Origin of the sequence: Bariatricus sp. HCP28S3_F11 (assembly GCF_052065395.1) — a bacterium.
Taxonomy (GTDB): Bacteria; Bacillota; Clostridia; order Lachnospirales; family Lachnospiraceae; genus Allocoprococcus.
In genome coordinates this window covers 1-57,671 of record NZ_JBQHUC010000010.1, presented here as the reverse complement: position 1 = coordinate 57,671, position 57,671 = coordinate 1, and the positions used below count along the sequence as shown (strand labels likewise).

Sequence of the window (57,671 nt, the reverse complement as noted above, 5' to 3'; positions counted from 1 at the left end):
GCTAGTGGTAAGCGAGGAGGCAGAGTATGAAAGTTTTGTTAACTGCTATAAATGCAAAATATATACATTCTAATCTTGCTGTTTATAGTCTGAAAGCGTATGCCGAGGAGAAGATGCAAGGTACGGAGAAAGAGAATGATGTCAGGATAGAAATTGCGGAATATACGATCAACCAGCAGACGGATGAGATATTAATGGATATTTATAAAAGAAAGCCGGATATGCTATGCTTGTCATGTTATATTTGGAATTTGATCTATGTTGAAGAGATTGTGCGCGAAATACGCAAAATTTTGCCGGATGTGATCCTGTGGCTGGGGGGCCCGGAGGTATCTTATGATGCGGCAGATGTGTTGAGACGGCTCCCGGAAGTGGATGGTGTGATGATGGGGGAAGGCGAGAAGACTTTTGCAGAGCTTCTGATGCATTATAATAAAAGCAGTCGGAATCAGACAAAAGAACTGGCCGAGATTCCGGGAATCACTTATCGGCGGTTCTCAGATGTAATTCAGACGGAAGAGATAGGCGAAAATGAATGGCGGCCGGTAATGAATCTGAGTGATGTTCCGTTTGTATATCATAATATGAAAGATTTTGAAAACAAGATCATATACTACGAATCCAGCAGGGGATGTCCGTTTTCATGCAGTTACTGTCTGTCATCGGTGGATAAGTGCCTGAGATTTCGCAATTTAGAACTGGTAAAAAAGGAGCTGCAATTTTTGATTGATCATAAAGTGCCGCAAGTGAAATTTGTTGACAGGACATTCAATTGTAGTCATAACCATGCGATGACGATCTGGAGCTATATCATGGATCATGATAATGGCATTACGAATTTTCATTTTGAAGTTTCTGCGGATCTTCTGAATGAAGAGGAACTGGAACTGATGAGCCGGATGCGCCCGGGACTGATTCAGCTGGAAATTGGGGTACAGTCTACAAATCATGAGACGATCCGTGAAATACACCGTACAATGTGTTTTGGAGAAGTGGCGCGGATCGTGAAGAGAATTCATTCATTTGGAAATATTCACCAGCACCTGGATCTGATTGCCGGGCTTCCGTTTGAAGACTATGAAAGTTTTGAAAGATCGTTTAATGATGTTTATGCTCTGCAGCCGGAGCAGCTTCAGCTGGGATTTTTAAAAGTGCTGAAAGGATCCTATATGGAAGAACATAAAGAAGAATATGAACTGGCTGCGAAAAGTCTTCCGCCTTATGAAGTGCTGTACACAAAGTGGCTGCCCTATGATGATATACTACGACTTAAAGGAATTGAAGAGATGGTTGAAATGTATTATAACAGCAGACAGTTTTGCCATAGTTTACCGTATATCATCCGTTTATATGAAAGCCCATTTGCTTTTTTTGAGGATCTGAGCCGCTTTTATGAAGAAAGAGGAATGAATCTTGTGAGCCATTCCAGAGTAACTCGTTATGAGATACTTCTGGATTTTACAGAAGAACGGGATCCCGAACATACGGAGGAATATCGACAGTTGATGACGTTGGATTACTTCCTTCGGGAAAATGCGAAAAACCGGCCGGAATTTGCAGGAGAAGAACGAATTTCAAAAGAAGAGGAAAAGGAATTCTATGATCAGGAAGCAAAGAAACACCGGTATCTGGCTGGATATGAGGATTACGACAGAAGGCAACTGCGAAAAATGACACATCTCGAAGCGTTTTCCTTTGATGTGCTTGGAAATATGAGTTCCAGACGGGTGATTCTGTTGTTTGACTATCAGAACAGGAGTCCGCTGAATCATGAGGCAGCGATTCATACGATCTGTGAAGAGGTCTATGAAAAAAGCGAGGCTTGTGTATTGCAAAAATGAGGCAAAGAGTATAAAATGTAAAGAAATATGCATGTAGAGGTGAAAACAATGTTCAATCGTAAAAAGACACAGAGAGCAGCAGCAGTGATCATCCTCGTAGTCATTGCGGCGATGGTGGTTACGATGGTACTGCCGTATTTGATTTAGGAGCGGTAAAACAAGAAGTGCAGCAAAGAGGGGAAACTGGCAATGCCGAAGCGTAAAAGAAAACCGCATTTGAGCAAAAAAGCGAGAAGAAGGAAAAGACAGAGAATCGCCTATCTAAGCGGTTTGTTTTTGCTGTGTATTTTGCTGGTTTGCGGTATCTCTTATGGTTTGCTTTATCGTTATGTGAATAAAACAGAGGAAGATAAAATCAGTAATCATATCTATATAGGGAAAGTAGAACTGTCTGGTATGACAAAAGAGCAGGCAAAAGATGCTGTAGAGAAAAAGATGGCGGAATACAGACAGCTCAAAGTAACTCTCAAAGTTGGAGAACAGACCGCTAAGACAACACTTGGTGATCTGGGAATTGAAATGAAAGATGTGGATAAGCTGATAGAAGAGGCAGTCTCTTATGGGAAAGAGGGATCAGTCTGGAAGCGTTTCCGGCAGATCCGGAAGCTGGGAAAAAATGAACTGGTGCTTGACGACACGTATCAGCTGGATGGAGAGAGTGCAAAATCAGTTTTAACTGAAAAGGCGCTTCCTATGGAGACGCGTGCTGTGGATGCTACGATTACTCATAAAGGTTCCGGATTTGAGATTACGGATGAGGCGGCGGGAAATAAGATTAAAATCGAAGAATCTCTGGCGAATCTTGAAAAATATTTAAATGAAAAATGGAAATATAAAGAAATTACGCTGGAACTGGTTCAGGAATCGGAAGCACCTTCGGTGACAAGAGCAGATCTGGAATCAATCCGGGATGAACTGGGGTCTTATTCCACACAAGCCGGATACGGTGACCGGGTGAAAAATATCCGAAGAGCAGCAGAGCTTCTCAATGGAACACTTTTGATGCCGGGCGAAGAACTCTCGGTAGAACAGACCTTGGCACCGTATACAGAAGAGAATGGATATGTGGCCGGCAGCGCTTATGAGAACGGGCAGGTCGTTCAAAATATCGGAGGAGGTCTCTGTCAGGTATCTACGACGCTGTATAACGCGGTTCTTTATTCGGAACTGGAAGTTACTGAGCGATGTGCACATTCTATGATCGTCAATTATGTGGAGCCATCGAGGGATGCGGCAATTGCAGAAGGTGTGAAAGATTTTAAATTTAAAAATAATTATGATACACCGATCCTGATTGAGGGATACGTTGACAGTAATAATAAGGTCTGGTTCTATATTTACGGAAAAGATACCAGGGCCGAAGGCCATTCAGTAGAATTTGAAAGTGAAACACTCGAGCGCACAGAATATTCGAAGAAATATGTAGAAGATCCGGATAGTGCGATCGGTTCGATGGAAGAAGAGGGAACAGCAATCAATGGACGTACGGCAAGGCTTTGGAAAGTTGTTTATGAGAATGGACAGGAGGTCAGTCGCGACGTTATTAATAACAGTACATATAAAGCTTCGGAAGTAACAGTGAAAGTCGGAACGGCTTCGGGAAGTGCAGAAGCATCCAAGCTGATAAGAACTGCAATTCAGAGTCAGAATGAAGATAAGATCCGGGAAGCTGTAAGTGAGGCAAGAACACTTCAGAGTGGTTCCGGGGAAGGAGAATAGCGGATGAAACCGGGAAAGATATCGCAGACCGTATACAGACGGTCCGTCTTGAAACAATTGAATACAGACGTACATGCGGCATTTTTTCCGCCGGCTAAGGAGGAGTGCTGTTATGGGATTAAGGCTGATCCGGGTGAGATGATTCTTTCATCTGGCGTTTCTCTCTATGGCAATGAAAAAGATTTGTGTGTGTTTGCCATAGCACAGGTATGTAATGCGCTTGCGACAAGAGGAGCATCACCGAAAGGAGTCAGCATTCAGATCATGTTGCCTGAATTTGCGTATGAATCCAGACTGAAAGCGATGATGCAGACATCTTCGGAAGCTGCAAAAGAATATGGCATAGAGATTCTTGCGGCAGACGTACAGAATATTCCTGGAATACAGACGACGATCGTGAACGTGACGGCAGTGGGAACGACAAAGAGAATACTGCAGAGCTGCAAGGCGCCTGCAGGGCAGGATATTGTGCAGATCAAGTGGATCGGTCTGGAGGGAACGTTAAGAATATTAAAGGCCAGACAGGAAAGTCTTGCTAAGCATTTTCCATCTGCGTTTTTGAAACAGACTGCGTCTTATGAAAAAGAGCTCATTTCGCTCAAAGAAATGAAAGCTGCTGATGCCATAGGCGTATCTGCCATGCATCAGATTGGAGACGGTGGAATCCTTGCGGCACTCTGGGAACTGGCAGAAGGAGCGGATATCGGTCTTTCTGTAGACATGAGGAGGATTCCCGTAAAACAGGAAACAATCGAAGTGTGTGAATATTTTCATCTCAATCCTTATCAGCTTACCAGTACGGGAAGTATCCTGGTAATTACGCCGAAAGGGGAAGAGTTGGCAGATACGCTTACAAGGGAAGGAATGGCGGCAGCCGTGATCGGACATACGACGGCGGGCCGTGAAAGAATCATCCTGAACCAGGGAGAAATACGGTATATTGATCGCCCTGCACCGGATGAATTGACGAAGATTTTAATTTAGACGGGATCGACATGACCCGTTATCGGATATTCTGGAGGATAGAATCATGGAAAATAAAGAAACAAGAAGAGCAATTCTGAATTATATTGAGCGTAATAGCAAAGCGAACCTTGGCGAACTTGCTATTATGCTGGGAACGGATGAAGTAACGGTAGCAAATGAGATTGCCGCTATGGAGAAGGAAAAGATCATTTGTGGATATCATACGATTATTGACTGGGATAAAGCAGGTTCAGATATGATTACGGCATTGATCGAAGTAAGAGTGACCCCGCAGAGAGATCAGGGCTTTGATAAAATTGCTGAGAGAATTTACAATTTTCCGGAAGTGACTGCTGTGTACCTGATTTCAGGCGGTTATGATCTGATGGTCATTCTGGAAGGATGGACATTGAAAGGGGTATCTCAGTTTGTGTCTGAGAAACTGGCGCCGATCGAATCAATTATTGGAACATCTACATATTTTATCTTGAAGAAATATAAAGACCATGGAACCATCATGGTACCGCAGAAGAAGGAAGAAAGGATGTTGGTGACACCGTAATGAGAAATCCATTATCACAGAAAGTAGTACAATTAGAACCATCAGGGATTCGTAAGTTTTTTGATATTGTAAATGAAATGAAGGATGCGATTTCACTGGGCGTTGGAGAACCGGATTTTGATACGCCATGGAGAATCCGTGAAGAAGGAATCTATTCGTTGGAAAGAGGACGTACATTTTATACATCGAATGCAGGGCTTAAGGAACTGAAGATCGAGATTGCAAATTATCTGAAAGACAGGGTAAATGTAGAATATGATCCTTATCACGAAGTCCTCGTGACTGTAGGAGGCAGTGAAGCGATTGATATGATGTTTCGTGCTATGCTGGATCCGGGAGATGAAGTGTTGATACCGCAGCCGAGTTATGTGTCCTATCTTCCGTGTGCATTTATGGCAGACGGAGTGCCGGTTGTAATTCCCCTGAAGAACGAGAATCAGTTTAAACTGACGGCAGAAGAACTGGAAGCGGCGATTACACCGAAGAGCAAGATTCTGGTCATGCCGTTCCCGAATAATCCCACGGGAGCAATTATGACTTCCGAGGATCTGAAGCCGATTATGGATGTGGTGATCAAGCATGATCTGTTTGTGCTCTCGGATGAAATCTACTCTGAATTAAGTTATATGGGAGATCATGTTTCCATTGCAAGTTTTCCGGGAATGAAAGAAAGAACGATTCTGGTTAACGGCTTTTCAAAGGGGTTTGCCATGACCGGATGGAGATTGGGGTATGCCTGCGGACCGGCAGAAATCATTGCACAAATGACAAAGATTCATCAGTATGCAATTATGTGCGCACCGACAAACAGTCAGTATGCAGCAGTGGAAGCGCTCAGAAACTGCCGCGGAGAAGTGGCTAAGATGCGCGAAGCTTATAATCAGAGAAGACGTTTTCTGGTTCATGAATTGAGAAGAATGGGATTGGAATGTTTTGAACCATACGGTGCTTTTTATATTTTCCCAAGTATCAAGGAATTTGGAATGACTTCGGAAGAATTCGCCACAAGATTCCTTGAAGAGGAGAAGGTGGCGGTCGTTCCGGGCAACGCTTTCGGAGCCAGCGGAGAAGGATTCGTGAGAATTTCTTATGCATATTCTCTGGAAGATCTGAAAGAAGCGCTTGGACGTCTGGAACGGTTTATTACAAGGCTGCGTACACAGAAAATAAAAGAAGTCTAACTTTTATGACAGAGGAGAACTGGGATGCTGAATATTGTATTGTTTGAACCGGAGATACCTGCGAATACAGGCAATATTGGCCGCACCTGTGTTGCGACGAACACCAGGCTGCATCTGATAGAACCACTTGGTTTTAGGCTGGATGAGAAAAGCCTGAAGCGTGCGGGAATGGATTACTGGAAGGATCTGGATGTTACCACATATATCGATTACCAGGATTTTATGGAGAGGAATCCGGGAGTGAAGATTTACATGGCGACCACGAAATCTCCGAATCTATATACGGACGTGCATTATGAGCCTGACTGCTACATTATGTTCGGAAAAGAAAGCGCCGGAATTCCTGAGGAGATTCTGATTCATCATAAAGAGGATTCGATACGGATCCCGATGGTAGGAGACATTCGTTCATTGAATCTGGGAAATTCTGTCGCGATTGTATTGTATGAGGCGTTGAGACAGAACGGATTTGCGGGGATGAATACAGAGGGACATCTTCACAGACTGGAATGGGATGTATAAGAAGAAAGGTTTTGCATCGTAAAATAACAGTCGGGGAACAGATAAGAACTTGTCTGTTCCCCGACTGTTTTAATGTGTTGAAAAATCTTATCCTTACTGCTCAGGATTACTTTTGCGAGTCGGAATGTAGAAATCAGGATGTTCACCCAGCCATGTGGTCTGAGGCATACAGGTCATGATCCACATATCTTCTTCGGAAATAGAAAAATCAAAGATATCCATATTACTTTTCATATGTGCTTCGGTAGAAGCTTTTGGAATCGGAATGATTCCTTTTTGAAGAAGAAAACGGAGGTTGATCTGAGGAATACTTTTTTGATATTTTTTAGCGAGCTTCGCAAGAAGTGCATTCCCGGCTAAAGCATTTTCGCGGCCTCGTCCGAGCGGGCTCCAAGCCATCGGACGGATATCGTGGGCGAGTAAGTAGCTGACGGCTGCTTCCTGAGAATACCCGGGATGAAGTTCCAACTGGTCGACCACCGGTTTTATTTTGCATCCGGAAAGTAGATTGTCCAGGTGATGCGGAAGGAAATTGCTGCACCCAAGACTCCTGATTTTACCCTCTGCATGCAGATCTTCCAGCGCCCGCCAGGTTTCCAGGTCCAATTCTTTCCAGTTTTCATTTTCGTCGCCGGTCTGGCGTGGCCAATGGATCAGGTAAAGATCCAGATAATCCATCTGAAGACGATCCAGCGTTGCTTCAAATGCCCTTTTGGCATTTTCATAGCCCATTTCATCGATCCATAATTTGCTTTCAATAAAAAATTCTTCACGTGGAATACCACTTTCTTTGATAGCCTGACCGAGCACTCTTTCTGTCTCATAGATGGAGGCCGTGTCAAAGAAACGGTATCCGGTTCGGATGGCAGTACGGATGATTTCCAGATTGTCTCCGTCTTTCTCATTGTAAGTTCCGAAGCCGAAGCAGGGGAGTGATGTACCGTTGTTTAACGTATAACAGTCATTAATTGAATTCATATGCAACCTCTTTTCAAAAAAATCTGATTTTATTTTAAATGTAAGACAGAAAAAATGCAAGTTTTATTATGTACGCAAAAAAGAACAATTATTTGCTATCTTTCTATGATTTTACCAAAATACATCCCTTGTTTCGGACAACATTTTTTAAAAAATGTATAAAAAAAATTAAGCTTTAGAATTAAATTGCTAGACATCGGACACGAAAACAGATATAATAGGATACAGAGAAATTTCAGAAAGTGGGGAATCGGTATGAATTATAAACAAAGTGTGTTCCGTACTTTAGCCTTAATTTCACAGGTGGGTATAAGTATACTGGTCCCTATTTTGTTGTGCACGTTTCTCGGAGCATGGCTGGAGGAGAGAATATCTTTTCCGGTTTTTATCCCATTAATTATTGTTGGTGTGCTGGCGGGGGGAAGAAATGCATATTATTTAGTCAGGCATGCAAATGAAGATCCGGAAGACAGAAAAGAGTAGGATTGGCAGGAAGAAGGGAACGGGTATGGAGAGATCAGATGAGAGAGTGTTGAAAGACATGATCATGACCATGGTCATATACGGAATTATAGTACAGATTATCTGTCTGTTTATACCGGGAGATCATCTGAGGATGGCGGCAGGGCTCTGGATCGGAGTCGCGACCGGAATCGGGATGGCAATCCATATGAAGCAGTCTTTGGATGAGGCATTGTATCTTGACGAGAAGGGCGCCTCAAAGTACATGCAGAAAGCGTATGCGAAAAGGTATATTGCAGTGATCATTCTGTTTATAGGAGTCACTTACTTTAACCTTGTTAATATATTAACGCTTATTGCAGGAGTAATGGGATTAAAAGTTGCAGCATATTCGCAGCCGATTATGCACAAACTTTTTCAAAAGCTTAAAAAATCTTAAGTAAAGGAGGTTAAAAATGTGGGGAATAGCTTAGGGATACTGGCGGCGAAAGAACCGGATTTCCAAATCCACGGTCTCGTCAAGTTCGAACTGTTTGGACAAGAGCTTTGGCTAACCACCACCCATGTCAGTATCTTGATCGTTATTGCGTTAATGCTGATATTTGCGCTGGTTGTCCGTTCTAAGCTAAGTAATGCGGAAGGCAAGCCGGGAGCGTTACAGAATGTTGCGGAGTTTATTGTTGAAATGCTCGACAATATGACATACGGCAGCATGGGCAAGGAACTGGGAACAAAGTACCGGAATTACATTGGAGTGCTGTTCCTGTTCCTGATCGTATCGAATATTTCCGGACTTTTAGGACTCAGGCCGCCAACGGCAGATTATGGCGTTACATTGCCGCTTGGTCTTATCAGTTTTACTTTGATTCAGTACAACAATATCAAGTACAACAAAGCCGGAGCATTTACGAGTTTGTTCCAACCGTTGCCACTCTTGTTCCCGATTAATCTGATCGGTGAGATCGCAGTGCCGATTTCGCTTTCACTGCGTTTGTTTGGTAACGTGCTTTCCGGAACGGTTATCATGGGACTCTTATATGGACTGTTATATAAGATTACATGGGGCTGGCCGGGAATTTTACACGTATACTTTGACCTGTTCTCAGGTTGTATTCAGGCATACGTGTTTGCAATGCTGACAATGGTATTTATTAAAGACAAGGTACCCGATTAGCAGATGCTGAAAAAAATTCAAATCCAGAAAGAGATTAAGACAAAAAGAAAACAGGAGGAAGATTATTATGAATATTTCTAATGAAGGTTTAATTTTAGCGTGTTCAGCAATTGGAGCAGGTCTTGCGATGATCGCAGGTATCGGACCTGGAGTTGGACAGGGTATCGCTGCCGGACATGGTGCAGCAGCAGTAGGACGTAATCCGGGAGCAAAATCTGACGTAACATCTACCATGCTTTTAGGACAGGCCGTAGCAGAGACAACCGGTCTTTATGGTCTGGTTATCGCATTGATTCTCTTATTCGCTAACCCACTGCTTGGAAAACTGTAAAAAGAGTGGTTATGCCTTGACAAAATAAGAGAAAGGAGGCCAGGCTTTGGAGCGTTTATTTAACTTGGATGCGCAGCTTCTTTTTGATGCAGCCGTAATGGCCTGCAGTATGTTTGTACTGTTCACATTGCTCTCTTATCTGTTATTCGATCCGGTTCGTAAGGTTCTGGAAGATCGTCGGAAGAGAGTTGCAGCGGAGCAGGAAACTGCAAAGAAAGAAAAAGAAGAAGCTATCGTATATAAAGAAGAATATGAGCAGAAATTAAAAGAAGTCGATAAAGAAGCTCAAGAAATCCTGAGTGAAGCCCGCAAGAAAGCGATGAAAAACGAAGCAAAGATCATCGCTGAGGCGAAGGAAGAGGCGGCTCGCATTATTGAACGCGCGAATGTTGAAATTGAACTGGAGAAGAAACGTGCTCTGGATGATATGAAGCAGGAGATGATCTCGATCGCGTCTATGATGGCTGGAAAGGTTGTTGCAGCTTCCATTGACACTAGTGTTCAGGATAGTCTGATTGACGAGACATTAAAAGAAATGGGTGAACAGACATGGCTAAGTTAGTATCAAAGGTTTACGGCGACGCCCTGTTTGAAGCTGCCCGTGAAGCCGGACGTATGGATGATATGTATGAGGAGGTTTTGGAACTTCAGAAGCTTCTTCAGGCAAACGAAGAACTCCAGAAGATGATGGAGAATCCGAAAGTCATACGTGAGGATAAGGAAAATGTCATTGAAACCGTCTTCCGCGGTCGGATTTCCGATGAGATCGTGGAATTGATGAAACTGATGATTGCCAAAGGGCGTTACAGTAATATTGAATCCGTGTTCGATTATTTTATCGGACTGGTAAAAGAAGAAAAGAAAATCGGAATTGCCTATGTGACAACAGCGGTAGAGCTGACAGATGGGCAGAAGGATGAGATAGTCAGACGGCTGCTTGAAACAACAAGATATGAATCATTTGAAATGAATTATGCGGTTGATGCATCATTGATCGGCGGAATGGTTATTCGTATCGGTGACCGTGTTGTGGATTCAAGTATCAAGACAAAGCTGTACGAGCTGTCAAAGAGCCTGAGAAAGATACAGGTTTGATTTATCCTTGAAAATTTAGAGAAAGAAGGTGGATTCGCTCCATGAACTTAAGACCAGAAGAGATTAGTTCTGTGATTAAAGAACAGATTCAGAGATACGCGTCTGAGCTTAATGTTTCTGACGTGGGAACCGTTATTCAGGTAGCGGATGGTATTGCGCGTGTCCACGGCCTTGAAAATGCGATGCAGGGAGAACTTCTGGAGTTCCCTTCTGAAGTATATGGTATGGTGCTGAACCTGGAGGAAGACAACGTTGGTGCCGTTCTTCTGGGAGATCACAAGAACATTAATGAAGGGGATACCGTTAAGACGACCGGACGAGTTGTTGAGGTTCCGGTAGGCGACTGCATGCTGGGTCGTGTAGTAAATGCACTTGGACAGCCAATTGATGGCAAAGGACCGATTCAGGCGGAGAATTACCGTCAGATCGAACGAGTAGCACCGGGTGTTATTACCCGTAAATCAGTAGATACCCCTCTGCAGACCGGTATCAAAGCGATCGACTCCATGATTCCGATCGGACGTGGACAGCGTGAGCTTATCATCGGTGACAGACAGACCGGTAAGACTGCCATTGCGATTGATACGATTATCAATCAGAAAGGGCAGGGAGTAAAATGTATCTATGTAGCAATCGGACAGAAGGCTTCTACCGTTGCTAACATTGTAAAGACACTGGAGAGCTATGGCGCTATGGATTACACCACCGTAGTAGCTGCGACAGCAAGTGAACTGGCACCTCTGCAGTACATTGCACCATATTCAGGATGTGCAATGGGTGAAGAATGGATGGAGAAGGGCGAAGACGTTCTGATCGTTTATGATGACTTGTCCAAACATGCAACTGCATACCGTACACTTTCCTTGCTGCTTCGTCGTCCGCCAGGACGTGAGGCTTATCCTGGAGACGTTTTCTATCTGCATTCAAGACTTCTGGAAAGAGCTGCGCGTCTTTCTGATGAACTTGGCGGAGGTTCTCTTACTGCACTTCCGATCATCGAGACTCAGGCAGGTGACGTATCAGCTTACATTCCGACCAACGTAATTTCAATTACAGATGGTCAGATCTATCTGGAAACAGAAGCTTTCAATGCCGGTTTCCGTCCGGCTATCAACGCGGGTCTTTCTGTATCACGAGTTGGTGGTTCCGCACAGATCAAGGCTATGAAGAAGATTGCAGGTACGATCCGTACAGACCTTGCTCAGTATCGTGAGCTGGCATCTTTCGCCCAGTTCGGTTCTGATCTTGACGCTGATACGGCAGAACGTCTTGCACAGGGCGAGCGTGTTCGTGAAATTCTGAAGCAGCCACAGTATCAGCCGATGCCGGTTGAATACCAGATTATTATCATTTACGCTGCTGTTAAGAAGCTGATTCTTGATATCCCGGTTGAGGATGTTCTTCGTTTTGAAAAGGGATTATTTGAATATATTGACACAAAATATCCGGAAATTCCAGAATCTATCAGAACAAAGAAAGTTATGACTGAGGAAGTAGAAGAGACACTGAAGAAGGCAATCAGCGAATTTAAAAAAGAATTCTAGGAAGAGGTGACAGATCATGGCATCTATGAGAGATATCAAGCGGCGTCGGACCAGTATCCAGAGTACGCAGCAGATTACAAAAGCCATGAAGCTTGTTTCTACCGCTAAATTACAGAAAGCAAGAAGCCGTGCCGAGGATTCGAAAGCATATTTTAATTGTATGTACCAGACAATGACCTCATTGCTTGCCAAAGCAGGCAATCTCGATCATCCGTATGTAAAATCAAATGGTTGCGAGAAAAAAGCGATCGTTGTAGTTACTTCTAACCGAGGTCTTGCCGGAGGGTACAATTCAAATATCGTAAGACTGATTACCGGCAGTGATTTTAAGAAAGAGGACGTTCGCATTTATGCGGTCGGAGGAAAGGGACTGGAACTGCTGAAGCACAGAGGGTACGAAGTGGTTGCCGATTATTCGGAGATCATTGAAGAACCGGTTTATGATGATGCGAAAGTAGTTGCAACCCGACTTCTTGACGATTTTGCCAAGGGCGAGATCGGAGAGATTTACCTTGCCTATACTTTCTTTAAAAATACGGTCAGCCATATACCGACTCTGATGAAAGTGCTTCCGGTTGAAGCACAGGAGGCAGAGGAAGGGGAAGAGGAAGCAAATGCAGTGGACAAGATTACTCCGATGAATTTCGAACCGGAGGAAGAGGAAGCTGTCCGGCTTCTTGTTCCAAAGTATATCAGCAGCATTCTGTATGGCGCTTTTATAGAAGCGGTTGCAAGTGAAAATGGTGCCCGTATGCAGGCAATGGATTCTGCTACAAGCAATGCAGAAGAAATGATTAATGATTTGGAATTGAAATATAACAGAGCACGTCAGGGTGCTATTACTCAGGAACTTACGGAGATTATTGCCGGTGCGGAAGCAATCGGTTAGTAATCAAGCAAGGGCCTTGTAAGTAAGGAGGAAAAAATGGCAGATAAGAATATAGGGAAGATCACCCAGGTTGTCGGTGCCGTACTTGACCTCAAGTTTTCAGAAGGAAAATTACCGGAAATCAACGAAGCGGTTGAAATTACGAGAAAAGACGGAAGAATCCTTGTGGTAGAAGTTGCACAGCATCTGGGTGACGACACAGTAAGATGTATTGCCATGGATTCAACGGACGGTCTGGTTCGCGGTATGGATGCCGTTGCAACCGGAGGACCGATTTCCGTACCAGTTGGCGAAGCAACACTTGGCCGTATCTTCAACGTACTTGGTAAGCCAATCGACGAAAAGCCTGCACCGGAAGATGTAGAGTATATGCCGATTCACAGAAAAGCTCCAAGTTTTGAAGAACAGGCAACAGAGACCGAGATGCTGGAGACCGGTATCAAAGTCGTTGACCTTCTTTGCCCATATCAGAAGGGTGGAAAGATCGGTCTGTTTGGAGGTGCCGGAGTAGGAAAAACGGTACTTATCCAGGAACTTATTACAAATATTGCAACAGAACATGGTGGCTATTCTGTATTTACAGGTGTAGGTGAACGTACCCGTGAGGGAAATGACTTATATGGTGAAATGACAGAATCCGGAGTTATTAAGAAAACGGCCATGGTATTCGGACAGATGAACGAACCGCCTGGAGCGCGTATGAGAGTAGGTCTTACCGGACTGACTCTTGCTGAATACTTCCGTGATAAAGGTGGAAAGGACGTACTTCTTTTCATCGACAATATTTTCCGTTTCACACAGGCAGGTTCTGAGGTATCTGCGTTGCTTGGACGTATGCCTTCAGCCGTAGGTTACCAGCCGACACTGCAGACAGAGATGGGGGCTCTTCAGGAGCGTATTACTTCAACAAAGAGTGGTTCTATCACATCCGTACAGGCTGTATATGTACCGGCCGATGACTTGACTGACCCGGCTCCGGCTACAACATTTGCCCATCTGGATGCGACGACCGTACTTTCACGTGCTATCGTAGAACTTGGTATTTATCCGGCTGTAGACCCGCTGGAGTCTACATCCCGTATTCTCGACCCGCATATTGTTGGCGAGGAACACTATAAAGTTGCCCGTGGTGTACAGGAGATTCTTCAGAAATACAAAGAACTGCAGGATATTATCGCAATTCTTGGTATGGATGAGCTTTCAGAAGAAGATAAGCTGGTTGTATCTCGTGCTCGTAAGATTCAGAGATTCCTGTCCCAGCCGTTCCATGTAGCTACGCAGTTCACCGGCCTGGAGGGACGTTATGTTCCGATCAGCGAGACGATTCAGGGCTTCAAGGAAATTCTGGAAGGAAAGCATGATGATATTCCGGAAGGATATTTCCTGAATGCAGGTAATATTGATGACGTGCTTGCCCGTGTGAAATAGGAGGGACGTCCTATGGCAGAAAAGTTTAAACTGAGTATCATTTCTCCGGACAGAGTGTTCACAGAAGGCGAAGCTGAATTCCTGGAATTCACAAGCACAGAAGGAGAGCTCGGTATCTATGCTCAGCATATACCGCTTACGACCATTCTGGAACCGTGTGTGATGAAAATTCACAATGAAGGGGAAGTGAAGAAAGCAGCAATTCTTGGAGGATTTGTAGAAATCCTGAAAGATAAGATTACCGTACTTGCTGAAGATGCCCAGTGGCCGGATGATATTGATGTAGCCCGTGCAAAAGCGGCAAAGAAACGCGCGGAAGATCGGCTTACTGCAAAACAGGAAGGAACAGATATGCTTCGTGCAGAAGCGGCACTGAAACGTGCAATTGCACGAATCAATACGGTGGATTAATAAGAATAAAAGGGAGCTTTTGGCTCCCTTTTGTTTTACGATTATTTAGCCTGATACGGAGGATCTGCAGGATAACCGCTCCCGATTTTTTGCATGGCACGTTGTACGGAATCTCTGGAATTTTTCCAGTCAGCATCTTGAAAACGATAATCAAATTTCTTTTGGAACCAGTCGATATCGTCCTGTATACGTTCCAGATTCTTTTCCATCTGAGGGAAGAGAATCGAACGCAGTTCTTCCTGCTTTTTATCATTTAAGTAAAGCGAGGAAGCGTCCAGCAGTTCCGCAAAATGTGTAAGACAAAACCCTTTGCTGCTCTTTACAAGCTCCATGAATTCAGGTTCCCCCTTTTTAAAAAGTTCAAAAAAAGTTGCCAGATAGCGGTCATGAGTCTGATGCATATAGTCACAGATATAACAAGAATGATTCTGCTTTTGGATCCATATGCTGACGTTATTGCTTCCGCTGACTGCGGAAGTGTTTTTGCGGAAACGATCAGCCAGATTTGGTTTGGCGGAAGAGGAATAGTTCTTCATTTCCTTTTTTAGTTCACCGGTGAGCTTTTTCAAATGAGTTTCCAGAATTAAAGCACTGCCAAGCCTGTTCCCATAAGAAAACATTTTTTGATAGTGTTCACGACAAAAACCGGCTTGATCGGTTGCAGCGCGAATATCATCGCGCATATAGGATGCGCCTGACCCAAGAACAAAATCGAGGGCATGTTGTTCGAGGTCTCTTTCAATGAAACAAAACGGGCATTCATCATTTGCACGAAATGCATCCATTAAGGGAATAGTGTATAATTGTTCTTTCATATGTAAATTCCTTTCAGTAAAATGAGATAAAGAGTTTATATAATATTTATTTTACTTTATTGGATATCGTTATACAATCATGTTATTATAAGATGATAAAAATAAATTGAAAAGTTAGATAGATGGAACGGAGGAATAGGATGAAATCGTTGGTTATTGCCGAGAAACCGTCTGTAGCCCGTGATATTGCACGGGTATTAAAGTGCAGTAAAAAGCTGAATGGAGCAATTGAAGGAAATAGGTATATTATAACCTGGGGGTTGGGACACCTGGTAACGCTGGCAGATCCGGAAGATTATAATGTGAAATATAAAGAATGGAAGATGGAACATCTTCCTATGATGCCCAATCCCTTTAAATTAGAAGTAATCGGACAGACCGGAAAACAATTTTCAGCAGTCAAGAACCAGATTCACCGAAAAGATGTAGAGGAAATTATTATCGCTACAGATGCAGGGAGAGAGGGAGAACTGGTGGCCCGTCTGATCCTTGAAAAAGCGGGGAGTAAGAAACCGATTAAACGTCTGTGGATATCCTCTGTTACAGACAAAGCGATTTCTGACGGATTTGCGCATCTGAAAAATGGGCATGACTATGATTCGCTGTATGATGCGGCAATGTGCCGGGCAGAAGCTGACTGGCTGGTCGGAATTAATGCTACGCGTGCGTTAACCTGTAAATATAATGCACAGCTTTCCTGTGGTCGTGTTCAGACACCGACACTGGCTATGATTGCAAAAAGAGAAGCACAGATTAAGGAATTTAAGCCGGTTCCATTCTATGGAATGACGGCAAAAACGGGCGGACTGACATTAACATGGCAGGATCAAAAATCAAAAAGTTACCGGTCATTTGATAAAGAGCGAATGGAGAAACTGGTGTCGCAGCTTAGAGGGGAAGAAGCTGTAGTGACTGCGATTAAAAAGACACCGAAGAAAACACCGGCTCCGCTATTGTATGACCTTACAGAGCTTCAGCGAGATGCAAATAAAAAATATGGTTTTTCTGCCAAGGAAACACTGAATATTATGCAGCGATTATACGAAAATCATAAGGTGCTTACTTATCCGAGAACAGATTCACGCTATCTGAGCAGCGATATTATACCGACTCTGAAAGACAGGCTGGCAGCATGTCAGACAGGCCCTTATCGGAAAATGGCTCTCATGGCATCCAAACAGACTCTGCCGGGAAAACCTGCGTTTGTAAATGACGCAAAGGTATCGGATCATCATGCCATTATTCCGACTGAGCAATCGGCACAGTTAAGTCATATGACAAATGAGGAATGGAAAATATATGATCTGGTAGTAAGAAGGTTTATGGCAGTGTTCTTTCCTCCGTTTCAATATGAACAGACTCAGGTAACTGTAGAAATTGCAGGAGAGCATTTTGTTGCGTCCGGCAAAATAATAAAGAGTCAAGGATGGAAGGAAGTGTATGGAGATCTTCAGACGACGGAGGACGAAACGGAAAATGAAGAGGATCGAAGCTTAAAAGATCAGACTTTGCCGGAGATAGAAGAAGGAGATCGTTTGCCGGAACTGTATATTTCTATGACAGAAGGAAAGACAAAGCCGCCGGCTCCATTCAACGAGGCAACTCTGCTTTCCGCTATGGAGAATCCGATCGCTTTTATGGAATCCCACGACAAGAAAATGGCGCAGACTCTGGGAGAGACAGGCGGACTCGGAACGGTTGCCACAAGAGCAGATATCATTGAAAAATTATTCGGAAGTTTTCTTCTGGAAAAACGAGGGAAAGATATTTATCTCACATCCAAGGCAAAACAGCTTTTGGAATTGGTTCCGGAAGAACTGAAAAAGCCGGAACTTACAGCTGATTGGGAAATGAAACTGTCACGTATTGCAAAAGGACAGATGAAGAAACAGACATTTATGAAAGAGATTGAAGGATATACGCAAGAAATTCTGGATGAGATCAAATGTGGTGAGGGAACTTTCCGTCATGATAACTTGACAAATACAAAATGCCCCAGATGCGGAAAACGTATGCTGGCAGTAAAAGGCAAAAACAGTGAGATGCTGGTTTGTCAGGACAGAGAATGCGGATATCGCGAGACGGTTGCAAAGACGACAAATGCTCGCTGTCCTGTATGTCATAAGAAAATGCAGCTCCGCGGAAAAGGTGAAAGTCAGATTTTTGTATGTGTTTGCGGGCACAAAGAAAAACTGACAGCATTCCAGGAAAGGCGTAAAAAAGAAGGCGCCGGTGTCAGCAAAAAAGATGTGCAGAAATATCTGAAAAAGCAGAAGGAAGAACCGGTCAACAACGCATTTGCAGATGCATTTGCCAAATTGAATCTCAAATAGAAAGCAAAGCACCATCTGACACGATTCACATATAATAAAGTATATTCTGATGAAATGGAAGTGCCTGAGATGGACATAAAGATGCCTTATTATATGACATATCCGATGCCGTTTCTGTTTGATGATGAAAAGGAAGCAGATCGTGATTATGAATACCTGAGAAGCATGTATCCGGAACTTGCAAAGCAGATTATCCCTTATGTTGAGGAAGAATGCGATCGGTTGGATTATGAAGGAAGTATGATTTTTGATGAATATCCGGATAAACTTCAACTCCGTTTAATCTGTAGCAGAGTTTATGAAAAAGTAATGGAACAAGAGAAAATCAAGGAATTCTCTCTGGAGGATAATCAGATACAAGAGCAGGTGAGAAGACCGGTCCGGAGTCGCAGAAAACCAGACCGGATCAGGGATATCATAGAATTATTGACATTTCATGAGCTGATGCGAAGAAGAAACAGGCATAGAGAGCAGCAAAGAAGGCGCTACTGGTAAATAAGATGCCATTCCAAACTATTATAGAAAAAGATTGATAAAATACAGAGGTATGTGCTATAATAGCTGAGCGGCAAAATCAGGAGGCTATGTGATTAGAAAAAATGCGGAGGTACATATGAAAAATATTGTTTTTATCGGAATGCCCGCAGTAGGCAAAAGTACAGTAGGAGTCGTTGTGGCGAAGCGGCTTGGTTATGAATTCATAGACACTGATTTGCTGATACAGAAACAGGAACAAAGGCTGTTGAGGGAGATTATTGAACAGGAAGGAATTGATAATTTCCTGAAGATTGAAAATCAGGTAAACAGAGATATCGAGGTGGAACATGCAGTCATTTCTCCCGGAGGGAGTGTTGTCTATTGTGAAGAAGCTATGCGCCACTTTAAAGAAAATGGAATTATTGTTTACCTGCAGGTGTCGTTTGACACTATTAATTCCCGCTTGAAGAATGCAAAAAAACGCGGTGTAACGCTCAGGAACGGCCAGACGCTCAAAGATCTATATGATGAAAGGATCAGCCTTTTTGAAAAGTATGCTGACATTACCGTTTCTGAAGAAGGATTAGAGCTGGAAGAAACCATAGAAAAGGTACTTGATGAGCTGCAGAGCATGGAAAAATAGTAGAAAAAGTTTCGAAAATGTTACGAAGTGGTTACATCCAGTTCATATATCAATAGAAAAAAATTTTACAAAATTATATTAGTGTGCTATACTATTCAAGAAAGAGATGAAAAGTACAAAAGTATCCCCATACATTTCTTCACAGTTGTGGCAAATTTATAATAGTATGAGGGTTTTTGTTTTTGAGATAATAATAGATAAGTGACATAGATAACAACATTTAAGAGGGAAGAAAACGTCTGTAGAGGTGTAATATGGAACAGTATATAATTAAGGGTGGCAATCCATTGGTTGGCGAGGTTGAAATTGGTGGAGCAAAGAATGCAGCACTCGCTATTTTAGCTGCGGCAATAATGACGGATGAGACTGTAATGATCGATAATCTTCCGGATGTAAATGATATCAATGTATTATTGGAAGCCATTGAAGGGATTGGAGCCAGAGTTCAGAGAATCGACCGGCATACAGTTAAGATCAATGGGAGCCATATTACCGATTTTGACATCGAGTACGACTATATTAAGAAGATCAGAGCTTCTTACTATTTGCTCGGAGCTCTGCTTGGAAAATATAAAAGAGCGGAGGTTGCTCTTCCGGGTGGATGTAATATCGGAAGTCGTCCGATCGACCAGCATTTAAAAGGATTCAGAGCACTCGGAGCATATGTGGACATTGAACACGGAAAGATCATTGCCGAGGCTGATCATCTGAGAGGAAAACACATCTATTTTGACGTGGTCAGTGTCGGAGCTACGATCAATGTAATGATGGCTGCATCCATGGCAGATGGCCTTACAATTATGGAAAATGTGGCAAAGGAGCCGCATGTTGTTGATGTTGCCAATTTCCTGAACAGCATGGGTGCGAATATTCGCGGGGCAGGAACGGATGTTATTAAGATCCGTGGCGTGTCTAAGCTTCATTCTACAACGTATTCCATCATTCCGGATCAGATTGAGGCGGGAACATTTATGTTCGCGGCAGCAGCGACCCGCGGGGATGTAACTGTGTTAAATGTCATTCCAAAACATCTGGAAGCTACGATCGCAAAGTTGGTTGAGATCGGCTGTGAAGTAGAAGAGTTTGATGACGCGGTTCGCGTGGTTTCGAAAGGAGCTCTGCGCAATACGCAGGTTAAGACACTTCCTTATCCGGGATTCCCGACAGATATGCAGCCGCAGATCGGTGTTACACTTGCTCTTTGCAAAGGGACAAGTACGATTACAGAAAGTATTTTTGAAAACCGTTTTAAATATCTGGATGAGCTGGCAAGAATGGGCGCGAATGTCAAGATTGAAGGCAATTCCGCGACGATTGAAGGCGTGAATGGATTTTCAGGAGCCAGAGTCAGCGCACCTGACCTCAGAGCCGGAGCCGCACTGGTAATAGCCGGACTTGCGGCAGATGGAATTACGATTGTGGATGATATTGTTTATATCCAGAGAGGGTATGAACGGTTTGAAGAAAAACTTAGAAGTCTCGGAGCACAGATTGAGAAGGTAAGTACAGAGCGGGAAATTCAGAAATTCAAACTGAAAGTATGTTAATTGTACTGAGAATATTGAAAAAAGCATACAGATATTAAAAAATGTAGGGAGCACAGCAGTAAAAATGTTGTGTTCCCTATTGACGTATATAACAACAAGTGATATGATGTGTAGCGGAACAGAATAAAGAAGCTTTCTCTTATTCAGAGTGGTGGAGGTACAAAGGATCTGTGAAGCCACGGCAACCCCATTTTAACAATGGAAGGTGCCAACCTGAGCGAGTAATCGAACAATAAGAGGATTGATGATGAAATATCGGGTCAGTCCTTTTGGGACTGATTTTTTTTGACACATCGGATTCGAATAGATGATCCGGTATGTCAAATCCTTAAAAAGGAATACGATTTTGTGTACAATCATATAAGAGAGAGTGGCAGAAAAAGAAAGGAAAAGAAGATGGAAAGAGTATTATTTACTTCAGAATCAGTAACCGAAGGACATCCGGATAAGATGTGCGACCAGATCTCAGATGCAATTCTGGACGCACTTATGGAGCAGGATCCGATGAGCCGTGTGGCATGCGAGACCTGCACGACGACAGGACTTGTTATGGTCATGGGGGAGATCACAACAAATGCATACGTGGATATTCAGAAAATCGTGCGCGATACAGTAAGAGAAATCGGATATACCAGAGGAAAATATGGATTCGATGCAGATACCTGCGGAGTCATTACTGCAATTGATGAGCAATCTGCGGATATTGCTCTTGGGGTTGACAAGGCCTTAGAAGCAAAAGAGAATAAAATGTCAGATGAAGAACTGGAAGCAATCGGTGCAGGAGATCAGGGAATGATGTTCGGGTATGCGTCCGATGAAACAGAGGAATATATGCCATATCCTATCGCTTTGGCACATAAGCTTGCACTCCGTCTGACGGAAGTAAGAAAGAATGGAACGCTTCCGTATCTTCGACCGGATGGTAAGACACAGGTTACCGTGGAATATGACGAGAACGGAGTACCGGCACGTCTTGACGCAGTGGTATTATCTACACAGCATGACCCGGAGGTGAGTCAGGAACAGATTCATGAAGATGTGAAGAAATACATTTTCGACGAAATCCTTCCGGCAGAAATGGTTGATGAGAATACCAAGTTTTTCATCAATCCGACTGGACGTTTTGTAATCGGAGGTCCTCATGGGGACAGCGGACTGACCGGACGTAAGATTATTGTGGACACTTACGGCGGAATGGCACGCCATGGCGGCGGAGCATTTTCCGGAAAAGACTGCACGAAGGTAGACCGTTCAGCAGCATATGCGGCAAGATATGTTGCAAAGAATATTGTGGCAGCAGGACTTGCAAAAAAATGTGAGATTCAGCTCTCCTATGCAATCGGTGTTGCTCAGCCAACTTCGGTTATGGTCGATACCTTTGGAACAGGAAAGATTTCTGATAATAAACTTGTGGAGATCATCCGTGAGAACTTTGATCTTCGCCCGGCAGGCATTATCAAAATGTTGGATCTCAGACGTCCGATCTACAAGCAGACAGCTGCATATGGACATTTCGGACGCAATGACCTGGATCTTCCGTGGGAAAAACTGGACAAGGCAGAAGAATTGAAGAAGTATTTATAGAATTTTTAGAAAAATTTATGGGCGCTTTGATGTGAAGCGCCCGTTTTTGTGCTATTCTATATTCAGTAATGTGCAGAAAGGACAGATTTGAATATGAAGTTACGCACGAGACTTGTGATTTCATTTGTAACGATTATTACACTTCCGACTATACTGACAGCACTTCTTACATGGGGAATCGCACAGTATCAGATCGGTGTGATCGTGAAGAATTATGGGAGCAGTGGAACAGAGTATAAGAGCTTTTCGAATTCGCTTGAGTTTCTGGGGCAGATGCCGGAGGTCAGGAGTTTTATCCTGCATACCTTGTTCTCAGTTATAATGATTCTTGTACTTACAGCAGTGATTCTGATTTTCTGGGTTTATGGAGGAATCATCAGTCCGATCAATAAACTGCAGGAAGCTGCGAAGAATATCAAAGAGGGAAATCTTGATTTTGAACTGAAACCGGAGAAAGATGATGAGCTGGGGCAGCTTATGCAGGCATTCGAGGAGATGAGGATACGCCTTAAGGATAATGCGGAAGAGAAGCTGCGGTATGACAAAGAGAGTAAGGAACTGATCAGTAATATTTCACATGATCTGAAGACGCCGATTACAGCGATCAAGGGGTATGTAGAAGGGATCAGAGATGGAGTAGCGGATACACCGGAGAAGATGGACAAATATCTCGGAACCATATATAATAAAGCCAATGAGATGAATCTTCTTATCAATGAGCTGACGCTCTACGCGAAGATTGATACGAATCGAATTCCGTATAATTTTGCGCCGCTGTCGGTAAATGCTTATTTTGATGACTGCGCGGAAGATCTTGCGATGGAACTGGATTCCAAGAATGTGGAGTTCGGGTATTTTAACTATGTGGAGGGTGATCAGAAGATCATTGCTGATCCGGAGCAGCTTAAGAGGGTTATCAATAATATTATCAGTAACTCGCTTAAGTATATGGAGCGTGAACATGGACTGATCAATCTCCGGGTGAAGGATGTTGGAGACTTTATTCAGGTGGAGCTGGAGGATAACGGGAAGGGCATTGCAGCAAAAGATCTGCCGAATATATTTGACCGCTTTTACCGGACGGATGCATCCCGGAATTCATCCAAGGGTGGAAGTGGAATCGGTCTTTCGATCGTTAAGAAGATTATTGAAGATCATGGAGGAAAGATCTGGGCAACCAGCCGTGAAGGAACGGGCACAGTCATGTACTTTGTGATCAGAAAATACCAGGAGGTACCAAACGTATGAGCAGAATACTGATTATTGAGGATGAAGAAGCAATTGCAGATCTTGAGAAGGATTATCTGGAATTGAGCGGGTTCGAAGTGGAAGTTGCGAATGACGGAGTGACCGGTCTCGACAAAGCATTGAATGAAGATTATAATTTGCTGATTCTGGATCTGATGCTGCCGGGAGTAGACGGATTCGAAATTTGCAGAAAAGTCAGGGATGAAAAGAATACACCTATCATTATGGTTTCCGCTAAAAAGGATGATATTGACAAGATACGAGGGCTTGGTCTCGGAGCAGATGATTACATGACGAAGCCATTCAGCCCGAGTGAACTTGTTGCGAGGGTGAAAGCGCATCTTGCACGGTATGAAAGGCTGATCGGCAGTGCGGTTGAAGAAAACAAAGTGATTGAGATTCGAGGTCTCAAGATTGATACGACAGCGCGAAGAGTATGGATCAATGGCGAAGAAAAACCGTTTACTACAAAAGAATTTGACTTGCTGACATTTCTGGCAAGTCATCCGAATCATGTTTATACAAAGGATGAACTGTTTAGTGAGATCTGGGATATGGAATCCATTGGAGATATTGCAACGGTGACAGTTCATATCAAGAAAATCAGAGAGAAGATTGAATACGATACTTCCAATCCTCAGTATATAGAGACCATCTGGGGAGTAGGATACAGGTTTAAGATGTAATATGGAAAAATTAAAAAAAATCAGATTAACGACGACGCAATTACTTGCGACCGGGTTTCTGGGAATTATTTTATTGGGCGGTATCCTTTTGTGGCTGCCCATTTCCAATACTCGGCCTATTTCATTGATCGACGCACTCTTCACGGCGGTTACATCAGTATGCGTGACCGGACTTGTAACGGTCACTCCGGCAGTACAGTTTACTTTATTTGGGAAAATCGTGCTGTTGATTCTGATACAGATCGGCGGTCTGGGAATCATTGCCTGCGTAACAGCATTCTTTATTATCATGAAAAGACGTATTTCACTGAAAGAGAGGGTCGTGATCCTGGAAGCCTACAGCATGGAATCCTTATCCGGAATGGTTGCCATGATCCTAAGAATCTTAAAAGGGACCATCTGTCTGGAAGGAATTGGAGCATTGCTTTATTCATTCCGGTTTGTGCCGGAATTTGGTGTTGTGAAAGGGATTGGATATTCAGTTTTTCATGCGGTGTCTGCATTCTGCAATGCCGGTATTGATATTCTGGGTGATTCCAGTTTTATTCCGTATGCGGATAGTGTAGTGGTGAATTTCACGACCATTTTGCTGGTTGTACTTAGTGGACTTGGATTCACGGTATGGCAGGATCTTGGACAGAACCTGAAAAAAGTATGGAAAAAAGAATTAGAACTCAGAAGATTATTTAAAAAACTCCGTTTGCATTCCAAGATCGTACTGATCATGACATCTGTGTTGATTGTATCAGGCACACTGGCCTTTCTGCTTCTGGAATACAATAATCCGGGGACGATCGGAGATATGAGTTTTGGAGAAAAACTGATGTCTTCTTTGTTTCATTCGGTGTCAACCAGAACGGCAGGCTTTGCAACTGTACCACAGGGGGAACTGACGCAGGGAACGATGTTTACGACCTGCATACTGATGTTTATCGGAGGGTCTCCAGGCGGAACAGCAGGCGGAGTGAAGACGACAACGATTGCAATGCTGATCCTGTGCTGTGTGTCTGTCCTTCAGAATAAGAAAGATGTGGAATGTTTTGGAAGAAGAATTCAGGCGGACAATATCAGAACGGGAATCTGTGTTGTTATCCTTGCGTTTGTATCGCTGCTTGCAGGAACGACACTGCTCACAATATTTGAGGGAGATGTGGACTTCATCCGGATTATGTATGAGACTACGTCAGCGATAGGGACGGTCGGTCTGTCAGCTGATCTGACGTCACAGCTCTGTACGGCAAGTAAATTTGTAATCATGGTCCTGATGTATATCGGAAGACTTGGGCCAATTACATTTGCACTTGCTTTCGGGACAGGAAGAAAATCGAAGAATCATATTCGTCAGCTTCCGGTTCAAGGGATTTTGATCGGATAAGAAAAACATGCCAAACGGCAGCAGAAGGAGTGGGAAAATGACAAAACAGTTTGCAGTATTAGGACTTGGAAGTTTCGGATACAGTATGGCCATTACTTTAGAAGAACTTGGATGTGAAGTGGTCGCTGTAGATTCTTCGGAAGACAAGGTACAGCAGATCGCAGATGAAGTGTCATATGCGGTCTGTGCAGATATTCAGGATAAAGATTTTATCAAAGCATTGGGAGCAAGGAATCTGGACGGTGTGGTCGTTGCGATTTCCGAAAATCTGGAAGTGAGTATTCTGGCTACGCTTCTGGCGAAAGAACTTGGAGCACCGTATGTGTTGGCGAAGGCGCAGAGTGATATTCATGCGGATATTTTGAAGAAGCTTGGCGCCGACAAGGTAGTATTCCCGGAACAGGAGATGGGAAGAAGAGTTGCCAAAACACTCGCCACCAAGAATTTCACAGACTGGATCTCACTTTCAACGGATTTCAGCATGGTAGAAGCGCCGCTTCCGGAAGCGTGGGTCGGTAAATGTCTTCTTGAATTGAATGTCAGAGAAAAATTCGGAATCAATGTAGTAGGAATCATCCGTAATCAACAGGTGACCGTGAATATACAGCCGCAGGAATGCCTGGAAGCAGGAGATATGATGATCCTGATTGGAGAAAATAAAGTTTTGAATGATATCAGTAAAGGAAATTTAGTATGATAACCAGTACGGGAAATGGCAGAGTCAAGCAGTTGATTCAGTGGCAGAAAAAAAGAAAAGCAAGAGATAAAGACGGAGTATTTCTGGTTGAGGGACTCCGGATGTTTGTGGAAGCACCACGGGAAAACGTGCGAGAGCTTTATGTGTCCGAGAGCTTTTACCAGAACCAGGAGGAGAAATTGCAGCTGGATGAGTGGAAAGCAAAGCTGGAGATTCTTTCGGACCATGTGTTTGACCATGTATCGGATACCATGACTCCGCAGGGGGTGCTGTTGGTGATGGAACAGCAGAAATATACCCTGGAAGAGATGCTTTCAAACGGAAGAGGGCAGGAAGAACCACTTCTGATGGTGTTGGATAATCTTCAGGATCCGGGCAATTTGGGGACGATCTTGCGGGCCGGAGAAGCAGCCGGAGTGACCGGTGTCATTCTCAGCCGGGATTGTGTGGATATTTATAATCCAAAGGTGATTCGTTCTACGATGGGATCGATCTACCGGATGCCGTTTGTATATGTAGACCAGCTTCCGGAAGTGGTTTCCATGCTGTCTGGCAGTGGGATCCGGACCTATGCGGCCCATTTGGATGGAAAGAACAGCTATGAGAAAGAGAATTATAAGAAAGGGACTGCATTTTTGATTGGAAATGAGGGCAACGGACTGCGAAAAGAAACGGCAGACGCGGCCGATATTTATGTACGAATTCCGATGTGCGGAAAGGTGGAATCCTTAAATGCAGCGATTGCCTCGTCGGTTTTGATGTTTGAGGCGGCAAGACAGAGAAGGGAGTAAATCTATGAAACCTGTAATTGATCTGGAAAAAGAATATGGTTTGGTATTCGACGGAGGAGGAGCGCGCGGAGCATATCAGATCGGTGCGTGGAAAGCGTTGGAAGAAGCAGGAGTAAAAATTCAGGCAGTGGCAGGTACATCGGTGGGCGCGTTAAATGGCGCCCTTGTCTGTATGGGGGATCTGGGAAAGGCAGAAAATATCTGGAAAAAAATGTCATTTTCACAGGTGATGGATGTAGATGACGGGCTCATGGAAGCGCTTTTTGATGGGGAAGTTCCGGTTAGAGAATTCCTGAAAAAAGTTTGGGCAAAACTCTCTGACGGTGGAGTGGACATCACCCCATTAAAAGAATTAATTCACGAATGTGTGGATGAAGAAAAAATCCGCAGTTGTGGGAAAGAGTTCTGTCTGCTTACATTTTCTCTGTCAGATTTTAAAGAACTGGATCTCAGTGTCGAGGATATTCCGGATGGACTTCTTGAAGATTTCCTGCTTGCAAGCGCGTACCTCCTGGGCTTTAAAAACGAACCGCTTCATGGGAAGACCTATATTGACGGTGGAGTGATTAATAATGTTCCGACAAATTCCCTGTTAAAAAGAGGCTACAAGGATATTATTCAGATAAGGATTCTGGGACCGGGGCGTGTACCAAGAGCAGTTCTCCCTGAAGAAGGCAGTTTTTATGAAGTGATACCGCGGGTGAGTCTGGGAAGTATTCTGGAATTTTCTGAAAAACGCAGCCGTCAGAATATGAAAATTGGGTATTATGATACAAAAAGAATGATTTTTGGCCTGGAAGGCTCAATTTACTATATTGAACAAACACACGAAGAGTGCTATTATGTAGAAATAATGAAACTTATCAGTGAATTGGAAAAGGCAGAATACCGTATGAAGCTGAAGCTTCCCATTGGCTGCTCCGATAAAGAACTGTTTCTCGGCATGCTGGAAGCAAGTGCAAAACTGATGAGAGTTCAAAAATACAATATCTACAAGGTAGACGAACTGTGGGATATCGTATGTGAACGTTTTGAACGTTATTCTGAAACAAGGCTGACACAGCTTCCTGGTTTTGTTTACGTAATTGTGGGGATAAGAAAGGAATACAAGATGGACTTAAAAGGAAGAAATTTTTTGACACTGAAAGACTATACCCCTGCGGAAATCGAATATCTGCTTGATCTGGCGGCAGATCTGAAAGAGAAGAAGAAAAAGGGAATACCGGTAGATACACTCAGGGGTAAGAATATTGCGCTGATTTTTGAAAAAAGCAGCACAAGAACCCGTTGCTCTTTCGAAGTTGCGGCACATGATCTTGGTATGGGAACCACATATCTTGATCCTTCATGTTCTCAGATCGGAAGTAAAGAAAGTATTGAAGACACGGCCCGCGTACTCGGAAGAATTTATGACGGTATCGAATACCGCGGATTTGGCCAGGAGATCGTGGAAGAGCTTGCAGAAAATGCAGGAGTACCGGTATGGAATGGCTTGACAAATGAGTATCATCCGACCCAGATGCTTGCAGATCTTCTTACAATCAGGGAGCACCTTGGCAGAATCAAAGGACTGAAGCTGGTCTATCTTGGTGATGCAAGATACAATGTTGGAAATTCTTTAATGATTCTCTGTGCAAAGATGGGAATGGATTATGTAGTATGTGCACCTGAGAAATATTTCCCGAATCCGGAACTGGTTGAAGAATGCCGGGGATATGCAAAAGAATCCGGAGCAACGATCAGCTTGATTGAAGATGTAAAGGAAGCGACCAAAGGGGCAAATGTAATTTACACAGATGTATGGCTTTCTATGGGAGAACCGGATGAAGTCTGGACAGAGCGTATCAAAGACCTCAGAGGATATAAAGTAACCAAAGAAGTAATGGCAAATGCAGATAAAGATGCTATTTTCCTGCACTGCCTGCCGTCTTTCCACGATCTGAAGACGAAGCTTGGCAAAGAAAAATGTGGCAAGCACGGAATGACGGAAATGGAAGTTACGGATGAAGTTTTTGAGTCAGAACAGTCAGTTGTATTCGATGAAGCTGAGAACCGTATGCATACAATTAAAGCGGTGATGGCAGCAACATTGGGCGCGGAATTATAAATATATGAAAACAGAAATTTTGAAAATGCTCCGACAGACAGATGAATATCTGTCGGGGCAGCAGATTTGCGATACATTTCAGGTGTCAAGAACGGCAGTTTGGAAGGCAATCAACCAGCTGAAAGAGGAAGGGTACGAGATTGAAGCGGTGCGGAACCGCGGATACCGGCTCGCTTCCTGGCCGGATGTGCTTTCGGAAAAAGAAATTGCAAGCTGTCTCAAGTCAGCGTGGGCAGGCAGAAATCTGGAATTCTGGAAGGACATAGATTCCACCAATACACGGGCAAAAGAGCTGGGAGAAAAAGGGGCGCCGCACGGCACTCTGGTCGTGGCAGAGCAGCAGACTGCGGGAAAAGGAAGAAGAGGCAGGAGTTGGGTATCGCCGGCCGGTAGCAGTATTTATATGACACTTCTTTTGCGGCCTGAAGTAGAGCCGTCACGTGCACCGATGCTGACACTTTTGATGGCATATTCGATCGCTGAGGCCTTAAGAGAAAGTGAACAGATCGATGTTCAGATCAAATGGCCGAATGACCTTGTATTAAATAAGAAGAAAATCTGCGGAATCCTTACAGAGATGAGTGCAGAGGTGGATTATGTCCATTATGTCGTGATTGGTGTGGGAATTAATGTAAATACAGAAGAATTTCCGGAAGAGATTGCCCGAATGGCGACGTCCCTTCGCGTGGAACTGGGAAGAGAATTTCGTCGGGCCGAGATCATCTCTTCTATTATGCAGAAATTCGAGAATTATTACGAAGCATTCTGTAAGGATGGAAACCTGTCATGTATCGTGGATGGATATAACCGTATTTTAGTAAATAAGGACAGCGAAGTGCGGGTTCTGGAACCCGGCAATGAATATAACGCAAAAGCACTTGGAATCGATGATACGGGTGAATTGATTGTGGAGAAGGAAGATAAAAGCCGGACCAGAATTTTTTCCGGTGAAGTATCCGTGCGCGGAATTTACGGGTATGTATAATAAAAGGAGAAATGATCATGTATCAGGATAAAATTGTCCTTTGCGGGGCAAATTCATATGAAGAGAAATATTATTTGAATCCGGATTTTGAAAATCTGCCGCAGCATATCAAGGATGAACTGAAGATCATGTGTGTATTGTATGTTCATGATGTGGGCGGGATCCTTACACTGGTTTTTGAAGAGGATGGCGAGCTGTGCTTTGAAGTCACATCCCAGGAGGGAGATCCGATGTTTGATGACATTGGAAGCCAGCTCAAGATTAAACAGATTCAGCATGATGAAGAGAAGCAGGAACTTCTGAACCAACTCCAGCTTTACTATAAAGTATTTTTTCTGGGAGAAGAACTGGAATGACAAGAACACTGAAAATCGGAAATGTGGAATTGAAGAACCGCTATATACTGGCGCCGATGGCAGGGGTAACAGACCTGCCATTTCGTTTACTATGTAAAGAACAGGGCGCCGGGCTTTTGTGCATGGAAATGATCAGTGCGAAAGCACTGCAGTATAAAAATCGTAATACAAAAGCACTGCTTCAGATCGATCCGAGAGAGTATCCTGTTTCGCTCCAGCTCTTCGGGGCTGATCCGGACATCATCAGTGAACAGGCGAAGGCAATCGAGGAGCTACCGTTTCAGATACTGGATATCAATATGGGGTGTCCGGTTCCAAAAGTTGTCAAAAACGGAGAAGGCTCGGCACTGATGAAAAATCCCAGGCTGGTGTATGATGTTGTTTATAAAACGGTAAGAGCAATTTCGAAACCGGTTACGGTTAAAATACGGAAGGGCTTTGACGAGGAACATGTAAATGCGGTGGAAATAGCAAAGATTATTGAGGAAGCAGGAGGGGCAGCAGTTGCGGTTCACGGAAGGACGAGAGAGCAGTACTATTCGGGAAAAGCAGACTGGGACATTATACGGCAGGTCAAAGAAGCTGTTTCCATTCCGGTCATCGGAAATGGGGATGTAACAGGTTCTTTAGCAGCGGAACAGCTTTTGGAAGAAACCGGATGTGATGGTGTGATGATCGGGCGGGGGTGTCAGGGTAATCCATGGATCTTCAGAGAGTTGAATGAATATGAAGAAACTGGCAAAGTGCCTCACAGGCCATCAAAGAAAGAAATCAAAGAGATGATGCTTCGCCATGCGCAGCTTCAGATTGAATTGAAAGGAGATTACCTTGGAATCCGTGAGATGAGGAAGCATGTGGCGTGGTATACGAAAGGTATGGAAGGGTCTGCGAAACTCCGGGATGAGATCAATCGTGTTGAAAGCTATGAAGAGCTGGAAAAATTGCTGAATGAGAGAATCTGTTAGAAAAAATAGAGAGAATCCGGCGAAACCGGCAGTAAAAATTATTGACATGAAACACGCAATTATGTATAATAATGAAATTGTGAAAGTATCTTTAGATAAACATCATTTCTTCAGAGAATATGATGTTTATTCTAGCATAGAGATGCTGTTTTAGTGATAAGAGGAGATGGAAAGTATGGAAGCAAAGAAGACATTACTCACTTATACAGGACTGAAAAAACTGGAGGATGAGCTTGAGAATCTGAAAGTTGTTAAGAGAAAAGAAGTCGCTGCAAAGATCAAAGAAGCAAGAGAGCAGGGTGACTTGTCCGAGAACGCTGAGTATGATGCTGCAAAAGATGAACAGCGTGATATCGAAGCACGTATCGAAGAACTTGAAAAGATCCTGAAAAATGCTGAGATTGTTGTAGAAGATGACGTGGATCTTGAAAAGATCAACATCGGATGTACGGTAGATGTATATGATAGAGAATTTGAAGAAGAGATGGAATTCAAGATTGTAGGTTCTACAGAAGCGAACAGTCTTGCAGGAAAGATTTCCAATGAATCACCGGTAGGAAGGGCTCTGATCGGAAAGAAAGTCGGAGATGTTGTGGCTGTTGAGACACAGGCCGGTGTGATTGAATATGAAGTTTTAAAGATTAACCGTTCTATTTAGTGAATGAAATGTAAGTGCCGAAGGCAGCAGTTTCTTATAAGATGCCTGCAGCATGCAGAGAGGAGAAGAAGAAGTGGGAGCACAGCAGAATAACAACGGGCAGGAACAGGATATTAATCATTTGAGAAAGGTACGCCGTGAAAAACTGGCGGAACTTCAGGCAAACGGACAGAATCCGTTTGAAATCACCAAATACGATGTAACCCATCACAGCATGGAAGTAAAAGAACATTTTGAAGAATTGGAAGGCAAGCATGTTGTACTTGCGGGACGTATGATGTCCAAGCGTATCATGGGAAAAGCATCCTTCTGCAACATTCAGGATTTACAGGGAAACATCCAGTCTTATGTTGCAAGAGACAGTATTGGAGAAGAAGAATACAAAGCTTTCAAAAAAATGGATATCGGTGATATCGTAGGTCTGGAAGGCGAAGTGTTTAAAACCAAGACCGGTGAGATCTCTATTCATGCATCTGCAGTGAAGCTTCTTTCCAAGAGTCTGCAGGTTCTTCCGGAGAAATTCCATGGTCTGACCGATACCGATATGCGTTATCGTCAGAGATATGTGGATCTGATCATGAACCCGGAAGTAAAAGATACATTTATCAAACGTTCTAAAATCATCAGCTCTATCCGTAAATACCTTGACGGACAGGGATTCATGGAGGTAGAAACTCCGATGTTGGTTGCAAATGCCGGAGGAGCAGCCGCAAGACCGTTTGAGACACACTTCAACGCGCTGAACGAAGATTTCAAGCTTCGTATTTCTCTGGAACTTTATCTGAAACGTCTGATCGTAGGCGGATTGGAAAGAGTATATGAGATCGGCCGTGTATTCCGTAACGAAGGTCTGGATACCAGACATAATCCGGAATTTACTCTGATGGAATTATATCAGGCTTATACCGATTATAACGGAATGATGGATCTGACTGAGAACATGTACCGTCATGTGGCACAGGAGGTTCTTGGTACAACGAAGATCGTATATAAAGGTGTCGAGATGGATCTCGGAAAGCCGTTCGAGAGAATCACCATGGTTGATGCAGTTAAGAAATATGCCGGCGTTGACTGGAATGAAGTGCATACACTGGAAGAAGCAAGAGCTGTTGCGGATGAACATCATGTAGAATACGAAGAAAGACATAAAAAAGGCGATATCCTCAGTCTCTTCTTCGAAGAATTTGCAGAAGAACATCTGATTCAGCCAACCTTCGTAATGGATCATCCGATCGAAATCTCTCCGCTGACCAAGAAGAAACCGGAGAATCCGGAATATGTAGAACGTTTCGAGTTCTTCATGAACGGCTGGGAAATGGCAAATGCTTACTCTGAGTTGAACGATCCGATCGATCAGAGAGAACGTTTCAAAGCACAGGAAGAACTGCTTGCACAGGGTGATGAAGAAGCGAACACGACGGACGAAGATTTCCTGAACGCATTGGAAATCGGTATGCCGCCTACAGGTGGTATCGGATTCGGTATCGACAGAATGTGTATGCTGCTGACCGGCGCAGAGGCAATCAGAGACGTACTTCTGTTCCCGACGATGAAAACCCTCGGCGGCGCTGAGAAGAAAGCGGAAATAGCGGAAAAGGCAGTTCAGGAAGAAGCAAAAGCAGAAGAAAAAATTGATTTTTCCAAGGTAAAAATCGAGCCGTTATTTGAAGAAATGGTTGATTTTGATACATTCAGCAAATCTGATTTCAGAGCTGTAAAGGTGAAAGAATGTGAAGCAGTGCCGAAGAGCAAAAAACTTCTGAAATTCGTCTTAGATGACGGAACAGGCGTGGATCGTGTGATTTTAAGCGGTATTCACGAGTATTATGAGCCGGAAGAGCTGGTAGGAAAGACTTGTATCGCAATCACAAACCTGCCTCCGAGAGCGATGATGGGCATTGATTCCTGCGGTATGTTAATCAGTGCAGTACACGAAGAGGATGGAAAAGAAGGACTGAATCTTCTGATGGTGGATGATAAGATTCCGGCAGGAGCAAAACTGTATTAATGTAAATGAGAGCACTTCTTAGAGTTTTTGATCTGAGAGGTGCTTTTTTTCGTATATAATCAAAACGGAGTTATGATGTTCCCTATATTTGCTGGAAAAATGCTTCTGGAAAGAGAAAAGTCATTTGAAAAAGTTGATAGAATCCCAAAAACTCCCTTGAAAAAATTTGATCTTTCAGTATACTAAAAGTCAGACAGGTTAAGGAGATGAAAACGCTATGCTGAAAAGAAAGATAGAACAAAGTTTGAATGAATGGAAGAATACCGCAAATCATAAGCCACTGATTATAAAGGGTTGTCGTCAGTGTGGAAAAACCTACTCTGTTCTGGATTTTGCTAAAAAAAATTATAAGCATGTTGTGTATTTGAATTTTTTTGAGAATCCGGACTATGCTTCTGTGTTTTCCGGTTCTTTGGAAATTGATAATATTGTGATGATGTTGTCCGCATTGTTGGGAAGTGCGGCAGTATTTGAGGCAGGTGAAACGGTTCTGGTTTTGGATGAAATTCAAGATTGCCCGGAGGCGAGAACGGCCTTAAAGTTTTTCCGAATGGATGGACGGTATGATGTCATAGGAACCGGTTCTCTGCTGGGAGTCAAGGGATATGGTAAGGAACCAAAATCTATTCCGGTAGGGTCGGAAACCGTGATTGATATGTATCCGCTGGATTTTGAAGAATTCCTGTGGGCCAATGGGGTTGGAGCGCCACTTGTTGAGATGCTGAAAAAGAATCTTGAAATGGAAACACCTGTGCCGGATGCCCTGCACAATCGTATGAAGCAGCTGCTTTTGCAGTATACGGTGGTAGGTGGTATGCCGGATGCCGTACAAACTTTTGTAGATACAAAACAAATGGACAAAGTGTTGCGAATACAGAGAGATATTGTTCGTTCCTATGAGGATGATATGGTGAAATACGCGGAGAAAAAAGACAAATCCCGTATTAAGGAATGTTTCCAGTCTATCCCAAGACAACTCAGTAAAGAGAATAAGAAATTTCAATATTCGGTCATAAAGAAAGGTTCAACAGCCTCAAAGTATACAGGCAGCCTTCAATGGATTGAGGATGCAGGAATCATTGCACGGTGCTATAATCTTTCGATTACGGAGCTTCCTTTGGACGGAAATGCGGAGGAAGAGGTATTCAAGGTTTATATGCGGGATTGCGGTCTGTTTGTCAGTATGTTGGAGGATGGCACACAATATGATATTCTGCAGGGCAATCTTTATGGATACAAAGGCGCAATCTTTGAGAACCTGATTGCGGATATTTTCACAAAAATGGGGCGAAAGCTGTACTATTTCCACAAAGACAGCGGTCTGGAAGTGGATTTTGTTATTCGATACAAAGGAGAATGTACACTGGTCGAAGTGAAAGCAGTTAACGGAAACACGAAAAGCACAAAAACGATTCTTAAACACCCTGAAAAATATCATGTAAACAGTGCAATCAAGCTGGGAGATTATAATGTGGGCAGGTCAGGACAGATACTGACACTTCCGCTGTATATGGCATTTTTGTTAAGGACGTTTTGATCCTTTCTTAGGTGAAATCATGGAATAATATCATTACGCAAAAGAATAATCTTACAGGAGGACTAAGAATTATGTTGGAAACAGGAACAACAGCTCCGGATTTTACGCTTCCGGACCAGAATGGCAAGAATCATAGTTTAAAAGAATACAGAGGGAAAAAAGTGATCTTATATTTTTATCCGAAAGATAATACTCCGGGCTGTACTAAACAGGCGTGTGGGTATTCTGCCTTGCTGCCTCAGATTGAAGAAAAAGGTGCAATCGTGTTAGGCGTCAGCAAAGACTCTGTGGTAAGTCACAAACGTTTTGAAGAAAAGCAGAATCTTTCCATTACGATTCTGTCTGATCCGGAGCGGAAGGTAATCGAGGCTTATGATGTCTGGAAAGAGAAGAAGAATTATGGCAAAGTTTCCATGGGAGTGGTACGCACAACCTATCTGATTGATGAGAACGGTATCATCATCATGGCAAATGATAAAGTGAAAGCTGCGGATGATTCAGAAAAGATGCTGGAAATATTGAGCCAATAAGGAGATGCATAGACGGCATCGGTGTAACAGCAGGGAATAGGAAGGAGAATAAATAGATATGGGATGTAATTCGGAGACACTGCTTAAGACTTTGAAAATATCCGATAAAAGTGGCTATATAAAGTTACCGATTTTGCCCAGAAAGTTGTTCTGAAAGAGCTTCAGGAAGTATATCCGGAATATATATCGGAGCAAGACAAGCATCTTCCTACGGCTCTGATTGCAGGCATCCGAACAGCTGTTGAAGGGTGCGGCGGAGATATTCTTCTTGTGAGAATCGGTAGTGTAAAGTAGCCTATGAAAAATTGGAGCTGAAAAAATGGCTCCATTGGAACCTTGAAAATTGCAGATATGTTAGTTTTGGGCGGTGTCCGCCACCCTTGACGGCACACCAAAATAATGCTCTGAATGTCTTACCGACGGCGAAGAACTCAAGAACAGATAGGTTTCTCCGTCTGATTCACAGCATTGTAGCATTATTTTGGTGTGTCATCAAGGGCAAAGCCAGAACCAAGGGTTCTGGTGGCTGGATATTTACCTCCGGCTCGGAATCTAAGAACAGATAGAAGTTTCTCTTTGCTGTTTTAGGATTGCCTGCTGGCCAAGGTAGATGAGAAGCTGCCATTTACCGGGCATGTTCCCGGCACCTTCCAGTAGCTCCACTTTGTTGAGAGGTTCTTTACCGCCGGATATCTCATGGGGACGTAAGAAGTTATAATAAGCAACCCAAAGAGAGACGCTGTGGACAGCGCCATCTTCTGTACCATAGCCGCAGGTAGTGCGGTAGGATTCTTTGAAGGTACGATTCAGGCGTTCGATGAGCTGCTTGAACGGACGGTATTCCTTGGATACTTCGTCATCATTGGTAAGACCGATGACTTGAGTGATGAATACATCCCAATCCTTTTCAATTTTGAACTGCTGAGCAGCAAGTGGATAGGCACTATAACCATCAGCGATGAATTTCAAGGATTTGCCAGGGAACTCCTTAAACTTATCAAATGCCATCCTCACGGTAAGGATACAAGGGCCGACATCTCTGGATGTTGAGACCTGATACCCGAGAATCGATCGTGATACCTTATCCATGATGAGCCAGACATAGGATTTCATGCCTTTGATTTTTATGTAGGTTTCATCGGCGGCCAGTTTATTGGAAGGGTTGTAGTCGTAGGAATCCACGAAAGGCCGTATGATGACAGCAGCGGTTTTGGCATAGTTGTTGACCATGGTGTGTGAGATTTCAATCCCGTGGATTTCTTTCAGAGCCTGTACAGTCTGGCGAAGAGACAGCTTGAGGTTCACACGGCAGGTAAGGCACAATCCCATGATATAGGCATTGTTCTTCTTATACTTGAAAGAGGTTGCCCATTTCGGAAGCTGATTCAGCTCCATGTCGAAGAAGTTCACGGAAAACTCGCGGTAGAGGTATCGCAGCTTGTATTTCCAGTATTCTGATTTTGGAAGGTCTTTTGGAAGCTTATTCAGATTCCGCTTGTAATAGGAGCAGTTGTCATTGATGCATTTGTGGACACGGAAGTGCTTACGATCTTTTACCGGCTGAAGGGCATGACTGCAGTAGGGACACTGAAGCTTAAGTGGAGTAGTTACTTTCTCGCCATTGACAAAGGTCTGGCCGCAGATTTTGCATTTGAACTGTCCACGACCACCAGTATTGTCGTAGATGTACTCATGCGGAGCTCCGCAAAGAGGGCACGCGATATCTTCAGGAACAGTACGGTTTTTACCTTTTTGAGCTTTTATCGGTTTCACGGCTTTGCCATAACGGAGCAGATTGTCAGTATGTGGGATGGCAAAGAGGGATTTGACTTTCTTGGAATGCACCACAGAAGAATGACAACAGAAACAAGCAAAGGGCAACTGTATAAGGAAACCTATCAGTACCCTAGCAGAAAAGCCATGAAGAAAATGAAAGCAGAAATCAAAAGGAATGTAAACAATTGAAGCCTGCTAGTTGCAAAAGAAGAAGATTTAATAAAGAATCTGAATCCTAAAATCACAGGATGGAAGAATTACTATTCTACTAAGACAAATGAAAAATGGATGCAGGCACTAGACTGGTACATTATCTGCTCCTTTGCAAGATGGTATAACAAGAAGCACCGAAGGCGACATCATATGTCAAAGGTGGGATTTGTTAGAAATAGCATTTACGAAAAAGGATTAAAGAAAATGGCTAAAGCATGACGTAATGCTGTAGAAAGAAGAATGTCGGAAAGCCGTGTGAGGGAGAACCTCATGCACGGTTTGATGAGGGGCGGATGAAAGGTTCATCCGCCTACTCTACCTCAAAAAGGCCATTCCCATTGTACTTTTTGTCCATTCTTTGGGGAACGACTTAATCCATAGAAAGCCGTAGAATACTATTTGTAAGGAAGCACAAAAACGCTTCTTAACCACCCTGAAAAACACCATGTAAATAGTGCAATCAAGCTGGGAGACTATAATGTGGGCAGGACAGGATAGGTTCTTGCACTTCCGCTGTATATAAAATTTGTGTTAAGGACATTCTGATTCTTTCTAAGGTGAAAGTGTGGTATAATATCATTACGCGAAAGAATAATCTAGCAGGAGGACTAAGAATTATTTTGGAAATAGGTGCAGTTGTTTGTGACGAACGGCGTTATGGAAGCCGCCAGCCAAAAAAGCGGAGATGGGATTTTGCTCGTACTGGCGATTGTTCTGGGACTTATTTGTCCTCCGATTGGTTTTATACTTATGATGATTTTTGTATTCAGGTAAAAGATGATAAGAGGTGACAACAGTTTGGAATTTGTAGACATTGTAGATGAATATGGAAAACCCACAGGAGAGACGGTGGAAAGAGGGAAAGCCCACTCAGAAGGAATCCGGCATCGCACGGCACATGTCTGGATCATACGCAGGAATGGAAAACAGACAGAAGTGCTGCTGCAGAAGCGCTCTTTGAAGAAAGATTCGTTCCCGGGGCAATTCGATACCTCTTCTGCGGGACATATTCAGGCCGGAGACGAGCCACTTGATTCCGCACTGCGGGAGCTTCGAGAAGAACTGGGCATCACAGCCGACAAAGAAGAACTCCGTTTCGTGGATACTTTCAAAATTCAATATGAAACAGAATTCTATGGAAAAATGTTCCGGGATAACGAGATTGCATTTGTATTTATATACGAAAAACCGATAGATATTTCAGAACTGATACTGCAGGAAGAGGAATTGGATGCGGTGGAATGGTTTGAACTGGAGTATGTGTATGAACAATGCTGTGCACATAATCCGAAATTCTGTGTTCCAATCGGAGGGCTTGAAGTGATACGGAATGATTTGAAAGGTGGAAAAATTGGGAGAAGCATTTCGTATCCTACCTAGAGGAAAAGTGTGATACAATGTGGTTATTAAAAGAATAATTCTGTAGAGAGGTGGAGTTTTCCATGAACAAACAACAATTAGCTTCCCGTATTTGGGAATCTGCAAATAAAATGAGATCAAAAATTGAAGCTAATGAATACAAAGACTATATTCTTGGCTTTATTTTTTATAAATTCCTTTCTGATAGAGAAGTGGATTTCCTGAAGAAAAATGACTGGGAAGAGGAAGATTTTGTTGAATTGGTCGAGGAAGATACTGAGACTGTAAACCAGTGCAGGAGAAGCCTGGGATATTTCATTTCTTACAAGAATCTGTTTTCGACCTGGCTTGGTATGGGAAAGAATTTTGATGTATCAAATGTAACTGATGCATTATCTGCATTTGACAGACTGATCAATGAGTCGCATAAAAATGTTTTTGATGGAATTTTTGATACACTTCAGACGGGGCTTTCTAAACTGGGTGAAACTAGTAACGCAAGAACGAAGGCAATTAGTGATTTGATTCAATTGATAAAAGATATTCCTATGGATGAAAAACAGGGATATGACGTTCTGGGATTTATCTACGAGTATTTGATTTCAAATTTCGCTGCAAACGCCGGGAAGAAAGCGGGGGAATTCTATACTCCTCATGAAGTATCCGTGTTAATGTCTGAAATTGTCGCGGAGCATCTGAAAGACAGAGAACGGATCGCAATCTATGATCCGACTTCCGGCTCAGGTTCTCTTCTCATTAATATTGGACAAAGTGTGTCGAAATATATGAACCGCGACTGTATACAGTATTATGCGCAGGAGTTAAAAGAAAGTACGTATAACCTGACCAGAATGAATTTGATTATGAGAGGAATTAATCCCTCAAATTTGTTTACAAGGAATGCGGATACATTGGAGGACGACTGGCCGATTGATCTTGACAGTTATCCACCGGTGCTTCGTGTAGATGCAGTTGTGTCAAATCCACCTTATTCGCAACAGTGGACACCGGACGGAAAGGAGTCTGATCCGCGATATAGTGAATATGGATTGGCACCGAAGAGCAAAGCAGATTACGCTTTCCTTCTTCATGATCTTTATCATATTAAACCAGATGGAATTATGACGATTGTGCTTCCACATGGTGTTTTGTTCCGTGGTGGAGAAGAAGAAAAAATACGGACAAATCTGATCGAAAAGAATCATATTGATGCAATTATCGGGCTTCCGGCGAACATTTTTTTCGGGACAGGCATTCCGACAATCATTATGGTGTTGAAACAAAAACGGGAAAATAAAGATGTTTTGATTATTGATGCATCAAAGGGATTTGTTAAGGAGGGAAAAAATAATAAGCTTCAAGCATCAGATATTAAGAGAATCGTAGATGCTTATTTTGAAAGGAAGACCATTGAAAAGTTTTCGAAAGTGGTCAGCAGAGAAGAAATCCGTGCAAATGATTATAATCTTAATATTCCGCGCTATGTGGACTCTTCAGAGAAAGCAGAAAGTTGGGATATCTATGCAAGTTTGATGGGTGGGATTCCAAATTCAGAGATTGACGAGCTGCAAAGATATTGGCAAGCATTTCCGAGTCTTCGTGAGAGCCTTTTTATGAGTAACGGTACTCCATATTCTTCGCTCAGATGTGAAGATGTAAAAAAAATTATTGTAGAAAACGAAGATATTAAAGTGTTTAAAAATAATTTCGCAAATTGTTTTATGGATTTCGAAGACTTATTAAAAGAAAGATTGATTCAAAATATGGAATCCTTACAGGCGGGCAAAGAAAAGGAAGAAATAGGAAATCAGATTTTTAAGCGACTTCACGACATTCCGTTAATTGACAAATACAAGGCATACCAGATACTCGATGATAAGTGGACTGAGATTGCAATTGATTTTGATGTGATTGGGACAGAAGGGCGAGAAGCAATCAAGGTTGTAGAACCAAACATGGTCATGAAGAAGGATAAAGAGATTCAGGAAGGATGGAAAGGAAGAATTTTGCCATTTGAGCTGGTACAAAAAGTGCTTTTGCCGGATCGCTTGTCTGTAATTACAGAAAATGAAAAACGACTTGCTGAGATTACATCCATGTATGAGGAATTGATTGAAAATCTTTCCGAAGAAGATAAAGAAAGCGATATTTTAAATGAAAATCAGGACGCTTTTAATGCTAAGGGAGTTACCGTAAAGTTAAAAGAGTTAAGAAAAGCGGAAAATGAAGAAGAACGGGCATTGAAAGCGGTATTAGAGCAATATGGCAATCTAAGCAAAGAAGAAAAAGAAATTAAAAAGGAAATCAAGGAATTAACATCGCGGCTTCTTATTCAAACGAAAGAAACGATAGAAAAACTTTCTGATGAGCAAGAAGAAAAACTATTGAGTGAAAAATGGATTAAACCGTTAATCAGTGATTTACATAACCTGCCGGAGCAAATTGTGGCAGATCTTGTTAAAAAAGTACAATCTCTTGCGGACAAGTATTCTACGACTCTTCACGATATTGAGGAAGAAATCGAAGAAACTGAAAGAGAGTTGATAAGGATGACAGATAAACTTACGGGAAATGAGTTTGATATGATGGGGCTTGCCAGTTTGAAAGCGCTGCTTGGGGGTGAGTAAAATGGGAAAAAAGACGAAAAAACCACAGATTCGGTTTGCTGGGTTTACTGATGATTGGGAACAGCGGAAGTTGGGTGATGTAGCGGATTTAGTCGGCGGAGGAACGCCAAACACGCAAAATCCTGAGTATTGGGACGGCGATATAGACTGGTATGCTCCTGCTGAAATTGCAGACCAAATCTATGTTAAAACAAGTCAAAGAAAGATAACTGAACAAGGATATGATAATAGCTCTGCAAAGCTTTTACCGCCCGGGACTGTATTATTTACTTCTCGTGCTGGAATAGGAAAAACCGCTATTTTAACACGAAAAGGCTGTACTAATCAAGGTTTTCAGTCTATTGTCCCTCATAAAAATGAGCTTGACACTTATTTCATTTTTTCTCGGACAGAGGAATTAAAGCGATACGGAGAGTTGGTTGGAGCTGGTTCAACATTCGTCGAAGTTTCCGGCAAACAGATGGCTGCAATGGACTTAATGTTGCCATCTACTATTCGAGAACAGCAAATGATAGGAGTATTTTTTAAGCAACTCGACCACCTCATCACCCTTCATCAGCGTAAGCTTGATAAGCTGAAAAGTGTTAAAAAATCTATGCTTGAAAAAATGATTCCTCAAAATGGTGAGGTGAAACCAGAAATTCGATTTACTGGATTTACTGATGATTGGGAACAGCGTAAGCTGGGAGCAACAAATACATTTTTCACAGATGGCAACTATGGAGAGGCTTATCCAAAATCATCTGATATGACTGATAGCGGTAGTGGAATACCTTTTCTTACAGGCGGAAATTTAAAGGATGGAAAACTATCCCTTGATGGAGCAAGTTATATTACTCCCGAAAAACATTCCAAACTTACATCTGGTCACTTGCTTGAAGATGATATTGTGATTGCTGTTAGAGGTTCCTTAGGCGCACTAGGCTACGTAAATACTGATAATTCAGGGTGGAACATTAATTCTCAATTAGCAATATTGCGCACTGACAAAAGTGAATTATATGGAAAATTTCTGATTCAGTATTTGTTATCTTGGACAGGACAAAATGAATTATTAAAAAGACAAACGGGTTCAGCATTAAAACAACTTCCAATAGGAGCAATCAAAGATGTCGAAGTGCCAATCACATCTATTGCTGAGCAGGGGAAGATTGGCGAATATTTTTCAAATCTCGACAACCTTATCACCCTTCATCAGCGTAAATTGGAAAAATTGCAAAATATTAAGAAAGCCATGCTTGAAAAAATGTTTGTTTAGAAAAATATGTATTTGTAGCGAGGTACCATGTTACGTTATGAATGGGAATTGAGCGTATAGTTTAGTTTATTAAGTAGAGAAAAGCAAGTAAAGAAAGAAGGAGTTTGTTATGACTTTATACCACGGAAGTAATGTGGAGGTAAATGATCCCAAACTGATTCCGACTAAAAGACTATTGGATTTTGGAGCTGGATTTTACTTAACCAGTGATTTTGAACAGGCAAAAAAATGGGCTTTGCGTACGACAAGTAACCGTAAAATAGGAACACCGCTTGTATCAGTCTATGAGGTTGATGATGAAATGGCGGAAAAAGTGAGAGTCTTGATTTTTGAAGCTACAAATAAAGAGTGGCTCAGATATATTGCAGCAAATAGAACTGGTAAATTGTTGGATGAAGAATATGATATTGTAATCGGGCCTGTTGCAAACGACCAGACTATTCGAACTATAAATAACTATCTGAAAGGATATTTCCCTGAGGATGTTGCGATTCGTTTGCTTCTTCCTCAAAAACTAAAAGATCAATATGCTTTTCGAACAGAGAGAGCACTTAAATTATTGAAATTTGTGGAGGCGAAAAATGTATGAAGCGATTAGAACCGGAAATTATCGATTACTATAATGGTGAAGTTGTTCAGATGATTATTGATAAATACGGATATAGCCAAATGGATGCGTTAAGAGAATTTGTATTCTCAGAAACACATGAAATGTTGGAAAACGAAGAGAATGGCCTGACTTCCTTCGGAGCGGGAGCCATATTTGAAATGTGGGAAGCAGAGAAAATTACTGGGGATCCAAGAAATTCCATTTATATTAGAGGAGAGTAAGAAACGTTATGCCAGAAGAAATGAAATTTTTTATGTATCTTTTAGAATATTATGCATCCTATCGAGGGAAAAAAACTGGTGATGTCTTAAAAGAATGGGATGAGAAGGGGATTACTCAAGCTGTTTATGATAATTATTGGGGATATCATACAGAACGAATTGAAAATGCTTTTATAGATATCGACAGCTTGCTAGCTACAGGAAAACATGCATGGTAGAGTGGGAATTACGATTGGGAACAGCGTAAGTTATTAGAGTTCGGTCAGGCTACTGGTGGTACATCTATAGAATCCGAGTTTTCAGAAGATGGAATATATAAGGTAATAAGTATAGGAAGCTATTCAGAAGATAGCGTTTATAGAGACCAAGGGATACGTGCTGTAAGGTCAGACAAGACTGTAAATAGAATATTAAACAAAGGTGATATTACGATGATTTTGAATGATAAGACAGCATCGGGGAATATCATTGGACGTGTACTTTTGATTGAAGAATCGGGGGGTTATGTATATAATCAGCGAACTGAAAGAATTGAAGTGGATAGTTCAAATTATGATTCGCAGTTTATTTATACAATGTTAAATGCACCAGAGATTAGAGATAAAATTATAAAGCAAAGTCAAGGCAATACGCAGATATACGTTAATTGGACAACTGTATCACAAACTGATTATTTAGTGCCTCAACTTAGCGAGCAAAGAAGAATTGGAGAGTATTTTTCCAACCTCGACAACCTTATCACCCTTCATCAGCGTAAGCTTGAGAAGCTCAAAATGATTAAAAGACTACTGCTAGAAAAAATGTTTATTTAAACGGGCAAATTGGTAGAAATACAAATTCTGACAAATCACAAAAGATAGGATGTGAATAAATGAGTTACGACAGTGAAAGTAAGTTTGAAGCGGATCTCATTAGAACCCTCGTAGAAGAAAAAGGGTGGAGAGACGGTGTTCTGAAGTACAAGAACGAGAAAGAACTGCTTCAAAACTGGGCGAATATTATATATGAGAATAACAGAGCGGTAGATCGTCTTGGAGATTATCCGATGACAGCCGGAGAAATGCAGCAGATTATGGAGCAAATCAAAGCACTGCGAACACCACTCAAGTTAAATGGATTTATTAATGGTGGATATGTCCAGATTGTCAGAGATAATGAGAAGGATCAACACAATTTTGGTAAAATGATTTCTTTGAAAATATTTGATCGGAATGAAATTGCGGCTGGCAGGACACGATATCAGATTGCCGAACAGCCGATTTATAGCGCACGAAATGATATTTATCCAAACCGGCGTGGAGATTTTTGCCTGTTGATAAATGGGATGCCGCTGATTCATGTAGAGCTAAAGAAAAGTGGTGTGCCTGTATCGGAGGCGCAATACCAGATTCAGAAATATTTGCATGAAGGAGTGTTCACTGGAATTTTTTCGTTGGTTCAGATTTTCGTAGCTATGAACCCGGAGGAATGTGTATATTTTGCGAATCCCGGGCGCGCGGATAAATTCAGTGAGAAATTTTGTTTTCATTGGGCAGATCAGTATAATAATCCAATTAATGACTGGAGTACGATCGCGGAAAGGCTTCTTTCTATTCCAATGGCACATGAGTTGATTGGATATTATACGGTTGCAGATCAGACTGATAATACGCTGAAGGTTATGAGAAGTTATCAATATTATGCGGCCAGTAAGATATCTCGTCGTGTCAGTGAAATGAAATGGGATGACCAGAATATTTATGGTGGATATGTGTGGCATACTACGGGATCCGGTAAAACGATGACCAGTTTTAAGTCGGCTCAGTTGATCGCAAATTCCGGCGATGCTGATAAAGTGGTCTTCTTGATGGATCGGATTGAACTGGGAATACAATCTTTGCGGGAATATCGGGGATTTTCTGATGAAACTGATGACGTTCAGTCCACTGAAAATACGGTTGTATTATTGGGGAAATTGAAAAGTGATGCCGCGAAGGACACACTGATTGTTACGTCGATTCAGAAAATGAGCAGAATTACACCGGATGATAATGTGAATATCGCAGATATTGAAAAAATCAATCGAAAGAGGATTGTTTTTATCGTAGATGAATGTCATCGCAGTGTTTTTGGCGAAATGCTTTCGACGATTAAACACACCTTCCCAAGGGCAATCTTTATTGGATTTTCCGGTACACCTATCTTAGAAATCAATAAAAAGAAAGATACTACAACAGCAGATGTCTTTGGAAATGAACTGGAAGGTACCAGGTATACGGTGGCGGATGGGATGAGAGATGGCAATGTACTCGGTTTTGATACAATTCCGCAGCCTACATATAAAGACAAGAATTTGAGACTGGCGATAGCTTTGGATAAAGCAAAGGTCAGGAGCGAAGCAGAAGTTTTCGGGAATCCGGCGAAAGAAGCAATTTATAATCACTGGATGAATGAAGTCCCTATGGGGGCACAATTGGGAGACAATGGGGAAGTATTAGAAAGTATTGAAGGGCAGCTGACAGATGCGCAGTATGACCGGGAGCAGCATCGAAAAGCAGTTGTAGATGATATTTTGGAAAATTGGATCAGCCAGAGTCATAATGGAAAATTCCATGCCATGTTAGCTACCAGCAGTATTCCAGAAGCGATCCAGTACTACAAAGAAATCAGGTCCAGAAATCGTGGCTTGAAAATCACCGCAGTATTTGATCCTCATGATGGGAATCATGAAGGATCCATTGAGAAAATCGATGGAATCAAAGAGATTCTGGAAGATTACAATCATGATTTCAGTGTGCGGTTCAATATTCCGGGATATGCGGCTTTTAAAAGAGATGTGTGTGCAAGACTGGCACACAAAGATGCTTATGTGGCTATTGAAAATGAGCCGGAGAAATGCCTGGATATTTTGATTGTTGTAGATCAGATGCTGACCGGGTATGATTCAAAGTGGCTGAATACTTTATATATGGATAAGTTCTATAAATGGTCAAATATTGAAATGATCATTCAGGCTTTTTCAAGAACTAACCGTGTGTTTACTGAGGATAAGCCGCATGGAATCATTCGTTACTACAGAAGACCGTATACCATGAAAAATGTGGTGGAATATGCATTTGAACAATATTCAGGGAATAAGCCATACGGAATCTTTGTGCCGAAATTGAAAGAAAATCTGGAAAGTATGAATCGATGTTTTGAAGAGATTAAAACTTTATTTGAATCTGCCGGTATTTCTGATTTTTACAAGCTCCCGGATGAAAAGGCGGAAAAACAGAAGTTTTCGAAATTATTCCGAGAACTCAATAAGCATCTGGAACCGGCTAAGGTACAGGGATTTGTATGGGAACAGACTTCTTATGAAATTGAACAACCGGGTGGAGTGAAAGAAATGGTTTGTCTGGAATTTGATCAGCAGACATTTGAAATATTGCTTGCGCGTTACAAAGAGCTGAGAAGACCAGGCCCTGATGGAGGCGGTGAAGAGGAAGCGTATGATATTGAACCCTATTTGATGGCACTTTCTACAGAAAAGATTGATTCGGATTATATGGACAGCAGGTTCAAGAAATATGTGAAGATGTTAAATGAGAATGCCGATGAAGAGACCATTCATAATATGCTCAATGAATTGCATCGTTCCTTTGCAAGTCTTACACAGGAAGAGCAGAAGTTTGCTAATATTCTGCTGAAGGATATCCAGAATCATGAATTGATTGTCAGTGAAGATAAAAGTGTCCGGGATTATATAGTAGAATATCAAATTCGTGCGAAAAGTGATCAGATTCATAATTTTGCCTCCAGATTGGGAATTTATGAACAGAAATTACGCCAGTTGATGGGAAAACATGTGACTGAAAATGATATGAATGCATTTGGTCAATATGACGATCTGATTCAGAGCGTTGATATTACGATTGCAAAACAATATTTTGATGAAAAAGAAGGAAGTAATGTGCCGAAAAGAAAGGTTCGGGCAAAGTTAGATGAACTTCTGAGAAAATTCATACTGGAAGATGGATTCGATATCTAGAGAATGATAAGAAGGCGATATCAAGAGAGATATTGCCTTCTTATCTATTTTGACGTGTATCATTATTTCCTTTTAGCTAAGGCTGGATAGAGACCTCATAATGAGATCGATATCTTTGTTTTCGAGTTCCTGAATGATATGCAGATAAGTCTTCTGGGTGGTCGTCATACTAGAGTGACCTAATCTCCTGGCTACACTGGCGATGGAAACTCCGGCGAAAAGAAGGAGTGAAGCATGAGTATGCCGAAGTCCGTGGATGGAAATCACAGGAATATTCACGGCTTTACAGTGACGGGCAAGAATATCATTTACGGTCGAGTTGTAAACGGTATTTTTTACAAAAATGGGCTGATCTTCAGGAAGCTCTTTTAGAAGACCTGCAAATTGAATGACCGTCTGCCAATCCAACTGGATTTTGCGTACGGAGGAGCTGTTTTTAGTCGGAGAAAAGCCGCCATTTCCTTTATAATTCCATGTTTTTGAAATAGAGAGAATCTGGTGGGAAAGATCGAAATCTTTTGGAGTCAGAGCCAGGGCTTCTGAAAATCGCATGCCGGTTTTGGCAACCAAAAGAATGAACCAATCCCAGCTGACTTCCTGCTCCAGAGTCAGATCAGCGAGCAGTTTCTGTAGTTCGAACTGATTCAGGTATTTAGGTTTTTTATCCCGTGGCTGCTTACCTTTGATGATTGCTTTACGTGTAGGATCCCGTTCAATTAAACCTTCATCAACTGCATCCAGTATGGCGCATTTGAGGTGATGGTGAAAATCCATAGTAGTTTGTCGCTCGTGTTCTGCAGCGTAATCGTTGAGAAGCTTTTGGTAGGCAATCCGGGTCAGGTCGGTAATGCGAAGTTCTGGGACGAGTTTTTCCACCCACTGATGTGCCATGGAATACTTCTCCATGGTGACGGGACGTATGGCTCCTTCTTTATATGTTGTGATCCATTGTTTATAATAATCACAGAACAGGATATCAGGTGCTATTGTTGTGGACATTTTAGTAACCTCCTTTGTTTTGTATGAATGATACACGACAAAAACTATAACTATCATTATAGTAGCACTTCAATTGCTGCCAGACTGCCGTGCTGTATGAAATGGATGTTTTATGATTTAGCGATGAAAGCAATGATTCATATCTTGCAAACGTATGATTTTAAAATGCACCCCAGATTCGTTGAAACCAAGGCTAAATCATGATAAACTGAAAACAGAAGCTATACAAAATCGATATCTTTACAACAAAAATCCGATTAAAATGGAAAGAACGGGAGAAAATGAAATGAGTGAAAATATGATTATCGGAATTGCGGGCGGATCCGGGAGCGGGAAAACCACATTGACCAATCAGATTGCAGCAAGATTTGCGGAAAGTGTAACGATTATTAAACATGATAATTATTACAAAGCACATGATGATATGGATTACGACGAGAGAAGCCGTCTGAATTACGATCATCCGAATGCATTTGATACGGAACTCATGATCCGCCATCTGAAAGCATTGAAACAAGGTGAGAGCATTGAATGTCCACTTTATGATTATACGATCCATAATCGCAGCAAAGACACGATCCGGATCGTGCCGAACCGTGTGATTATTGTGGAGGGTATCCTGATTTTTGAAAATAAAGAATTGTGTGAGCTTATGGATATGCGGATTTTTATTGATACAGACGCGGATGTCAGGATTATCCGAAGAATACAGAGAGATGTTATGGAACGGGCAAGAAGTCTGGAATCCGTTATTAATCAGTATATTGAGACGGTCAAACCAATGCACGAACAGTATGTGGAGCCGAGTAAAAAGAATGCCAATGTGATCGTGCCGGAGGGCGGCTACAATCAGGCAGCGATGGAAATGATTTTCAATCATATTAAAACATATTTGCAGTCATAAAAGCAAAAACGATACGCTGGAAGACACAGACGATGCCGGGAAGTTCGCATTTGTAGACAAAAATCATTGATACACGGTAGGGAAAATGCTAAAATGTAATTGCTTAGGTGCATCGTGTACCGTAGAACGGAAAAAGAATTTAGGAGGATCAAGATTATGAATATCAACAAAAACAAGAAAGACGCCAAAATGACGATTGCGCTGGAAGGCAGACTGGATACGACAACTGCACCGCTTCTGGAAGGAGAACTGAAGGATTCTCTTGCAGACATTACGGAACTTGTTTTTGATTTTTCCAAGCTTGAATATATCTCATCAGCAGGTCTTCGTGTACTTCTTGTGGCGCAGAAAGCTATGAATAAACAGGGCAGTATGGTAATCAGAAATGTGAATGATGTGATCATGGAAGTGTTTGAGGTGACTGGTTTTTCAGATATTCTGACGATTGAATAAGAAAAAGGAACGGGAGACGAAGAAAAGGAGGTTCCAGGATGAAGCAGATGGGGACAGCAAAAGAGCTTACAGTTGAGGCAACAGTGGATAATCTGGATAAAGTGACATCATTTGTAGAGGAAGCTCTGGAAGAAAGCGGCTGCCCGATGAAAGCACAGATGCAGATCAATATTGCGATTGATGAGATTTTCAGCAACATCTCTTATTATGCTTATCAGCCCAATACGGGGGATGCGACGGTACAATTGGAAATTTCTGAGGAGCCTGCAGAAGTGACGATTACATTTATTGACCAGGGCATTCCTTACGATCCCCTTTCACAGGAAGAACCGGATACAACACTCTCGGCGGATGAAAGAAAAATAGGTGGACTCGGAATCTTTATGGTGAAAAAGAGTATGGATGATCTTTCATATGAGTACAAAGATGGAAAGAATATTTTGAAAATGAAGAAAGCATTTAGATAGAAGACTAGTAGAAAATGATGATACTGAATGATAAGAATAACCTTGGTCAAGCATTGAATTACATTGTTACGTACCTGTCACAATTTGATGCTTACTCAGATCGGTGTGCCGGCTGAAGCACTGAGCCTGATTATGGGAATCGATTCGCTGATGGGAATGTTCCGGACGGCAGTGAATTCGACTGGAGACGTGGCGGTAGCCCTCATTGTTGCAAAAACGGAAAAAATGCTGAATATAGAGAAATACAATCAAATAGAACAAAGTGAAATGGAGGTAATTCACATGGGCAATGTTACTATTACACGGGAGAACGAGAAAACGGTGATTCATTTAAGCGGCAGAATTGATTCTTCCAATGCACCTCAGGTTGAAGAAGAAATGATGAAAGCTGAGAATGGCGTTCCTGTAATGATCGATCTCGAAAATCTCGAGTATCTTTCCAGTGCCGGTCTCCGTGTGATCTTAAGACTGCGTAAAAATCATCCTGAACTGGAGCTGAAGAATGCATCCACCGAAGTATATGAGATTCTGGATATGACCGGATTTACTTCCATGATGCCGGTTTCCCGCGCATACCGCAGAGTGTCTGTGGAAGGATGTGAAGTGATAGGTCAGGGCGCAAATGGTAAAGTATACCGCATTGATCCGGATACCGTAGTTAAGGTATATCTGAATCCGGATTCCCTGGCAGACATCGAACATGAGCGTGATGTCGCACGAAAAGCACTGGTCCTCGGTATTCCGACTGCAATTTCTTATGACGTCGTAAAGGTCGATGACCATTATGCATCTATGTTCGAACTGCTAAATGCGAAATCATTTTCAAAGCTTTTAGCGGAAACGCCTGAAAATATCGATGAATATGCAAAGATGTATATTGACCTTTTGAAATTGATCCATTCCACAGAAGTTCCTGCGGGACAGCTCCCGGATCAGCGGGAGATCGCAATTGGATGGACGGAATTCTTGAAGGATCATCTTCCGAAAGAGGTATATGAAAAACTCCATAAAATGATGCTGGAGATTCCGCATGATGACCATATGATTCATGGTGACTATCACACCAAGAATATTATGCTTCAAAATGATGAAGTGATCCTGATCGATATGGATACACTTGCAATCGGTCATCCGGTTCTGGAAATGGGGTCTATGTATAATGCATATATCGGATTCAATATGCTGGATAAGAACAATGTGCTGTCATTCCTTGGTTTCCCATATGAGGTTGCGGAAGCATTCTGGCAGAAGAGCCTTGCACTTTACTATGGAACCGATGATAAGGAAGTCCTGAAAGACAAAGAAAATAAAGCGAAAGTTGTAGGATTGATCCGATTACTGCGCCGTACCATTCGCAGAAACGGAAGCCCGGAACTGATTGAGATCTACAGAAATGAACTTTGCAAACTGGCAGAACAGGTGGATACACTGATATAATGAATCGTAATAAGAATTTTAAAAACCCGGATCTGCATATGCATTCAATCTATTCTGACGGAACGGATACACCTGCTGCCTTGCTTAAAAAAGTAAAGGCGGCAGGAATCGATCTTTTCTCTCTGACCGATCACGATTCCTGCGATGGATGTGCGGAGATGCAGAAAGTATTGCAGCCAGATGATCCGGCATTTATTTACGGTGTGGAATTTTCCTGCCGTGACAACAAAGGAAAATATCACATCCTCGGGTACGGATATGACCCGGAGAAATCTTCCATTCTCGAAGCTGTACAGATTACTCATTCAGCCCGGATGGATAAAGCGAAAAACCGGCTCAGGTTTCTTGAAGAGAATTATGGCTTTGCATTTTCGGAAGAAGAACAGAATGAATTTTTGGCGCTGGAGAACCCCGGGAAGCCGCATCTTGCGAAAATGATGCTTGCAAGAGGATATGTCGCAGATAAGGCTGAGGCATTCCGGATTCTGGGCGGATACCATGGAAAGGAAAGATATCTGTCTCCTGAGGAGGCGATCGATGCCATTTTATTCGCAGACGGAATTCCGGTGCTTGCGCATGGAATCCTGGCAGACGGGTCCAAAGTGCTTACAGAAGAAGCTACCGAGGAACGGATTTCCAGACTCAAAGCCAATGGCCTTATGGGGTTGGAATGCTATTATTCGGGATTCACCGAATTACAAAAGAGCAGCATGCTGAAATTTGCAGAAATTTACAATTTATTTGTCACCGCAGGAAGTGATTACCATGGCGCAAATAAAACTGTAAAACTCGGAAATACGAATCAACCATCGCCGGAAGTGATGCAAAGATTTTATAAGGCACTCTCCAGATTATTATAGTTTCATGTGTTAAGAAAGTTTTAGCATAGGGAGTTAGAAAATATGGTATCTGCATTGCATGACATCGGTAAGATAATTGTTCGGATGAGATCCTGCATGGGGAATGCGGCGCATTTAATCCATTGCTTTTGGAATGTCTGATGGAAGTGGAAGATAAATTAAAAAACAAAATGCAGCTGGAAACGATTGATCCGCTGGAGACGGTAGGAAAAGCGGTGGAATAAATCCGGCAAAAAGGAGAAAATGATGACAATTCAAGAATGCTATCAGAAGATAGGCGGAGACTATGAAGCTGTTCTCAAAAGATTGATGAGCCCGAATCTTGTGCGTAAGTTTATAGGCAAATTTTTAGAAGATGACAGTTATCAAAAATTATGTGAAGAAATGGATGCAGGAAATCGGGAAGAGGCCTTCCGTGCGGCACATACACTGAAGGGCGTATGTAGAAATCTTGGGATTGAGAGGCTTGCAGGTTCTGCGGAAATAATTACAGAAGTACTGCGTAAAGAGCAGGAGACCGTTCCGGAAGAAGCGGCTGCACTTCTGGAAGATGTCAAAAAAGATTATCAGGAGGCAGCCGAGGCGATTCGTACTTATATCGCAAGTGAAACGTAAGGAGCCAATCCGGATATCTGCACTGGATTCTAGGAATGTTTTCCGATATGGTAATCCCGATTCAATGCAGTCATAAGATATCTTGAAGCAACATCAACGATTAAGAATCCTAAGGCAATGGCAAGGCAGGTCGTGAGCAGCGAATTTGTCTTGACCATTGCCATTTCTTTATTTCCACTCACATATCCATACATCATATAGTACAGAGCAGATCCCGGAATTAAGGGAAGCACGGATGCGGTGAGGAAAATCGTAGAAGGTGCCTTGTTGATCCGGGACATGGCAAATGCATAGAAACCGACAAACACGGCGGCTGTCAGTGTGGCCAGGAAATTGCTGGGGTTAAAGTGGTACACCAGCAGATAAATTCCCCAGGTCAAAAAAGCGCCGACGCTGGAAAAAAGCACCTGTCTGCCACGAATTTTGAAACACAGTGCGAAACCGGTACATCCGATCGTGCAGGAAATAAGCTGAATCAGAATATTCGTATTCAGCGCTGCTCCTTCGGAAGAAACTTCATTCAGAAGAAGCATGGCAAGTGCAATCCCGAATGCGATACCCGCAGCGCCAAGAAAAGAATTCAAGATGTTGATCAGACCGGAAATAAAGTCCCGCTGCAGGAGATCACGGATTCCATTCGTTGTTCCTATTGCGCTGATGAGAAGCATGACCATCCCCAGCATGATTCGTTCCGGATGGACGCCGATACCCAGCCGGACCAGAACGACGATCAATACTTCCGATAAGAAAGAGAGAATCATATTATAGATCAGCAAATTGCTCTCCCTTTTACTGAGCCAGTTTCCGGCGATGACAAGCATCACAGACGCAATCGCAGCTACAACTGCGTCAGTAAATCCGCACCCGAAAAAAACAGCAAATCCGGTTCCGCCCATCACAGTAGCAACATACTGGATCGCGGGATGCTGCGGAATGCGGTTCATGGTGTCAAGATACTTCTGATGCAGTTCCTTCTCATTCGGCGTGTGCGCACAGACATATCTTGATAGCTTATTCAAATGGTGAAGCAGATCAAAATCAGTACTAACCGTCTCAATATGGCGGATCTGAGTAAGAATCTCCCCATCCGGCGTCTCAATAGTAATCTGAATGTTGCTTGGTATTACGAATACATCATACCGTGTAAAGCCGTAACTCCTGCACATTCGATAGAGACTGTCTTCAATTCGAAAATTCTCGGCACCACTTTTTAACATTGCCTCTCCAATGTCAAGGATACCTTGTAAAATTTTTGTATAATTCATATATGAGTCCTCGTGGCCGGGGGACGGGTTCGTAGTCACTCATTCTGAGTGACGCGAACCCGCCCGCGGTCTGTTTTAATTTATAATCTATGAATTTTATTATACGTTCTATGAGGCTTTATTTCTAGTCCGAATTACAGAATTTGACGATGAAACTGTCTGAGCGGATATGGAATACAGAAATAATGTCTTAGAATGTGTATCATGAAATCATTGCACAGAGGAAAGATATTATATATATGTTTGATGGGAATTGATATTATATTGAAGATTATTCTCGGAATTTAGTGACGATTTCGGAAGTGCTTGTGGATAATAGTAATCACTAAACGGTAGATAGTACGTACCTTTACAAAGCTTGAGCAATCCTATATGATAGAGATAGATTCGCTCCAACCATATTTCATATCTTCTTTATCGGGATTTAGGTGAATAGGAATAGAGTGTCCGTGTCTTGAGAAGATATGAGAAAATGTAAAATCGAAAGAGGATGGAACAAGGTAGGAAAAAGATGAATAGGGAAGAATTTGTAAGAGCAATAAAATATGTAAAAGGAAAGACAGATAAGGTACTTCCTGTTACGCCACAGCAAGTCTGGATTCGCGCAGAACTCGCGGAAAAATTTGCAGGGGAGAAATACGGAGTTCGGCTTTGGGGAAGGATTTATAAGCAAAAAGAACCTTCTGGGAAGTGGGCTATCATTTTGCATCCGAATCAGTTGGATGGCAGCATCATAACTAATAACATAGGCTATATCTATTATGAGCTTGGCTATCATATTTTGGCACCGGATCTGCGCGGATTCGGGAAAAGCGAAGGACGTGTGGCGATGGGGTTCCTGGAAAGTCTGGATGTCTATGACTGGCTGAAAAAGCTCCATGCTGATTATAAAGTAGAGCAAGTGATCGTACATGGATTATCTTTAGGAGGAGCGACAGTTAACTATCTCTCCGGGCTTGATACATTTATGGAAAATGGACCGTTGAAAGTGGGGAAATTACAGGCCCTTCCCGAGTTACATGTTACAAGACTCATCGTAGACAGCAGCTATGTAGGAATGAAACAGTTCGCGTGTAAATCATTTTTCATCTGGAGCGGAATTGGACTGACAAAGGATAATTTTGATTATTACGGTGATGCGTCAGAGAGCCTTCGGCATTCAAAAACTCCGATGATGATTATACATGGAAAGAAAGATTACTTTGTAAAGATGAAAAATGCAGATCGGATTGAGGAATGTGTGAATGCAGATTGTAGAAGGTGGAATGTAGAAGGAGAAGGACATGTTTTTGTACTGCTGGGGAGAAAGACGGGAGAATACCGGGATAGAATAAGAGAATTTTTGGAGTGACCTCCACTTTTTATTAATAATGCAGAATACAAAGAATAATTGTGCTATAATCGGCTCATAGGCAGGTGGTTTTGAGGAGCTCCTGAATCATATGTAAAGATTCATGTGATTGTCGAAAATCATTTCTATGAATGGAAATTGTAATACTGTATGTGCTGCAATTTCCGATTATTGTAACAATGTCAAGCCGATTCAGGCAAATATCAATGAATTATGCAGGGAAATTCTAAGTGGCTATGGGACGGGGTGTAGTTACTATATTTCAAAGAAGGGAGAGTAATATACCCAGAACAAGAAGAATAATAAGCCCAATTGATACGTATCACATTATGCTACGAGGTGTGAATCACCAATAAATCTTTGAAGAAGATTCGTGACCATGAACCCATCCCCGATGCACTCCTAAAATTCAAACAAATGATAGCAAATTTTCTTGAATAAATTGCGTGCATAGTATATTATGATGCTGGGGTCAAAAGGTATTTCCAACTAATTAAATAACTACTATTGATGAAAGACATATGGTATAATCATCTTATCAAATAAAGGTGGTTTGCATATGTCTTTTAAAACAAATGATGTAGAACAGTTATCTCTGTTCGATAGTTTTTTAAACCTCACTGCACGTGAGCAAAAAGCGTTAGAAAATTCCTGGGCAAAGGTTTTCGCAGAAGAAGTGTTCCCTAAAATTGATGAAAAACCTTTTGCTGTTTTATATAGTGATAAAGCTTCACGGCCAAACACTCCTGTTAACGTAATCATCGGAGCATGCATCATCAAAGAATTGTTTGATTACTCT

At 42.4% G+C, this 57,671-nt stretch carries 54 protein-coding genes, 3 pseudogenes and 1 riboswitch; of the genes and pseudogenes, 52 read left to right on the top strand and 5 right to left on the bottom strand.

Annotated elements, in window-relative coordinates:
• Positions 1–26: 26 nt before the first annotated feature.
• From ACTNBR_RS06885 to ACTNBR_RS06860, 6 genes are all read left to right on the top strand, one after another.
• On the top strand, positions 27–1,841 hold the full coding sequence (locus tag ACTNBR_RS06885) for a B12-binding domain-containing radical SAM protein (protein ID WP_441017469.1): 1,815 nt from the start codon (positions 27–29) through the stop codon (positions 1,839–1,841).
• A gap of 189 nt (positions 1,842–2,030) precedes the next feature.
• Positions 2,031–3,560, top strand: coding sequence for a VanW family protein (locus ACTNBR_RS06880; protein ID WP_427806148.1), 1,530 nt, complete (start codon positions 2,031–2,033; stop codon positions 3,558–3,560).
• Positions 3,561–3,563: 3 nt separating this feature from the next.
• Positions 3,564–4,544: an AIR synthase-related protein gene (locus ACTNBR_RS06875; protein WP_441017472.1), complete on the top strand. Its 981-nt coding sequence runs from the start codon at positions 3,564–3,566 to the stop codon at positions 4,542–4,544.
• A 46-nt stretch (positions 4,545–4,590) separates the two neighbouring features.
• The gene (locus tag ACTNBR_RS06870) at positions 4,591–5,088 is read left to right on the top strand and encodes an Lrp/AsnC family transcriptional regulator (RefSeq protein WP_427806146.1); all 498 of its coding nucleotides are present in this window, start codon (positions 4,591–4,593) and stop codon (positions 5,086–5,088) included.
• Positions 5,088–6,269, top strand: a complete 1,182-nt coding sequence (locus ACTNBR_RS06865; protein ID WP_441017475.1) for an aminotransferase class I/II-fold pyridoxal phosphate-dependent enzyme — start codon at positions 5,088–5,090, stop codon at positions 6,267–6,269. The genes ACTNBR_RS06870 and ACTNBR_RS06865 overlap by 1 nt, the downstream gene beginning before the upstream one ends.
• Before the next feature lie 24 nt (positions 6,270–6,293).
• Positions 6,294–6,791: a tRNA (cytidine(34)-2'-O)-methyltransferase gene (locus ACTNBR_RS06860; RefSeq protein ID WP_427820456.1), complete on the top strand. Its 498-nt coding sequence runs from the start codon at positions 6,294–6,296 to the stop codon at positions 6,789–6,791.
• A gap of 93 nt (positions 6,792–6,884) precedes the next feature.
• Here the strand turns inward: ACTNBR_RS06860 and ACTNBR_RS06855 are convergent, their stop codons facing one another.
• Positions 6,885–7,769, bottom strand: coding sequence for an aldo/keto reductase (locus ACTNBR_RS06855; protein WP_427806143.1), 885 nt, complete (start codon positions 7,767–7,769; stop codon positions 6,885–6,887).
• A gap of 255 nt (positions 7,770–8,024) precedes the next feature.
• Here ACTNBR_RS06855 and ACTNBR_RS06850 point away from each other — a divergent pair, with 255 nt between their 5' ends.
• The 10 genes from ACTNBR_RS06850 to atpC all read left to right on the top strand — a co-directional run bounded on the left by ACTNBR_RS06850 (position 8,025) and on the right by atpC (position 15,103).
• Positions 8,025–8,252, top strand: coding sequence for an AtpZ/AtpI family protein (locus ACTNBR_RS06850; RefSeq protein WP_427806142.1), 228 nt, complete (start codon positions 8,025–8,027; stop codon positions 8,250–8,252).
• A gap of 25 nt (positions 8,253–8,277) precedes the next feature.
• Positions 8,278–8,670, top strand: a complete 393-nt coding sequence (locus tag ACTNBR_RS06845; RefSeq protein ID WP_441017478.1) for an ATP synthase subunit I — start codon at positions 8,278–8,280, stop codon at positions 8,668–8,670.
• Between the two features lie 18 nt (positions 8,671–8,688).
• Positions 8,689–9,405, top strand: a complete 717-nt coding sequence (gene atpB, locus ACTNBR_RS06840; RefSeq protein WP_427806140.1) for a F0F1 ATP synthase subunit A — start codon at positions 8,689–8,691, stop codon at positions 9,403–9,405.
• A gap of 67 nt (positions 9,406–9,472) precedes the next feature.
• Positions 9,473–9,736 (top strand): ATP synthase F0 subunit C, encoded by a 264-nt coding sequence (atpE, locus tag ACTNBR_RS06835; protein ID WP_441017481.1) that lies wholly within the window; start codon positions 9,473–9,475, stop codon positions 9,734–9,736.
• A gap of 46 nt (positions 9,737–9,782) precedes the next feature.
• Positions 9,783–10,298 (top strand): F0F1 ATP synthase subunit B, encoded by a 516-nt coding sequence (gene atpF, locus ACTNBR_RS06830; protein WP_427820454.1) that lies wholly within the window; start codon positions 9,783–9,785, stop codon positions 10,296–10,298.
• Positions 10,286–10,831 carry an ATP synthase F1 subunit delta gene (atpH, locus tag ACTNBR_RS06825; protein WP_427806137.1) on the top strand — a complete coding sequence of 182 codons (546 nt, stop codon included), beginning with the start codon at positions 10,286–10,288 and terminating at the stop codon, positions 10,829–10,831. The genes atpF and atpH overlap by 13 nt, the downstream gene beginning before the upstream one ends.
• A gap of 41 nt (positions 10,832–10,872) precedes the next feature.
• Positions 10,873–12,375 (top strand): F0F1 ATP synthase subunit alpha, encoded by a 1,503-nt coding sequence (atpA, locus tag ACTNBR_RS06820; RefSeq protein WP_427806136.1) that lies wholly within the window; start codon positions 10,873–10,875, stop codon positions 12,373–12,375.
• Between the two features lie 16 nt (positions 12,376–12,391).
• Entirely contained in the window at positions 12,392–13,264 is an 873-nt protein-coding gene (gene atpG, locus ACTNBR_RS06815; RefSeq protein ID WP_427806135.1) for an ATP synthase F1 subunit gamma, read from the top strand.
• Positions 13,265–13,300: 36 nt separating this feature from the next.
• Positions 13,301–14,692 (top strand): F0F1 ATP synthase subunit beta, encoded by a 1,392-nt coding sequence (gene atpD, locus ACTNBR_RS06810; protein ID WP_427806134.1) that lies wholly within the window; start codon positions 13,301–13,303, stop codon positions 14,690–14,692.
• Between the two features lie 12 nt (positions 14,693–14,704).
• Positions 14,705–15,103, top strand: coding sequence for an ATP synthase F1 subunit epsilon (gene atpC / locus ACTNBR_RS06805; protein WP_427806133.1), 399 nt, complete (start codon positions 14,705–14,707; stop codon positions 15,101–15,103).
• A 41-nt stretch (positions 15,104–15,144) separates the two neighbouring features.
• On the opposite strand, the gene ACTNBR_RS06800 is transcribed toward atpC, so the two are convergent.
• Entirely contained in the window at positions 15,145–15,918 is a 774-nt protein-coding gene (locus ACTNBR_RS06800) for a DUF6062 family protein (RefSeq protein WP_441017484.1), read from the bottom strand.
• A 140-nt stretch (positions 15,919–16,058) separates the two neighbouring features.
• On the opposite strand from ACTNBR_RS06800, the gene ACTNBR_RS06795 reads away from it, so the two are divergent.
• The 18 genes from ACTNBR_RS06795 to bcp all read left to right on the top strand — a co-directional run bounded on the left by ACTNBR_RS06795 (position 16,059) and on the right by bcp (position 36,445).
• On the top strand, positions 16,059–18,251 hold the full coding sequence (locus ACTNBR_RS06795) for a DNA topoisomerase III (protein WP_441017487.1): 2,193 nt from the start codon (positions 16,059–16,061) through the stop codon (positions 18,249–18,251).
• Between the two features lie 69 nt (positions 18,252–18,320).
• Positions 18,321–18,746, top strand: coding sequence for a hypothetical protein (locus tag ACTNBR_RS06790; RefSeq protein WP_427806130.1), 426 nt, complete (start codon positions 18,321–18,323; stop codon positions 18,744–18,746).
• A gap of 118 nt (positions 18,747–18,864) precedes the next feature.
• Positions 18,865–19,371 carry a shikimate kinase gene (locus ACTNBR_RS06785; protein WP_441017490.1) on the top strand — a complete coding sequence of 169 codons (507 nt, stop codon included), beginning with the start codon at positions 18,865–18,867 and terminating at the stop codon, positions 19,369–19,371.
• Positions 19,372–19,625: 254 nt separating this feature from the next.
• Positions 19,626–20,918, top strand: a complete 1,293-nt coding sequence (locus ACTNBR_RS06780) for a UDP-N-acetylglucosamine 1-carboxyvinyltransferase (RefSeq protein WP_441017493.1) — start codon at positions 19,626–19,628, stop codon at positions 20,916–20,918.
• Between the two features lie 136 nt (positions 20,919–21,054).
• A riboswitch (SAM riboswitch) is annotated at positions 21,055–21,157 on the top strand.
• A gap of 157 nt (positions 21,158–21,314) precedes the next feature.
• Entirely contained in the window at positions 21,315–22,502 is a 1,188-nt protein-coding gene (metK, locus tag ACTNBR_RS06775; protein WP_427806128.1) for a methionine adenosyltransferase, read from the top strand.
• 93 nt (positions 22,503–22,595) lie between these two features.
• The gene (locus ACTNBR_RS06770; protein WP_427806127.1) at positions 22,596–23,750 is read left to right on the top strand and encodes a sensor histidine kinase; all 1,155 of its coding nucleotides are present in this window, start codon (positions 22,596–22,598) and stop codon (positions 23,748–23,750) included.
• Positions 23,747–24,436: a response regulator transcription factor gene (locus ACTNBR_RS06765; protein ID WP_427806126.1), complete on the top strand. Its 690-nt coding sequence runs from the start codon at positions 23,747–23,749 to the stop codon at positions 24,434–24,436. Before ACTNBR_RS06770 ends, ACTNBR_RS06765 begins: the two co-directional genes overlap by 4 nt.
• Position 24,437: 1 nt before the next feature.
• Positions 24,438–25,811, top strand: a complete 1,374-nt coding sequence (locus ACTNBR_RS06760) for a TrkH family potassium uptake protein (RefSeq protein ID WP_441017496.1) — start codon at positions 24,438–24,440, stop codon at positions 25,809–25,811.
• A 37-nt stretch (positions 25,812–25,848) separates the two neighbouring features.
• On the top strand, positions 25,849–26,508 hold the full coding sequence (locus tag ACTNBR_RS06755) for a potassium channel family protein (RefSeq protein WP_427806124.1): 660 nt from the start codon (positions 25,849–25,851) through the stop codon (positions 26,506–26,508).
• Positions 26,505–27,299, top strand: coding sequence for a TrmH family RNA methyltransferase (locus ACTNBR_RS06750; protein WP_441017499.1), 795 nt, complete (start codon positions 26,505–26,507; stop codon positions 27,297–27,299). Before ACTNBR_RS06755 ends, ACTNBR_RS06750 begins: the two co-directional genes overlap by 4 nt.
• 4 nt (positions 27,300–27,303) lie before the next feature.
• Complete coding sequence (gene argF / locus ACTNBR_RS06745) at positions 27,304–29,406, top strand: ornithine carbamoyltransferase (RefSeq protein ID WP_427820447.1); 2,103 nt, start codon at positions 27,304–27,306, stop codon at positions 29,404–29,406.
• Positions 29,407–29,410: 4 nt separating this feature from the next.
• Positions 29,411–30,391, top strand: a complete 981-nt coding sequence (locus tag ACTNBR_RS06740) for a biotin--[acetyl-CoA-carboxylase] ligase (RefSeq protein ID WP_427806121.1) — start codon at positions 29,411–29,413, stop codon at positions 30,389–30,391.
• A 17-nt stretch (positions 30,392–30,408) separates the two neighbouring features.
• Positions 30,409–30,747, top strand: coding sequence for a DUF6145 family protein (locus ACTNBR_RS06735; protein ID WP_427806120.1), 339 nt, complete (start codon positions 30,409–30,411; stop codon positions 30,745–30,747).
• Positions 30,744–31,712, top strand: coding sequence for a tRNA dihydrouridine synthase DusB (dusB, locus tag ACTNBR_RS06730; protein ID WP_427806119.1), 969 nt, complete (start codon positions 30,744–30,746; stop codon positions 31,710–31,712). Before ACTNBR_RS06735 ends, dusB begins: the two co-directional genes overlap by 4 nt.
• Positions 31,713–31,887: 175 nt before the next feature.
• The gene (gene greA, locus ACTNBR_RS06725) at positions 31,888–32,370 is read left to right on the top strand and encodes a transcription elongation factor GreA (RefSeq protein WP_427806118.1); all 483 of its coding nucleotides are present in this window, start codon (positions 31,888–31,890) and stop codon (positions 32,368–32,370) included.
• Positions 32,371–32,422: 52 nt separating this feature from the next.
• Positions 32,423–34,378, top strand: coding sequence for a lysine--tRNA ligase (gene lysS, locus ACTNBR_RS06720; RefSeq protein WP_441017502.1), 1,956 nt, complete (start codon positions 32,423–32,425; stop codon positions 34,376–34,378).
• Positions 34,379–34,595: 217 nt separating this feature from the next.
• Positions 34,596–35,915: an ATP-binding protein gene (locus ACTNBR_RS06715; RefSeq protein WP_427820051.1), complete on the top strand. Its 1,320-nt coding sequence runs from the start codon at positions 34,596–34,598 to the stop codon at positions 35,913–35,915.
• Positions 35,916–35,986: 71 nt separating this feature from the next.
• Entirely contained in the window at positions 35,987–36,445 is a 459-nt protein-coding gene (gene bcp / locus ACTNBR_RS06710; RefSeq protein ID WP_427820050.1) for a thioredoxin-dependent thiol peroxidase, read from the top strand.
• 552 nt (positions 36,446–36,997) lie between these two features.
• Here bcp and ACTNBR_RS06705 read toward each other — a convergent pair.
• Positions 36,998–38,239: pseudogene (locus ACTNBR_RS06705) on the bottom strand (IS6 family transposase); the annotation flags it as partial.
• A 174-nt stretch (positions 38,240–38,413) separates the two neighbouring features.
• Here ACTNBR_RS06705 and ACTNBR_RS06700 point away from each other — a divergent pair.
• The 10 genes and pseudogenes from ACTNBR_RS06700 (at position 38,414) to ACTNBR_RS06655 (ending at position 48,521) form a co-directional block, all read left to right on the top strand.
• Positions 38,414–38,653: a group II intron maturase-specific domain-containing protein gene (locus ACTNBR_RS06700; RefSeq protein ID WP_441042688.1), complete on the top strand. Its 240-nt coding sequence runs from the start codon at positions 38,414–38,416 to the stop codon at positions 38,651–38,653.
• Between the two features lie 423 nt (positions 38,654–39,076).
• Positions 39,077–39,208: a hypothetical protein gene (locus ACTNBR_RS06695; RefSeq protein WP_441017505.1), complete on the top strand. Its 132-nt coding sequence runs from the start codon at positions 39,077–39,079 to the stop codon at positions 39,206–39,208.
• 24 nt (positions 39,209–39,232) lie between these two features.
• The gene (locus ACTNBR_RS06690) at positions 39,233–39,814 is read left to right on the top strand and encodes an NUDIX hydrolase (RefSeq protein ID WP_427820048.1); all 582 of its coding nucleotides are present in this window, start codon (positions 39,233–39,235) and stop codon (positions 39,812–39,814) included.
• Between the two features lie 62 nt (positions 39,815–39,876).
• Positions 39,877–42,420, top strand: a complete 2,544-nt coding sequence (locus ACTNBR_RS06685) for a type I restriction-modification system subunit M (RefSeq protein ID WP_441017508.1) — start codon at positions 39,877–39,879, stop codon at positions 42,418–42,420.
• 1 nt (position 42,421) lies between these two features.
• Positions 42,422–43,678: a restriction endonuclease subunit S gene (locus ACTNBR_RS06680; protein ID WP_441017511.1), complete on the top strand. Its 1,257-nt coding sequence runs from the start codon at positions 42,422–42,424 to the stop codon at positions 43,676–43,678.
• A 109-nt stretch (positions 43,679–43,787) separates the two neighbouring features.
• Positions 43,788–44,267, top strand: a complete 480-nt coding sequence (locus ACTNBR_RS06675) for a DUF3990 domain-containing protein (protein ID WP_441017514.1) — start codon at positions 43,788–43,790, stop codon at positions 44,265–44,267.
• Positions 44,264–44,509: a hypothetical protein gene (locus ACTNBR_RS06670; protein ID WP_441017517.1), complete on the top strand. Its 246-nt coding sequence runs from the start codon at positions 44,264–44,266 to the stop codon at positions 44,507–44,509. The genes ACTNBR_RS06675 and ACTNBR_RS06670 overlap by 4 nt, the downstream gene beginning before the upstream one ends.
• Positions 44,510–44,517: 8 nt before the next feature.
• A complete protein-coding gene (locus ACTNBR_RS06665) occupies positions 44,518–44,727 on the top strand; it encodes a DUF3791 domain-containing protein (protein ID WP_441017520.1) in 210 nt (69 codons plus the stop codon).
• 24 nt (positions 44,728–44,751) lie between these two features.
• Positions 44,752–45,321, top strand: a pseudogene (locus ACTNBR_RS06660) (restriction endonuclease subunit S); the annotation flags it as partial.
• A 59-nt stretch (positions 45,322–45,380) separates the two neighbouring features.
• A complete protein-coding gene (locus tag ACTNBR_RS06655) occupies positions 45,381–48,521 on the top strand; it encodes a type I restriction endonuclease subunit R (RefSeq protein ID WP_441017523.1) in 3,141 nt (1,046 codons plus the stop codon).
• 72 nt (positions 48,522–48,593) lie between these two features.
• On the opposite strand, the gene ACTNBR_RS06650 is transcribed toward ACTNBR_RS06655, so the two are convergent.
• Positions 48,594–49,520 (bottom strand): tyrosine-type recombinase/integrase, encoded by a 927-nt coding sequence (locus tag ACTNBR_RS06650; protein ID WP_441017525.1) that lies wholly within the window; start codon positions 49,518–49,520, stop codon positions 48,594–48,596.
• Positions 49,521–49,806: 286 nt separating this feature from the next.
• Here ACTNBR_RS06650 and udk point away from each other — a divergent pair, with 286 nt between their 5' ends.
• From udk to ACTNBR_RS06620, 6 genes are all read left to right on the top strand, one after another.
• On the top strand, positions 49,807–50,424 hold the full coding sequence (gene udk, locus ACTNBR_RS06645) for a uridine kinase (RefSeq protein ID WP_427820045.1): 618 nt from the start codon (positions 49,807–49,809) through the stop codon (positions 50,422–50,424).
• Positions 50,425–50,580: 156 nt separating this feature from the next.
• Positions 50,581–50,877 carry an STAS domain-containing protein gene (locus ACTNBR_RS06640; RefSeq protein WP_427806110.1) on the top strand — a complete coding sequence of 99 codons (297 nt, stop codon included), beginning with the start codon at positions 50,581–50,583 and terminating at the stop codon, positions 50,875–50,877.
• A gap of 38 nt (positions 50,878–50,915) precedes the next feature.
• Positions 50,916–51,344, top strand: coding sequence for an ATP-binding protein (locus ACTNBR_RS06635; RefSeq protein ID WP_441017527.1), 429 nt, complete (start codon positions 50,916–50,918; stop codon positions 51,342–51,344).
• A gap of 63 nt (positions 51,345–51,407) precedes the next feature.
• Positions 51,408–52,781 (top strand): cation:dicarboxylate symporter family transporter, encoded by a 1,374-nt coding sequence (locus tag ACTNBR_RS06630; RefSeq protein WP_441042686.1) that lies wholly within the window; start codon positions 51,408–51,410, stop codon positions 52,779–52,781.
• Positions 52,781–53,641, top strand: coding sequence for a PHP domain-containing protein (locus ACTNBR_RS06625; protein ID WP_427820041.1), 861 nt, complete (start codon positions 52,781–52,783; stop codon positions 53,639–53,641). Before ACTNBR_RS06630 ends, ACTNBR_RS06625 begins: the two co-directional genes overlap by 1 nt.
• 246 nt (positions 53,642–53,887) lie before the next feature.
• Entirely contained in the window at positions 53,888–54,256 is a 369-nt protein-coding gene (locus ACTNBR_RS06620) for an Hpt domain-containing protein (protein ID WP_441030599.1), read from the top strand.
• A 29-nt stretch (positions 54,257–54,285) separates the two neighbouring features.
• On the opposite strand, the gene ACTNBR_RS06615 is transcribed toward ACTNBR_RS06620, so the two are convergent.
• Positions 54,286–55,521: a threonine/serine ThrE exporter family protein gene (locus ACTNBR_RS06615; RefSeq protein ID WP_427820039.1), complete on the bottom strand. Its 1,236-nt coding sequence runs from the start codon at positions 55,519–55,521 to the stop codon at positions 54,286–54,288.
• Positions 55,522–56,032: 511 nt separating this feature from the next.
• On the opposite strand from ACTNBR_RS06615, the gene ACTNBR_RS06610 reads away from it, so the two are divergent.
• Entirely contained in the window at positions 56,033–56,872 is an 840-nt protein-coding gene (locus ACTNBR_RS06610) for an alpha/beta hydrolase (protein ID WP_441017533.1), read from the top strand.
• A gap of 559 nt (positions 56,873–57,431) precedes the next feature.
• Positions 57,432–57,671: pseudogene (locus ACTNBR_RS06605) on the top strand (transposase); the annotation flags it as partial.

Coding starts and splice junctions, on each gene's coding strand:
- ACTNBR_RS06670 (WP_441017517.1), top strand. CDS start 44,264: ATGAAGCGATTAGAACCGGAAATTATCGATTACTATAATGGTGAAGTT.
- ACTNBR_RS06770 (WP_427806127.1), top strand. CDS start 22,596: ATGAAGTTACGCACGAGACTTGTGATTTCATTTGTAACGATTATTACA.
- ACTNBR_RS06850 (WP_427806142.1), top strand. CDS start 8,025: ATGAATTATAAACAAAGTGTGTTCCGTACTTTAGCCTTAATTTCACAG.
- ACTNBR_RS06625 (WP_427820041.1), top strand. CDS start 52,781: ATGAATCGTAATAAGAATTTTAAAAACCCGGATCTGCATATGCATTCA.
- ACTNBR_RS06870 (WP_427806146.1), top strand. CDS start 4,591: ATGGAAAATAAAGAAACAAGAAGAGCAATTCTGAATTATATTGAGCGT.
- ACTNBR_RS06650 (WP_441017525.1), bottom strand. CDS start 49,520: ATGTCCACAACAATAGCACCTGATATCCTGTTCTGTGATTATTATAAA.
- ACTNBR_RS06880 (WP_427806148.1), top strand. CDS start 2,031: ATGCCGAAGCGTAAAAGAAAACCGCATTTGAGCAAAAAAGCGAGAAGA.
- ACTNBR_RS06640 (WP_427806110.1), top strand. CDS start 50,581: ATGAATATCAACAAAAACAAGAAAGACGCCAAAATGACGATTGCGCTG.
- bcp (WP_427820050.1), top strand. CDS start 35,987: ATGTTGGAAACAGGAACAACAGCTCCGGATTTTACGCTTCCGGACCAG.
- atpA (WP_427806136.1), top strand. CDS start 10,873: ATGAACTTAAGACCAGAAGAGATTAGTTCTGTGATTAAAGAACAGATT.
- atpE (WP_441017481.1), top strand. CDS start 9,473: ATGAATATTTCTAATGAAGGTTTAATTTTAGCGTGTTCAGCAATTGGA.
- ACTNBR_RS06655 (WP_441017523.1), top strand. CDS start 45,381: ATGAGTTACGACAGTGAAAGTAAGTTTGAAGCGGATCTCATTAGAACC.
- ACTNBR_RS06860 (WP_427820456.1), top strand. CDS start 6,294: ATGCTGAATATTGTATTGTTTGAACCGGAGATACCTGCGAATACAGGC.
- ACTNBR_RS06680 (WP_441017511.1), top strand. CDS start 42,422: ATGGGAAAAAAGACGAAAAAACCACAGATTCGGTTTGCTGGGTTTACT.
- atpG (WP_427806135.1), top strand. CDS start 12,392: ATGGCATCTATGAGAGATATCAAGCGGCGTCGGACCAGTATCCAGAGT.
- ACTNBR_RS06665 (WP_441017520.1), top strand. CDS start 44,518: ATGCCAGAAGAAATGAAATTTTTTATGTATCTTTTAGAATATTATGCA.
- ACTNBR_RS06765 (WP_427806126.1), top strand. CDS start 23,747: ATGAGCAGAATACTGATTATTGAGGATGAAGAAGCAATTGCAGATCTT.
- ACTNBR_RS06780 (WP_441017493.1), top strand. CDS start 19,626: ATGGAACAGTATATAATTAAGGGTGGCAATCCATTGGTTGGCGAGGTT.
- ACTNBR_RS06615 (WP_427820039.1), bottom strand. CDS start 55,521: ATGAATTATACAAAAATTTTACAAGGTATCCTTGACATTGGAGAGGCA.
- ACTNBR_RS06755 (WP_427806124.1), top strand. CDS start 25,849: ATGACAAAACAGTTTGCAGTATTAGGACTTGGAAGTTTCGGATACAGT.
- ACTNBR_RS06635 (WP_441017527.1), top strand. CDS start 50,916: ATGAAGCAGATGGGGACAGCAAAAGAGCTTACAGTTGAGGCAACAGTG.
- ACTNBR_RS06740 (WP_427806121.1), top strand. CDS start 29,411: ATGAAAACAGAAATTTTGAAAATGCTCCGACAGACAGATGAATATCTG.
- udk (WP_427820045.1), top strand. CDS start 49,807: ATGAGTGAAAATATGATTATCGGAATTGCGGGCGGATCCGGGAGCGGG.
- ACTNBR_RS06885 (WP_441017469.1), top strand. CDS start 27: ATGAAAGTTTTGTTAACTGCTATAAATGCAAAATATATACATTCTAAT.
- ACTNBR_RS06685 (WP_441017508.1), top strand. CDS start 39,877: ATGAACAAACAACAATTAGCTTCCCGTATTTGGGAATCTGCAAATAAA.
- ACTNBR_RS06795 (WP_441017487.1), top strand. CDS start 16,059: ATGAAATCGTTGGTTATTGCCGAGAAACCGTCTGTAGCCCGTGATATT.
- ACTNBR_RS06845 (WP_441017478.1), top strand. CDS start 8,278: ATGGAGAGATCAGATGAGAGAGTGTTGAAAGACATGATCATGACCATG.
- ACTNBR_RS06715 (WP_427820051.1), top strand. CDS start 34,596: ATGCTGAAAAGAAAGATAGAACAAAGTTTGAATGAATGGAAGAATACC.
- ACTNBR_RS06750 (WP_441017499.1), top strand. CDS start 26,505: ATGATAACCAGTACGGGAAATGGCAGAGTCAAGCAGTTGATTCAGTGG.
- atpC (WP_427806133.1), top strand. CDS start 14,705: ATGGCAGAAAAGTTTAAACTGAGTATCATTTCTCCGGACAGAGTGTTC.
- ACTNBR_RS06675 (WP_441017514.1), top strand. CDS start 43,788: ATGACTTTATACCACGGAAGTAATGTGGAGGTAAATGATCCCAAACTG.
- ACTNBR_RS06610 (WP_441017533.1), top strand. CDS start 56,033: ATGAATAGGGAAGAATTTGTAAGAGCAATAAAATATGTAAAAGGAAAG.
- ACTNBR_RS06855 (WP_427806143.1), bottom strand. CDS start 7,769: ATGAATTCAATTAATGACTGTTATACGTTAAACAACGGTACATCACTC.
- ACTNBR_RS06785 (WP_441017490.1), top strand. CDS start 18,865: ATGAAAAATATTGTTTTTATCGGAATGCCCGCAGTAGGCAAAAGTACA.
- ACTNBR_RS06760 (WP_441017496.1), top strand. CDS start 24,438: ATGGAAAAATTAAAAAAAATCAGATTAACGACGACGCAATTACTTGCG.
- argF (WP_427820447.1), top strand. CDS start 27,304: ATGAAACCTGTAATTGATCTGGAAAAAGAATATGGTTTGGTATTCGAC.
- greA (WP_427806118.1), top strand. CDS start 31,888: ATGGAAGCAAAGAAGACATTACTCACTTATACAGGACTGAAAAAACTG.
- atpD (WP_427806134.1), top strand. CDS start 13,301: ATGGCAGATAAGAATATAGGGAAGATCACCCAGGTTGTCGGTGCCGTA.
- lysS (WP_441017502.1), top strand. CDS start 32,423: ATGCAGAGAGGAGAAGAAGAAGTGGGAGCACAGCAGAATAACAACGGG.
- ACTNBR_RS06865 (WP_441017475.1), top strand. CDS start 5,088: ATGAGAAATCCATTATCACAGAAAGTAGTACAATTAGAACCATCAGGG.
- atpH (WP_427806137.1), top strand. CDS start 10,286: ATGGCTAAGTTAGTATCAAAGGTTTACGGCGACGCCCTGTTTGAAGCT.
- ACTNBR_RS06875 (WP_441017472.1), top strand. CDS start 3,564: ATGAAACCGGGAAAGATATCGCAGACCGTATACAGACGGTCCGTCTTG.
- ACTNBR_RS06790 (WP_427806130.1), top strand. CDS start 18,321: ATGGACATAAAGATGCCTTATTATATGACATATCCGATGCCGTTTCTG.
- ACTNBR_RS06735 (WP_427806120.1), top strand. CDS start 30,409: ATGTATCAGGATAAAATTGTCCTTTGCGGGGCAAATTCATATGAAGAG.
- metK (WP_427806128.1), top strand. CDS start 21,315: ATGGAAAGAGTATTATTTACTTCAGAATCAGTAACCGAAGGACATCCG.
- ACTNBR_RS06800 (WP_441017484.1), bottom strand. CDS start 15,918: ATGAAAGAACAATTATACACTATTCCCTTAATGGATGCATTTCGTGCA.
- ACTNBR_RS06620 (WP_441030599.1), top strand. CDS start 53,888: ATGACAATTCAAGAATGCTATCAGAAGATAGGCGGAGACTATGAAGCT.
- dusB (WP_427806119.1), top strand. CDS start 30,744: ATGACAAGAACACTGAAAATCGGAAATGTGGAATTGAAGAACCGCTAT.